Below are 54,091 nucleotides of genomic sequence, written 5' to 3'. Positions count from 1 at the left end.
AGGCTGGGATCGAATCAGCGACAAGGTGATCCGGGCGCTCCGATCGACCTCGGCATCGGGCTGGCCACTGAACGCGCACGCGTCCGAGGGTCCGCGTCTAGGCACGGTGTCGGTAAGCGATCATGTCCTCCGCACCCACCTCGCCGCAGAGATACGTTCTCGACACCACTGCTCACCGAGCATCATCGAGTTCTTTGTCGACGGCCACGAAATACGTTCACTACGTGTCGAACTGGCTGCGCCCTACGGAGTCGATCTGGCCGAGCTGTCGGATCGGGTGCGATTCACGGTCGTCGATGTCGTTCACATGATCCTCGGCAATATGGAACCACCGGTCTCTGCAGAGAGCGTTCACATCGCCGTGACCGACATCGTCGACGATCTACCTGCCGGGAAAAATACAAAAAGCCGTTCCGAACACTAGGTGTTTGTTCAGCACGTGTTTGGGAACCCGGCACTCATGACCACTCCCCCACCCCCGGATCCGGGTCCTGTTCCCGACCCGGGGTCGCCGACACCTCCCGCGCCGACACCACCCGATCCGCTGAATCCGCCACCCGTGCCGCCCACTCCGACGCCACCGAACCCGTATCCCCCGGATCCGATCCCGCAGATCTGAAGTCGGCTGCTGCAGCGTCTCAGCCGCCGAGTTCGGCGATCATCTCGCTCAACGATTCTGCAGCGATACGCAGTTCGCCTTCGTCGGGGTTGTCGGGCGAGGAAGGCAGGCGTTCGGCCAACTGCTCGCGAGTGACAAGCGAGATACCCTCGAGGCCGAACCCTTCTTCATCGGGGACGTAGATCTCGATCTCGCCCCCGACCGCTACCAATTCCGAATGGGGGCCGCTGCCAAGTAGTGCACGCAGGTGTTCGGTCGTCACGGTCATATGGTTCACGTGAAATCTCCTGCTTCGGTGACAGCTGACTTCGCTGGTTGTCGATTCGACCTGACGCACTACCTCCTATTGAGTACCCCTCGCGGGTGAGGACCTGACGCACTACCTCCTATTGAGTACCCCTCGCGGGTGAGCAGGAAACGACGAGTACATGAACAACTACTTCCCGAAGGGAACGCAGACTCCATGAGCGAACAGAATCCCACCGACCACACCGACCAGACGGACGAGTCGCAGACCACCGGCACCGGCCCCGACGCCGCACACAAGGACGTTCAGACCGATCCGTCGGGCGAGCGCACGTGGGCCGACGAGGGTGGCGCCACAACGACCGGTCCGGCGACCGACACCGATTGATCTCGCCCGAACTGAATCATCGGGACCAAGGTCCCGTGAGCACGCGCTCACGGGACCTTGAAATCCTCACGGATCTAACGCTTTTCACCTGCGGTTTCGTGATGCGGTAGGGTAGGCACTCAGCACGGTTGAGCACCCAGCCGTTGAAGACGTGCACGGTTCGCGTGTTGCTTCCCGTGCCGTTTCCCCGGTTTCGCAAGAAACCGTTTCGAACTAGGCCGTTTCGAACCAGACCGATTCGAACGAACCGTTTCGAGCAATCCGTCAGGAGTTTCGATGAACGAGTTTTCGAGAACTACAGATGAGCGTGCCGACAGTCCCCCGATTTTCACCGTCACGTCTGCGGAAAACATTCAGTCACTGGTGGTCAGCGGCGAGATCGACATCCAATCCCGAGCTGATTTTGCGGCGTGCGTCGATGATCTGATCAGCGAGCGTCACCCGTTCGTAGTCGACTGCTCGGACGTCCAGTTCATCTCCGTCGGAGGTCTTTCCATCATCGAAACTCTGTCGGCCAAGGCTCGAAGGCTCGGCGTCCCGTGGACACTGATCGCAGCGCACCCTGTCAGGCGCCCGCTGTCCCTGTTGAAGATGGATGTCGACATCGTGTTCACCGACTCTGTGGCCGAGGCGGTCACGTACCTGTCCGCTGCCGCCATCATGGACGAGACCCTGGCGGAGCCGATGTCGGCGTGAGTAACGATCTCGAAAGGCTTTCCGAATTCGTCGTTGTCGCCAACCGACTGCCCGTCGATCTGGAAATCGACGACACTGCAGCCGACGACGACGGTGGCAAGAACTGGAAGCGAAGTCCGGGCGGGCTCGTCACCGCGCTCGAACCCATCCTGCGGCAGCGAGACGGCGCTTGGGTCGGCTGGCCGGGCGTCGCAGACGAGAAGGTCGATCCCATAGTTGTGGACGGCCTCCGCCTCTTTCCCGTCGAACTGACCTCTCAGGACCTCGCCGAGTACTACGAGGGGTTCTCCAACGACACGTTGTGGCCGCTCTACCACGATGTTCTGGTGGCTCCGACGTTCGAGCGGTCGTGGTGGCACACATACGTCGCGGTCAACCAGCGGTTCGCCGAGGAAACCGCGCGTTGCGCCGCCGACGGAGCTACCGTCTGGGTGCAGGACTACCAATTGCAACTCGTGCCGGCGATGCTGCGTGAACTGCGGCCAGACCTGACTATCGGGTTCTTCCTTCACATTCCTTTTCCTCCGGTCGAGCTCTTCATGCAGCTTCCGTGGCGCAAGGAGATCGTCAAGGGGATGCTGGGTGCCGACCTGATCGGCTTCCACTTACCCGGTGGCGCAAACAATTTCCTGTTCTTGGCCCGCAAACTACTCGGCCTGAAGACGACAACAGCGGGCGTCGGTGTGCGAAGTGCGCTGGGGCATGTCGATTTCGATTCTCGCGTCGTCAAGGTGGGAGCATTTCCCATCTCCGTCGATTCCGCCGAACTCGAGCGCCAGTCGAAGAGCGAATCGGTGTTGCGCCGAGCACGCGAATTGAAGGAAGAGCTCGGCAATCCCGAGAAGATCCTTCTGGGAGTCGATCGCCTCGACTACACCAAAGGCATCGACCTGCGGCTGCAGGCACTGAAGGAACTTCTCGACGAGGGCCGCTTGGACCCGGAGAAGTACACAATGGTGCAGCTCGCCACGCCCAGTCGTGAACGCGTGCAGCACTATATCGATCTACGCAGTGTCATCGAGGAACAGGTGGGTCGAATCAACGGCGACCACAGTCAGATCGGCCGCCCCGTCGTTCACTACCTGTACCAGCCGGTCGACCGAGAAGAACTGATCGCGCTGTTCGTCGCTGCCGACGTCATGCTCGTGACGCCGATGCGCGACGGGATGAATCTCGTGGCCAAAGAGTACGTAGCGTGCCGCGGTGACCTCGGCGGCGCTCTGGTTCTCAGCGAGTTCACCGGCGCTGCAATGGAACTACGACAGTCATATCTGGTCAACCCGCATGATCTGGACGGCGTGAAGAATACGATCCTGACCGCTGTTCATCAGGATCCGAAAGAGGGCCGTCACCGCATGGCTGCCCTGCATCGCCAGGTCATGTCGCACGACGTGCATCAGTGGGCCGAATCGTTCCTGACCGCCCTTGCCCCGACTGAACCGCGCCCGGAAGATCAGTTCGTCACGGAGCGTGAGTCCGACTTCGCGCGCAACAACTGACCACCGCGGGCTTGAGTCAAGGGTGAGCAGATACTCGAGCTAGGATTGGTTTCAGTTCATCGTCAAGCAGCGGCTGCGAACTGATCTCCTCGCCATAGCCGTGCAATGCTGCATCGGCCCAGAAAGACAGGCCGACCATGCCCCTCACGATGAAGTATTCCGAGACCTACAACGACGCTCTCATTGCGCTCGCCGCCGCCACTCATCGGCCGGCCAATGTGGTGAATCTGTTCGGCGAGTATGCGATTCGTGTTGATCTCGAGTACAACCGATACCTGCTCGCCACCAATACCGTTGCCGGGCTTTCAGATCAGCCTGATCTGGGCGACTTGTGGCTGGTGAGATTCTTTCAGTCCGAACTGACCGACACTCCCGATCAACTGCTCGCACAGGCGTCGCATCAATGGCTGGTCGATGCCCTGGATACAGCGCTGGAGCAGATCGAACGCGCCGGCAACAAAATCGTCGCAGATGCAGATTTCGGCGACCCTGCCCGCACCGACGCACCGTCGCACCCCACGGAAGCTAGCCGGCTTCCGCAGTCAACTGACTGATCCGAGCCGCCAGAACGGCATTCTCGGCTTCGAGAGACAAGATCAAACGGATTCCCACAAGATTGACTCCGTCGTCGATCAGCGCGGTGATTCGTCCGAGCGTATCCAGATCAGCCTCGCTGTACCGGCGCGTACCGCCATCCGTTCGCGTCGGTGTGAGCAGGCCCCTTCGCTCGTAGAGGCGCAGCGTTTGAGGTCCTACTCCGGACAGTTCTGACATCACTGAGATCCCGTACACGCCACGCAGCGCCCGGGTCTGAGATTCCGACGTCACTGGAACCTCCTAGTTCGGTGTCGGCTGCCTTCGTCGGCGTCATCCGACCTTAGCACCATCACGCAGTGAATCTGACGCGGGCGACATAGATTCAAAGGTGTCCAGGACCACTTGCGGCAAAAAATGAGAAGCAAATAGAGTGTGTACGCGCAGGTGAGGAGCGTTTTCGATGGGAAGCGGCACACAACTTGCTTCTGCAGTTCGAACGACGCTACCTTGCCAATTATCTACATCGGCTGATATAGATTTTGTAGCACCTGAAAGCGCCATAACCGGCACTCGAAGCTGTAGAACACCCAGACGTCGGAGTTGGTGGTTCAGCTGACTCCCTCACGGCACACTCTTCACCGGGAGCAAGATGACGACGATCGACATCCCGCCCACACAGGGCGAGAGCAACACCGGCATCGCGATCACTGCCGCAAGCGCGACTTTGACGACCGTCGAGGTCAAGCGCCGAATCGCGATGATGTTCGGCGACCCGGTGACAGAGGAACCAGCCGCACTCGCGCACTGAACCTGACCGACCCGCGATCCGATTGACGATGGCGCGCGACCGCCCCGTTGGAGGGCGATCCCCATCATGACGAGAGGAAAACATATGTCCGAGTTCACCGTACCGGGACTGAGCAGCGCAGACGGCTCGACCGTCGCCGATACCCTGCAGGAACGGCTCAGCGCCTACAACGATCTCCACCTGACGCTCAAGCACGTCCACTGGAACGTCGTCGGACCCAACTTCATCGGCGTGCACGAGATGATCGACCCGCAGGTGGAACTGGTTCGCGGTTACGCCGATGATGTGGCGGAACGTATCGCGGCACTTGGCGATTCGCCCAAGGGCACCGCAGGAGCGATCGAACGCGACCGGACGTGGGACGACTACTCCGTCGGCCGCGACGACGCTCGCGCTCACCTCGCGGCGCTCGACCTGGTCTACACCGGGGTCATCACAGACAGTCGCGCTGCAATCGAGAGCGTCGGAAAGATCGACCCGATCACCGAAGACATGTTGATCGGCCAGACGGCACAGTTGGAAAAGTTCCAGTGGTTCGTTCGCGCGCACCTCGAGAACTCCGGTGGCAGCCTCGTTCACGAAGGCGCGTCCACCGAGCAAGATGCTGCAAACGAGGCCCGTCAGAACTGATTCACCGTCCTCGATTTCGGCCGATCGGGGGTCGGCCGAAATCGCGCTCCCCACAACCGGAAAGGGTAGGAGCATGTCTGCGGACTCGCGCGGCACGTCAGCGCAAACGCGTCGCGAGTATCAAATGTTCGTACTGCAACAGCGCTTGTTGTTCGGATCGATCGTGGCAGGCACTGCTCTCGGGGTCCTGGCCATCAACTACTTCTGAATCACTACGCGCCACGGCCGTCGAAGACAGGACAGAAACGACACAATCATGAGTTCGAGCACTCTCCGCTCGATCGCCTGTAGCGATCGGTTTGCGGCAAGCACTTCTTCTCTCCTCCTCGTGGACAGCGATTTTCGCGTCCGGGGAGCAAACGAAGAATACCTTGCCATGTCCGATCGCAGTTTGGATCAACTGCACGGAGTGGAAGTGTTCGAGGCCTTTCCCGACAATCCTGCCGACTCTTTTGCGGACGGAATCTCCTCGTTGACAATGTCGTTCGAGCGGGTGATGCAAACCAAATCTCGTGATGCGCTGCCGACTCAGCGTTACGACGTGCGCGACGAGCGCGGTTCCGGGCTGTTTGTCACGCGCTACTGGAATACGGTGAATTCCGCCGTCACCGATGACGACGGCCGGGTGATCGGGGTGCTTCATCGTGTGTACGAGGTTTCACGACCGCAGGCTCAGCAGTCCAGCTCGGCGCCAGACGTACTCGCCCGCCTTCGCGCGGAAAATGACGAACTGAGAAGAGCTTTGGATTCTCGGCCCGTGATCGAGCAGGCCAAGGGATTGCTGATGGCCGAGCGTGAGTGCTCAGCCGACCAAGCTTTCGACCTTCTGGTCGAGATGTCGCAAGAGTGGAACGTCAAGGTGCGCGACATCGCCGGCGGTCTTGTCGCCGCAGCAGAGAGACGAGCCGGCGGTCTTGTCGCCGCAGCAGAGAGACGAGCCGGCGATCAAAAGAATTCCTGACGACCGGGATTCAAAAGTTGTACGGCTGGGTAATGACCGACCAGAGGTACCCCCGAATTTCTCCCTCTCGAGGGAGGAGCCTCGAAGGTCCCGCCGGTTCAGGCCGGCGGGACCGAGCTTTGCCTTAACACCCGACCTGGATCCGCGATCCGAGTCGAGTTCGTCACGCAGCGAAGGGAACGTCCATGTTCATGCGCTCCTACACATCTCCGCGGCCCCTTGCCGACGAGTGGGATTGGCAACTGTCCGGCACCTGCCGCGACACCGACCCCGCTCTGTTCTACGACGACACGAACGAGCGCGGATCGAGGCGGGCGAAGCGCGAGAGTTCGGCGAAGCTGGTGTGTGCCAGGTGCCCCGTCGTGCAGAGATGCCTGGTGCACGCCATCCAGACCGGGGAACCACACGGCATCTGGGGCGGGATGACGGCAACCGAACGAGAATCGTTGCGTAAGGCGCGAACTGGACCACTGGTCAGTGCCGTATCGAGCCAACAGGCGCAATAACTTCGGGGACAGACCTCGTAGTGTGGAAACTCAGGGCCGCGCCTCGTGGTGTCGACGCCCATGCGTGCGTCGACGCTCCTTCATCTCGGATTCGAAGAGATGCGGCACTCCGCCCGCCAGTCGGTCGCGCACCACCTTCTCGCATTCGCGGAAGAAGGACCAGTAGTTCTCGTCGAACTCCTCGACCAGTTGGAAAGTCCAACGCCCCTCGACCACGTTCCGGCCCATCAACTCGTCCTCGACTTGATCCGCCAGTTCGTCGTTGCCGCTGGTGCGCAGATGCTCGACGACCTCGTCGAGCATCAAATCCGCGTGCCCGATCAGCTGATGGAAGTCGTACAGAGCGCCGCGCGCACGCTCCACGGTTTCGAGGGCATTCGACAGCACCCCCGCCGCCTTCACCGCATCATCCGTGACGCCTTCCGGTCGTATGTGTACGGGGATCTGCCTGTCCGAATGGGTGCCCATGAGGTCGCAGTACCCGAAGGCGCCACAAATGAAAGATGAGATTCGGTACGAGCGCACCACAGGTGATGTGTCTCACAATTCATCCTCTAGTTCAAGTAAAGAGGGTTAGTTCGCCGGGCGAAGGGTAATCGAAGGCCATGAACACCTCTGGGGTCGAGATGGTCGGCACGCATGGCCGCTACCGGTCCTTGCCTCGTTCTGCCGGAATACCGCCACATCTACCTACAGGAAGTCCCTTGATCCCTCTGTCGAGTTCGACCGAAGCCGAACTTACTCACGACTCCATTGCCTCGCTCCGCGTCCGAGCGTCGTACTCTCAACTTCCGACTCTGCGTGGAATCACCCGCACTGTCGCCAACAACACCGGATTGGATGTCGACGGGACAGCCGATCTTGCCCTGGCGATGGACGAAGTCGCGAGTATCCTCATCGGCCATGCGATACCGTCCAGCGACTTGACGTGCAGTTTCGAGACGTTCGGTCGCACACTTCGGACCGTCGTTTCAGTGATTGCGCACTCCGAGATTCCCGACAAGTCGCACAGCTTCGGATGGTTCGTTCTCGAGGCACTGGTCGACTCCGTCCGCTTGGAACAGTCGGAAATCGACGCGGACGGTCACATCACGCTGACGATGACGCTTGAAAAGGGCTTGCTCCAGGAGCGTGCGTGACCACTGTCCCACCGGACAAGAAGGACCAGTACGAACTAGCTGTCGAATTGTTCGTTTCGATGGCTTCGCTTCCGCCTGAAGATCCGACCCGAGAAAAGATCACCAACTCGATCATCGAATTGTGTCTGCCGCTCGCCACCCACGTAGCACGCCGCTACCAGGGGCGCGGCCAGCCTTTCGAGGACTTGGAACAAGTTGCGCGTGTCGGGTTGGTACAAGCCGTGCAGCGATTCGACGTGGAAAAGGGATCGGATTTCCTGTCGTTCGCCGTCCCGACCGTAATGGGTGAGGTACGCAAGCATTTTCGCGATCACGGCTGGTCCGTGCGCGTCCCGCGAAGCCTTCAAGAACGACACCTTGCCCTGAACCGGGCGCTGACGTCGCTGTCCCAGACGCTCGGGCGTGCTCCGACCGTCGCGGAACTCGCGAAAGAACTCGACATCGAGCCGGACGAGGTCGAACAGGGGCTGACGGCGGGCAACTCGTATCGGACCACACCGCTCGACACCGCGTCCGCCGGCGACGGGAGCGGACTGACTCTGATCGACACATTGGGTCAGTACGACGAAGCGATCAGTCAGATCGACAATCACGAAACATTGCGGCCCGCGCTCCTGGCATTACCGGAGCGCGAGCGCACCATCGTCGTTCTGAGATTCTTCGGTCATCTCACCCAGTCTCAGATTGCCGAGAAGGTCGGTCTTTCCCAGATGCATGTGTCCAGAATCCTCACGCAGACACTGAAACAGCTACGCACCGAGATGGGCGAAATCTTCTGACGGTACGTCTCGGCGATCAGATGTACTCCTGCGCAAGACGTTCCATCTCGTCTCGGTCGATGAGCCCGGGCTGACCGATGTCGAGGGCCTCGAGATACTTGTTGGCGAGGCGATAATCGTGACCCCACCTTCCGTGCTCCCCGTCCTGCTCGGTGCGCTGAACACTGGAACCGGGCGGAACCTCGTCCCGCAGACCGTTGGTCTCCGCTCCGATCAGCGTGTCGAGCTTGGTCGAGATGGCCGTAAGTGCATCGCGGTCGTTCATCTGAATCCCTTCGTCCGGTGACGCTGATCCCCCACCCTACCGAAGCGTATAGCCAAAAACATTGCACTGCTTGATGTTCGACTCCACACCTGGACCGATTTACACCCTCGAGCTACACTGAGCGGTACCGAGGTTGAGAATACAGCCGGGGTTGAAGCCACTGGCGCTCGGTTCGCATCAAGGCTCTGGATCAGGTGAGTACGTTCGCGCGTACCTGTCCTGCGCATATCCATTGAGCTTTAAAACTTTCCACGCCTGGACGCATTCACTTTCCGCGCCGCCAGATCGGTCGTCAGCCTTTCGATGAAAGCACACAGACCGGATCTGCCATGAATCTGAATGAACTCGACCACACTTCGATCGATTCCATCGATCCCTCAACACAATTGGGTCCGATCGTGGAAACACAAGGCTTCGCCGCCTGGCGGGTAGCACCCTCGACAGTCCTGATCCTGGTCGATGTCGACCTCGACAAACTCTCCGCCCCCGCACTGCAAGAGCTTCTCAGCACATACGCTGCGGAGTGGTCTCGCGTCATCCTCGACCTGTCGAATTCACTGTTCGTCGGTGCGGTATGCCTCGAACTGTTCGCCGAGCTGAACTCCCGTTCGCGAGCCCACGACTTCCAGTGGTCCGTCATCGGGTCGCACCCACTTCGACGCTTGCTTCGGGCAGCGCGGGCCGAAGAAGAATTTCCGGTTACGAACTCCGTCGAGGGAGCCATGCGCGCGCTCCGCGAAGCAGAGAAGTCGCTCGAAGCCTCCTGACGGCACGCCCGGCACCCACGTCGAGCGCCGAGCGCTGTGCGCTCGCAGCGACTAAGGTTCGTCGGGCTGTCCGACGAGCTGAGAGAGACCGAGAATGACAATCGCCAAGCGCCTCGATGCCTTGCAACAGAAGCATCCGGCACTGGGGTTCCCTATAGCGGTCCTCTACAAGTTCCTCGACGATCAAGGTGTTTATCTCGCCGCGCTGATCGCTTACTACGGCTTCGTCTCGCTGTTTCCGCTGCTTCTCTTGCTCTCCACGATTCTCGGCTTCGTGCTGTCGGACAACCCCGAACTTCAGCAACAGATCTTGGACTCGGCCTTGCATCAGTTCCCGGTCATCGGTGACGACCTGGGCAATGCGCAACAGATCGGCGGCGGCGTCACGGGTTTGGTGATCGGAATCGTCGGTGGTCTCTACGGTGGCCTCGGTGTCGCTCTGGCTTGCCAGAATGCGATGAACACGGTGTGGTCGGTGCCCCGAAACATGCGACCGGATCCCATCCGCGGGCGTCTTCAAGGGCTACTACTCCTCGGCACGATCGGTCTCGCGATCTTGGGGACCACCGCTGTCTCCAACATCGGCGGTGCGCTTCATCTGGGCGGTTCGTTCAGCTTCCTGCTGACCCTCGCGGTAGTCGTCTTGAATGCGGGCATCTTCATCGTCGCTTTCCGGCTCACCTGCGCCCGCCCGCTCTCGGTAGCCGATGTGGCACCTGGTGCGATCGCCGCTGCTGTTCTCTGGCAAGCACTTCAGTCCTTCGGTGCCCTCTACGTGACATCCGTGGTGCGGGGCGCCTCCACCACCAACGGCGTCTTTGCCATCGTTCTGGGTTTGCTGGCCTTCTTGTTCCTCGCTGCCGCCTCGATCGTCATGTGCGCGGAAATCAACGTCGTGCGAGTCGACAAACTCCATCCGCGGGCGTTGTTGGCTCCGTTCACCGACAACACCGAACTCATCGAAGGCGATCGACGTACCTTCGCCGATCAAGCAAAAGCACAACGCGCGGTTCCCCACGAGAACATCCACGTGACGTTCGACGGGCACACCAAACCCGACGAATCGGACTGATCTCGACCCCGATCGAGTTGGGTATTTGGTCCCGTCCTGAGTATCGGGGTGACATTCTGCGCCGCGAATCCAGATTTAACACAGGTGTTGTCATTTCGCGCTGTATCGAAGCGACGAATACATCACAGCAGGTAAACGCGCATAGTTGAACAATCACCTGCTTCCGACGCGGCCCCGGAACGGGACAAACCCGTCAATTACTGCAACTCGCCATGCATGTAATTGGAGACAGAAAAAGAAGAGCATGGCAGGATCAGGTGTGAGACCGGACTCTCGATGGGAGGGCTCGGCTCGATGGATCCAGGAGAATTTGGTTATGGCTCAGGGCAGTGTCAAGTGGTTCAACGGTGAAAAGGGCTTCGGATTCATCGAGCAGGAAGGTGGCGGACCGGATGTGTTCGTTCACTACTCGGAGATCCAGGGCAGCGGCTACAAGTCCCTCGACGAGGGCCAGAAGGTCGAGTTCGAGATCGGACAGGGCCAGAAGGGCCCCCAGGCTCAGAACGTTCGCGCCATCTGAGTTCGATCCCAGTCTGAATTCAGACTGAAAAGGCTGGACGCTGCACCGCACGGTGCCGGCATCCAGCCTTTTCTTGGTTTCTGGGTCCCCTGGGTTTCCGGGTCTCCTTGGTTTTCAGGTCCGGCGCGTGCCGAGTTCGGTACCGGTTAACTCGCTCGCGCCCGCTTCTTCTTGTGGGAGCTGTCGCAGAACGGCGCAATGGCGGTCCGTCCACATCGGCACAAAGCGACCGTAGAGCGCTTGTTCTCTATCGGAGTGCCGTCGTCGCGGAGCAACTCGAAGTCACCACGCACCAGCAGCGGTCCGTCCGAGCAGGCGGTTATGGTGGTGTTGCACCCGGAACCATCCGGTGTTTCGGCAGATGACGATTCGGGAAACGCGGTCATATGTCCTCTTCACTTCTCGATTCGGCCACTGGCGTGCCTACTTCCATGCCTGTTCCGCAGGCTCGCGGCCCACTGAGCGCCACTCTCGTTTCCATTCTGCTCTCCTCCGCCGATCCGAGGGAGCTGAAGGCGGCCGCTGACGCGTACGAAGACGCACGCTCCACCGACCACACCTACGACATTCTTCGAGACGACGACGCCCAGTTGACGCTGACGCTCCTCTACGAGCTTCATCTGCAGGGAATAGAAAACATCTCGGACGAGTGGGAGTGGAATCCGGACCTGCTCGCGGTGCGGTCTCGTCTCGAAACGCACTTCGAGTCCGCCATCGCGCAACTCGTGGGGACTGTGCCGTCGTCTGGCGACGTGGTGGCCGACCTGTGGGCGATGACGGCGCCCAGTGCCGGACCCGGTCTTGCGTCCTACATGGCGAAGGACGCCACGGTCGATCAGTTCGCGGAGGTGCTGATTCACCGTTCACTCAATCAGCTCCGCGAAGCGGATGTGCACACCCTTGGAATTTCTCGGCTCTCCGGCGCCGTCAAGGCAGCCCTCGTCGAAGTGCAGAGCGACGAGTACGGAGGCGGCCGCGCAGAGCGCATGCATTCGCGTCTGTTTGCCGACACGATGCGGGCCGTCGGCCTTTCGGACCGCTACGGTCACTACATCGATGCCGTTCCCGCCGTGACCTTGGCGTCGTTGAATGCTCTCTCGCTCTTCGGTTTTCATCGCCGACATCTCGGCACCCTGGTCGGGCACCTGTGCGCCGTCGAGACCACGTCGGCGCTGCCGAGCAAGCGTTACAGCGCCGGCCTGCGCCGACTCGGATTCGGTTCGCACGCGACCCTGTTCTACGACGAGCACGTCGAAGCGGATTCCGTCCACGAACAGATTGCCGTTCGCGAACTTGCCGGCGGCCTTGCTTCTTCGCAGCCACACCGCGCCGGCGACATCTTGTTCGGCGCCGCAGCTTGCCTCGCGTTCGACGATCTTCTCGGCGAACACCTCACATCGAGTTGGGAGAAGGGTGAGACTTCGTTGCGCGAATGATCACGAGTTGTTCGATTTCCTGACCGGTGGTGATCAACCCCCGCGCCTCGAGCATCGTGCGTCTCTCACGCATCACTGGCCCGAACGGAATGTACTTCCGGGCCGAAATCTCCACGGCCATACCGTGTTCCTCGAGTATCGCCTCGGTCTTGTCGACCCCGCACAGTACCGACTGTAGGAGAAGAAGTGTGCCGCCGGGGACGAGTACGTCGTGAACGGTGGCCGCGATCCTGTCGATGAGGGCGCGTCCGTCCTTGCCTGCGTCCCAAGCTCGTTCGATTCCAGTGGTAGGGAGGTCATCTGCAAGTGCAGGGACGTACGGAGGGTTGGAGATCACCAGATCGAAGTGTTCGCCGTGCACGGCCTCGGTGAGATCGCCACGACGGGAATCGATCAAGGTGCCGTTGAGGATTCCGTTGAGACGAGCATTGGCGCACGCTCGGCGAGATATGTCGACCGCGACGACGTGGCCTGCACCTGCCGTAGATGCCGCGACGGCGAGGGCGCCGGTCCCGGTGCACAAATCCAGCACGCGACTGCGAGCAGTGAGGTGCTCGAACAGCAGTGCATCCGCGAGTAACGACGTGTCATGTTGCGGTGGATACACACCGGGTAAACGCAGGATCATCATCGGCTCCTCTTTTTCAGGCGACATCGCGCATCGCTGCGTGCGGCTACCCCGGAACCCCGAATTTCATGCAATATTGGAGCATCGGCAGCCTGGAACGGTTACATCGCCGCAGTTTGCGGAGTAGACCTGAGTCATGACAGGCAATGCGGACACTCCACAAGGGGCCGCGGCGTTTGCTTCCGCAGCAGATTCACTCGACACTCTCGCCGAAGCGATTGCCGGACTCCGGTCCAATCTGAACACGGACGAGCACCTCGACTCCATGCTCCAACGTCTGGCCGAGACGGCGGTCAAGGCACTGCCGGACGCCGACGCAGTCAGCGTGACCGTGTTGTCGGCCGATGGCCCGCGAACTGCTGCATCTACCGCGGACTATCTCTCCGCGATCGACCACGCCCAGCACTCCGCCGATCGTGGACCGTGTGTGGACGCCGCACGCTCAGTCTCGTCGGTCCGGGCAAAGGTGGGTGATCACGAAGCCGAATGGCCGGAATTCACCGTCGAGGCCCGCAAACAAGGCGTCCGGTCCTATCTGTCCGTGCCGATCACCATGGGCGAGGGGAGCGCCGAACTTCTCGGCGCTTTCAACGTCTACGGATTCGCATCGACCGAGTTCAAGGCCTTCGACGAAGAGTTGATGAAATTGTTCACCGCCGGTGCGGGCGCGGCGATCGCGGATTCACGACGCTGGCGTCAGGCACACGAGCACATCGAACAATTGCACTGCGCCATGGAGTCTCGGGCCGAGATCGAGCAGGCCAAGGGCGTCCTGATCGCCGTCCACGGTATCGACGCCGAGGAAGCATTCAGTCGACTCGTGCAGCAATCACAGCACACCAACGTCAAACTCCACGACGTTGCACGGATGCTCATCGATTCGGTGCGCCACCGCAGGTTCTGAAGATTCTTCGGTCGCAAAACCCCGTTTTGCACCCGAAGACACAGTCGCAAAACCCCGTTTTGCACCCGAAGACACAGTCGCAAAACCCCATTTTGTACCCCGAAGGTTCAGCTCCCAAACGTATCCAGAGATGTTTCACCGAAACAGGTTTCGACCTGCGCGACTGCTGGCGGTCGAGCGGCGGCACTCGTCTGAAATGTGGTTATCTGTTGAGAACCGGGACGAAAGAAAACCCGACCGTACCAGGGTGAGGAAAGGATCGTCGCTGTGCCAATCGACCAGGTTCTTGTCGTAGTTCCCGCCCACAACGAAGCCGAAGACCTTCCCAATTGCCTTCGTGCACTCGCAACAGCGGCGTCGGCTTGCGTTGTCCCCGTCCGAGTTGTCGCCGTCCTCGACAACTGTTCGGACGGAACCGCGGGGGTCATCCCCGAAGGCGTGGATGTGCTCCGCGTCGAGCACCAGAACGTCGGGCGCTCACGAGCGACCGGCTTCTCCGAGTTCGGCCGAGATTTGGGTCCTTCAGCGTGGTTCACCACCACCGATGCCGATTCGGTGGTCGGACCCACCTGGATTGCGCGCCAATTGGAATATGCGCGTACCGCGGACGTGGTTGCGGGAACCGTTCGCATCGCAGATTGGGAGGGCCAGCCGCAGTCCGTCCGCGAGCGATACGAACGTATGTACCACGCACATCCATATGGTCGACACGGTCACATCCACGGCGCCAACCTCGGTGTTCGCGCTGACATGTACTGGAGCGTCGGAGGATTCTCCGATCTCGAGGAGGACGAGGACGTCGATCTCGTCCGACGATTGAGCGCGGCGGGCGCGTGTATCGCGTGGGCAGAAGACATTGCGGTCACCACGTCTGCGCGCCTCGACGGCCGAACGCCGGGCGGCTTTGCCGGACATATCCGTAACCTGGGTGGTACGACCGCCGATAACGAAGAAGCGGAGCTGGCACGATGAAACGACTACACACACTCTTGGATGCAGGCGGACTGTATTTGCCACTGCCCGGCGGCGGCGCAACGGCCGCACGGTGGACCTCCCTCGCAGAGCTCACACGGGAGAACGTGGTTCTCGGCCGGATGGCTGAGGCTCACACCGACGCCGTCGCGATACTCACCGAACTCGACGGACCCGATCCCGAACCGGGACAGCTGTGGGGCGTGTGGGCAGCCGAGCCACCCACACCGGTGGTGAATGCGTCTGAGCACGTGGGGATCTGGACACTCACCGGTCGCAAGTTGTGGTGTTCTGGCGCCAACACCTGCACGCATGCACTGATCACCGCCTTAGTCGAGGGAGTCCCCTCTCTCTTCGCGGTTGAACTCGGACTACCTGGAGTGCATCCGGTTCCCGATTCGTGGAAGGCCGTCGGTATGGCCGAAAGCGACTCCAGTGCAGTCGACTTCGACATGGTTCCGGCCATACCGGTCGGAACGGCAGGCGACTACCTGAGCCGGCCTGGGTTCTGGCACGGGGCGATAGGCGTGGCTGCATGCTGGTACGGCGGCGCCTGCGGAGTCGCAGATCCGTTGTACGACAAGGCCGCAAGCACCGAAGATCCGTACGTCCTCGCACATCTCGGCGCAGTCGACGCAGCGTTGGCCGCGGCGCGCAACGCTCTCGCAGTCGCGGCAGCGGAGATCGACGCAGATCCCGCTGACCAGAATGCCGAAGCCATGCAACGGGCCCTACGCGTTCGCGCAATCGTGGAGCGTGCCGCGACGGAAACCCTCGATCGGGTCGGACGCGCTCTCGGAGCCGCACCGCTCTGCATGGACGCCGAACATGCCGCGCGGGTAGCCGACCTCACCGTCTACTTGCGGCAGAGCCACGCCGAGAAGGATCTCGCCGAACTCGGCCGGATCGCGGCCAAGGGGAAACGGCCGTGGTGAACTCGAAACTGTTCGCGCAGAAGCCTGTCGACGACGGCGGCACCCCCGAATCGACGTGGAGGGAGTGGGGACGTAGTTTTCCGGAACTGGATCTCACCGGGTGCTCACGATTGATCGTCGTCGCTCCCCATCCCGACGACGAAGTACTGGGGCTGGGTGGAACCGCCCTTCTGGCAGCACTTTCCGGAATCGAGGTTCAAGTGGTGTCCGTCACCGACGGCGGAGCTTCACATCCCGACTCACCGACTGTGTCTCAGCCCGAGATGGAACGACTTCGACGGTCCGAGTCGGATCAGGCAGCGCGTGTACTCGGAATTCCTACGCCCGTTCGACTGAGTATCCCGGACGGGAGGATCGGCGAGAACCGGCAGGAGTTAACCGACCGCCTCAGCTCGATTCTCGGTGATTCATCGGCGGAAACCTGGTGCGCATCGACGTGGCGTGGGGACGGCCATCCGGACCATGAATCCACCGGGGACGCAGCTGCGAAGGCTTGCGAGGACACGGGATCACGGTTGATCGAGTATCCCATCTGGGCTTGGCATTGGGCCGCGCCGGATCATGCGGCAGTCCCGTGGGAACGAGTCAGAAGAGTGACCTTGCCGTCTGATGTTCAGGCCGCAAAATCTGCTGCTGCCCAAGAGTTCACATCACAGATCGCACCGCTCTCCGATCACCCTGCGGATGCACCCATACTCCCCCGACACGTGATGGAACGCTTACTGCGCCCGTACGAAACGGTGTTCGTATGACCGATCGTGAACTTCCCGCGGATTACTTCGCCAAGATGTATGCCGCACAATCTGATCCATGGGATTTCGAATCCCGTTGGTACGAGCAGCGAAAATACGCGCTCAGTGTCGCGATGCTCCCGAAACCCCGATACCGTCGTGCATTCGAACCTGGGTGCTCGATCGGGGTTCTCACCGAGAAATTGGCCGAGCGCTGCGACAGCGTTCTCGCGACCGACATCGTCCCGGCCGCACTCGACGGTGCTCGTGCGCGGCTTGCCGGTCGCGACGCCGAATTCCGCCTCTGGGCTTTGGGCGACGACTGGCCCGGCGAGACCTTCGACCTCGTCGTCATCAGCGAGGTCGGCTACTACCTGACCTTCGACAAACTCGTTGAGGCAATGCTGCAGGTCGTCGAGCATCTCGAGCCTGGCGGCACTCTGCTGTGCGCCCACTGGCGTCACGTCGTACCGGAGTATCCGCAGAACGGTGACGCCGTTCATTCGGCTGTGCGCCAGACGCCGGGGTTGGCACAGTTCGCGTCGTACCAGGACGAGGACGTGCTGATCGACGTCTTCGTGAAGGGTCCGCCGTCACCACCGTCGGTGGCTCGTTCCGAAGGTCTGATCTAGCCGACCGGCGTACGAGGGGTTGCGTTCGCGTCGTCGTTCGCGGCCCCTCGCGCCAGGGCAATGGTCGCCGCAGCCATGGCCGCGAGCGCGAGGACGAGCACGGCGGCGACCTTTCGATCCGCATCGAGATATTCACCGAGCACCACGAATCCGAGCAGCGACGCCACGACCGGTTCCATGATCGTGGTGGCCGGCAGCGAAGCCTGGAGGTCCCCCGCCTGAAAAGCCGACTGCTGCAAAGACGTCGCGACGGCGGCAACGACGATCAGTGCGTAGAGCTCGAAAGACGTCAGGATCGCGTGCGGTCCGAGGTTCACGAGATGAACGACGCCCTTGGTCAATACCGCTGCTACGCCGAAGAGCGTTCCGCCGGCAAGACCGAGTAGGAGGGCGCGGGCGGAGCCTGTTCGACGATGTGCCCCGAACAGGCAGAGCGCGATGAACGGCAATCCGATCGCGGAGATCACGATCCAGTGGTGTGTTTCGGCTCGGGGCTCACCCGGCCGCGGATCTCCCACAATCACCAAGACTGCAACAGATGTGGTGAGTGCCGCGGCCCACAACCACTCGCGAGCGCTGATACGGCGTCCACTGAACCGGGCGCCCAACGGCAGTGCGAACAGCAGTGAGAGCACGAGGAGCGGTTGAACGAGGAGCAACGATCCGAGGCCGAGGGCCGACGCTTGCAGCGCATATCCTGCGATTCCGACCACGGTGCCGAGCCACCAGACCGGGCTGTGGACGAGCGTCGTGATGGGTCCGAGTGCCCCGATCGAATCGTCCGGAACAACAGCGGCCGTGCGCTGGCGCACAACGGTGCCAACGGCGATGCAGAGCGCCGCACCGATGGCGAAGATCGCGGCAAGCAGAGTGTGGGACACGCTTTCACTTTTGCACAGCACCCCCACCTGTGCGCGGTTGAGGAGTGTGGGGACTCCTCAACCGCGCACAGGGGTCAGTCTCGCTTCTCCAGCGCGAGGTCCGTATCCGAATGCAGTTCACCGACTTCGGTCTTGAGGATCCGCATCGACCGACCGAGGCCGCGGGCGGCGTCGGGCAGCTTCTTCGAACCGAACAGCACTACGAGTACTACTGCGACGATCGCCCAGTGGGTTGGGCTGAGCGCGCCCATCAGGCGGGTTCCTTGCCCTCGGGGTACACCGCGTCGACCTCTACCTCGACGAGCCAACCGGCCACCGGCAGTCCCGCAACCTCCAGGGCGAAGCGGGTCGGCCGGGCGCTGTTGCGCTCGATCGGGGCGATCGGTTCGGCAGTGCCCATCGGCACCAACTCCGTGTCGCCCGTGTCGAGATTGGTATTGGCGAAGAACTGGCGGTACGCGCGATTCCATCCGGTGTAGTCGGCCTTGTCCGACCCCGGTGCGTTGTCGAGGAAGACGCGCATCGTGACGACGTCCTCGAGACTCAACCCCTGGGCTTCGAGATTGTCGCGGATCTTCTTGAGGACGTTGATGCCCTGAGCCTCGGTGACGGTCACCCCGGTGGGCAGAACTCCGCCAGAGAACTGGCCGTCGATGTACGACTCGGGGGATCCTTCCGGCGCCGCCTTGTTGCCTGCCGAGGGGCCGATGCCACTGGTCTTGTAGATCGCGGTGTCGCCGCCGATTGCGACGCCCTGAGCGATCATCGGGTTGGCCTGCCCCGCTTCGATGACCGACTTGGAGACAAACGAACTCGATGTGGTCTCGGCGTCCGCTTCATCGGATGAACAGGCTGTGGCGGTGCCCAGCAGCGCGGTGGCGGCAAATGCGGCCGCAAGGATCTTGGTGCTGCGAGATTTCATGATCTGACCTCCAGAGAAAGGGATGGAAAACAAAGCACGTCAGGCGGTTTGCGCAACACGCTGATGAAGATGAGTGACGACGTCCTGCGCGGACGTGAAGGCCCCGTGCTGCCAGGCGATGGCGTTGGAGAGGTGATCGCCGGCGAAGTAGATCCGGTCGACGGGATCGAGAAGCTTGGTGTACTCGGGAGTTGCCATGCCGCCGTGGGAATCTCCCGCGCCGGCCCACGATGCCCAGGCGGATTCCGAATACTTGGTGCGCCGCCAGCTTCCGGAGAAGGACGATGAGATGTCGCGAATGTATTTGTCGCCGTGAATCTCTGCGCCTTCGGCGATGGCCTTGGCGAGCCGTTGACGGTGGGTCAGCGATTCGAAAGCCTGTTGACGCTTACCCGAGCTGTAGTACGCGACGACGACGCCGCGGTCGGAGTTGTAGTGGTCATAGGGGAACATGATCTGGGAGATATCGCGGTCGGTATTGGAGGCACCGCCGTAGATGCGGTCCTCGGTCTCCCACCACCGACGCGAGTACTCGATACCGAGCTTGCCCGACGACGACGGCTTGGCGGCATCCAACGCGAGCAGGATGTCTGAGGGCAGGTTGTTGTTCAGCCGCTTGATCAAGTGCGGTGGGATCGTGCAGATCGCGTAGTCGGCGGTGATCGACTTGGCTTTGCCGTCGACGACGTAATCGACCGTGACGCCTTCCGGGACGTTTTTCATCCCGCTGACCTCGGCGCCGAACTCGATGTTGTCCATGCCGATCGCGTCCTGGAACTTGTAGTAGATCCGGTCCATGCCGCCCACGGGGGTCATCATCGTCATGGCCTGGTCGTAACCGAACTCGAAGGAGAATGCGCGCCCGATGCCGCCCTGGATCACATCGCTCATCCCGAAGGGTTCGATCTCGGTTCCGAAGTTGAGGCCGGCCCCCGGTTCTGCAGAGTGCCCGCGACGCGAGGAACCGACGTAGCGGCCGTCGCTGGAGAGATCACCGAAGTCGGTGAGGAACGACGAGAGCGCCTCCTTGTCTTCCTTGCTCAGAACCTGGTCGAGGGCACCCTGATTGGTGGCCTTCTGCAGTAGCTCGGACATGTATCCGTATGTGTCGGCTTTGGCTGCTCGGTAGGTGATCGACTGATTCGCGAGCGGCTTGTTGCCGGAGTAGTTGACGAAGGTGTTCGCATTCTGATTTCCGAACATCTGCAATTCGACGCCCAGTTCGCGGCAGTAGTCGATGGTGTTGTGATTCTGCGGAATACGCGTCGCACCGAGGTTGTAGAAGTGCCCCTCCGAGAACGTACAGGTCTGTGTCTCGCCGTTCAGGTCGGTTTCTTCGGTGCCGTTGCGGATCGACCACACCCGACCACCCGGGCGGTTGCGCGCTTCGAGGACAGTGACCTTGTATCCGGCCTTCTGCAGTTCGTAGGCCGAGCACAGCCCGGCGGGTCCGCCGCCGAGGATCACGACAGAGTGATTTCCCTTGACCTTTCCGATCAGGTCACCCGCGGCGGGTGCCTGGAATCGTCTCGGCGTCGACGCCACTGCCGGCGCCAGGCCGATGGACGACATAGCACCGAGTGCCAGGCCCGCGCCGCCGGTGATTCCCAGGCTGCGCATGAAAGATCTACGTGTGTATGGCATTCGAGCTCCCCAGTGTGCTCCCGGTGACCCGGGTGGTTGGTGTTGAACACAGACTTCAGGAGCGTTGGGTCCGGAACTTGACGCGCAGGAAACAGTCGGTGGGGACCGAGTGAGAAACGTGCGAGCGTTCGCATCTTGCTCTCTCACCCGAGTGCGATCAGCGGAAGCATGTCCGCAATATCGGCGTTACAGAACCGGACTAGCGTGACGCGACATGTCCGCTCTCACCGAAGCCATCGCGCGGTCGTTCACCACGCGCGAGAAGCAGCCCCCGGCGCGATCGCCGCTGCGCGCGTTGGGCCGTCGGCAACTCTCCGGTGCCGAGGTGCTGGCCCAGTCGGTGGCGACCACTGCTCCCGCTGTGTCGATGGTCGTTCTGCCCGTCACCATGCTGACGCACGGCCGGTTGTTGAGCGGGATGATCACCATCATCGCCGCCACCGTGCTGGTGACGCTCATAGCTTTCTGTGTTTCGCAGTTCACCCGCCGAATGGCGGCGTCGGGCGGACTGCACAGCTTCGTATTTCGTGGCCTCGGCACCCGGGCAGCATTGACCACCGGCATCGCCATGCTGGTCAAATACGTCGGCAGCGCGGTCATGACGCTCTATCACGGCGGGCAGGCGGCAATCGCGTTGCTCGGCTTCGCGGGTGTGCACGTGGACAAGACTTTTCACGTCATCGCGATCTATCTGGGGATAGCCTTGCTGATTCTCGGTGCCCTCGTGCGAAGTGTCAGATTCGCCGCGCTCGCGATCCTCGTCGTCGAAAGCTGTTCCCTTCTGTTCATCGTCGGGCTCATGATCCTGGGCGGTTCCGGAAGTCAACAAGCGCAGATCGTTCCGCCCACCTCCGGCCACGGACTACTGCTCACCGCTCTGGCTGCCGTGTTTGCTCTCGCCGGATTCGAGAGCGCGGCCTTCTTCGGCCCCGAGGCCCGTCGTCCGCTGGTAACCGTCACCCGCACAGTCCTGCTCACTCCGATCATCTGTGGATCGCTCTTCATCTTCGCCGGCTGGGCCGCTTGGTCCGGGCGCAGTGACACCCTCGTCAACGCCTATCTCCACGGAACGGCGACGGGAGTGAGCCCCGGTGTCGTGATCGCCCTCAACGTCGGTCTGGGTTGCTCGTGGCTGGCGTCGTCGATGGCGTCGTCCAATGCTGCGTCACGCCTGGTCTATTCGTTCGGTGTCGAGCGCTTACTCCCCCGCCGGTTCGCCTCGGTTCACAGTGCCTTCCGCACGCCCTACTTCGCATTGACCGCCGTGGTCTGCACTGTCCTGCTGGGCGGCGGAACCTTTGCCGTACTCGGGCGAGGAGAAATCTTCGACGACGTTCGACTGACTGTTCGCGGCGCCGTCATCGTGGCCTATGCACTGGTGGCGATCGCTTCCGTTGTCTTCCTGACACGGATCGGTGAGCACACCCCCGGCGTTCTCGCGGCCGCGTCGTGTGGAAGTGGCGCCGGCGCGGTAGTTCTCGGATACCTGGTTTACGCCAACACGATCGACCACGCGTACGTGGCACCGATCGCCGTACTGGTCATCTTGACCTCGGGCACGCTCTGGCAGTTCTACCTGCGACGCCGAAGCCCCAAAAGCCTGCTGCACGTCGGAGCCTTCGACAGTCCCGAAACCGAGGACGTACTACCAGGAGCTGGGGTGTTCGCCACCGACGCAGCCGGAAACATCGTGCTGGTGGGCGAGCCGACTGCCGGCGTCCGCTGATGGTGGGTCGACCACGCGACCTCGGCGGGCACGAACCCCGAGCCGTTCAGCGCGCCCTTGCCCTGCTCGAAGCGGCGGCCCGGCTCGGATCGGGTGCCACCGCCAAAGACATTGCCGCTCTGGCCGATATTCCACCCGCCACTGCATACCGGTTACTCAACATTCTTGTCGCCGACGGCTACCTGGTCCGGATCGCCGATCTCTCCGGATTCGCACTAGGTCGACGCACCCGCGAATTAGCCGGAGCTGCCGCCGAACCCACACCTGTCGACAATTCGGTGCTCCTCGAAGAACTCCGCGAGCAGCTGCGGTTCGGCGTCTATCTCGCGTCGTTTGCAGAAAACAGAATTCGGCTCGTCGATCGCGATCCCGACCACGAACTCAGCGGTGAACGGACACTGGTCACCGCCGTTCACGCGTCGGCTATCGGAAAGCTGCTCCTCGCCAACCGTCCCGAGTTGGCCGAGACCCCACTGCGAAAGGTCACCGCTCACACCATCACCGACGGCGACGCGTTGGAACTCGAGCTCTCGCGGATCCGGCGCGGTGAGCCCGCCCGTGAGGTGGACGAGATTCGTGTCGGACGCTCCGCCGTCGCCGTCCCGATCCACGACGCGGAAAGGTGTGTCGTCGGCGCCTTGGCTGCGATAGGTCCGACCGGCAGACTTTCCGTGGACGACGCAGAACTTGTGGCGCTCTTGCGGGAGTACGCGGAACGCATCGTTGCACCGACGATGTCGAAGGCAAGCTGAATTCAGAGGCCGAAGACACGTTTGGCGAAGCCGAGATGCTCGTCCGCCCACCCGATGACGCCGAGTGTGGAATCGAGATTCTGTGGCGGAGTGCGCACCAAGGTGTCGCGTCTGACGAGACGGTCGAAATCGACCTGAGCACGGTCGAACTGGACTCCGGCCGTGACCATGATGTTCGCCAGTTCTTGCGCCATCACCCCGTACGCGACTGTCGTGGGATGAACGCCGTCGAGCGAGAAGAGTCCGCCCGAAGCGCGGCCACCGTGACCGTCGGCGGAGAGGAACAGCGAGTCCGGCACGGGTTGCAGGTCGGTCAGCGCTTTGGGGAGGGGGTACGGCGTCCACCATGACGGCCGCGCATTGACGTCGGTGACGTAGCGCCGTGAGGCCACGCGCTCGAGCAACCCGGCAATATCGCAGAGGTACCAGTCCTTCCCTACCCGACGGGCGTTCGCGACGGCCTGCTCGATTCCGTCGTTGTACATGTCGATTGCGGTGTCGACGGCCCATGCCTGCGCGCCGGTGATGTGTTGATCGCGTTGTGGGTCGAAGTCGGTATCGCGCACCCACGGTCTCGCGTAATACGGGAAATAGCGGGATCCGATTTCGATCTTCCCACCGAGCCCGTGGGCGATCGGTGCGATGGTCACGTGTGGGACGGTGCAGAGGATGACATGCTGCGCGTTGATCTTTCGAATCGCAGCGAGTACCCCGGCATACTCCGACGCGAAGTGCTCGGGTTGCCACACCGTGTAGTCGCGCTTGCCGTCCGGATCACGGAAGTTGTTGCCGCTCCACTCGACTCGGAGTTCGGTGACGGTGCGGAGCGCGTTGTTGGCACCGAGGAAGATGATCAGAGTTTCGATGCCTTCCTTACCCAACTCCGCTGCTGCGTCGAACGCGGTCATTCGTTTCTCGGCGTCGGAGCCTCGCGGCAGAACTCGCAGTGCGGCGCGCTCACCGTTGTTCTCGACGATCTGGCTGATCAAATCGTCGTGCGGCTGGTGAAGAGCGTCCTCACAGTCCTGCGCCGTCTTGGTCAGAGCGTCACGAAGATCCCACCCGTACACCGAGAGGTTGTGGTTGATTGCCGAGAACGTCGGCGCTTCGCTGCCCGGTCCGCGTTCCCAGTAGTCCTCCACCTGGTCCATGAACGCACGCGCAGCGAAGAGTGCGAGCGGAACCTCCCAGAGGTCGAGCCGTGGGCCGAAGCGCTCCTCGAGGGTGCGGAGCAACAGTTCGATGTTGAGCGGAAGCCCGCCCGGGCCGCCGTAACGGGGAAAGCGGAACTCGTCGAGCCGGCCCAGCTGGTGAGCAATGATCGCCGGATACGACAGATCGGTATTGAAGATCGCCCCGCTCTGGAATCCCTGCGACAGCGAATCGCCGATGACCACCAACCGGTGGGGAGCATCTCCGCCAGGTGGAACTACCGGAATCCCCACTGTGGGATCGAACTGCGGAACCCTTGGTCCGCCGGCGGCCGCGGCCACGACGTCGTCGGGAGTATCGGATGGAAGTTCCATGCCCACTCACGTCCGGAAAAGTCCAGCTGGTCAGCTGATCAGTGGTGGCTTACGCCGATCGGCATTGTCCTGCTCCGATTGCTTCTCGATCGACCTGACAACCTCGTCGGCCCACTGTTGATTTCGCCCGTCGAATTCTGCGCGGTCCCGACGCGCGATACCCCGCCCCACCAGGATGGCAATCGGAATGGAACACACGACCCATACGAGTAGTACGCCACCGACAATCCACCACATAACCAGTAATTGTGCCCGATTCGACGACTGTTGTGCTCCAGGTCGAAACATCTGTCCGAATCGTGGCGGTCAATCCAGGTGAGCGCGCAGGTCAGAAACGATCTGCGTCGACGGTTTCACGGACTTTGCGAACCTGATTCCATCCCCGGACGGCGATGCCGAAGGCAACAAGCGACATCAGATCCGAGACCGTCAGACCGTGTTCTCTGTTCAACGACCACAAGACCTGACCTTCCAGCGGTCCATTGAAGAACAGCCAGGCCACCCCTGCACAGGCGGTCGCAACGACACTGACTTTCGACGGCTTCATCAAACACACGGTGCTGGTCACGAACAACAAGTTCATGAAAACCAGACCGTAGAAAAGTCCGATCATGCGACTCCCCCCGAAGTTCGTTCGTTCAGCTGCGGTTGAAGTTCAGGTACGCCTTCGACGGTGTCGGGCCGCGCTGGCCCTGGTACTTGGATCCGGCCTCGGAGCTTCCGTACGGGAACTCTGCGGCGCTCGAGAGCTTGAGCAGGCAGAGCTGTCCGATCTTCATTCCCGGCCAGAGCGTGATCGGCAGGTTTGCGACATTGGACAGCTCCAGTGTGATGTGGCCGCTGAATCCCGGGTCGATGAAACCGGCGGTCGAGTGCGTCAGCAGGCCGAGGCGCCCGAGGCTCGACTTACCTTCGAGGCGACCGGCGAGGTCGTTCGGCAGTGAGCACACTTCGAGAGTCGAACCGAGAACGAACTCGCCGGGATGAAGCACAAACGGCTCGCCCTCTGCCGGTTCGACCAGGCTGGTCAACTCGTCCTGGCGAAGTGCCGGGTCGATGTGCGTGTACCGCGTGTTGTTGAAGACCCGAAACAGACCGTCCAGGCGCACGTCGACGCTCGACGGTTGCACCATGGAATCGTCGAAAGGGTCGATACCCAGACGTCCAACGGAGATTTCGGCACGGATGTCACGATCGGAGAGCAGCACAGGTAGAGGCTACCGGTTCTGCGAGCAGTGCCGACCCATCGCCGGCGGCGATCACGTTGCGGTGACGAAGCGCGATGGGTGAGTTCGGGACTCCCCCGCAGTGCCTCTGCCCCACATACCTCGAGCTGTCCATGCCGAAAGGCTTTCCCGCGCAGAACTTGTGGACAAACCATCCACCAATCGCGCCGACTTCGACACACGCCATCTGATCAATGACGGCCGGGGACACGCTGTGTGTAAGCTCGTCTGATAATGTTCGGAACGCAGGTTGGTCGGCGGTGAAAACACGCCCGGTCGGCTGCGACGCCGATGTAGTTCAATGGTAGAACATCAGCTTCCCAAGCTGAATACGCGGGTTCGATTCCCGTCATCGGCTCCACAGGGTTCTCGCCCATCAAGCACTGTTGAGTTCACCTATTTGATCCGTAGTTCCTTCCGATAGGCGATTTCTGGTTGATCAGCCGTCGTAAGGCCGGTTTCGACGGATCTTCTCCGAGCACTTCGAACTCTCGAACACGTGTACATACAAACGAGGTGCCCACAGCGTTGCGCCTCAGATGATCTCGCGATTCCAGGTCGTGACCGCCCAGATCACGAAAACATTGAGCGCGATGATTATCGTCGCCCACCACGGGTAGTAGGGCAACCACAAGAAATTGACGAGAACCGACACACCGCAGATCACCAAAGCGCCCACCCGGGACCAAATCGACCCCGTGAACAAACTGGCGCCGACCACCGCGACGACGACACCTAGTACAAGATGGATCCACCCCCACGCAGTGAGATTGAATTGGTAGGAGTAATCGGGACCTACGACGAACACTTCGTCCTTCGCTATCGCGGAGACACCTTGTAAGAACTCGAGCACGCCGACAGTGACGAGAAGTACCGCACCGCCCATCGTCGCTCCCTTTGCCACACTTTGCTGGACCAGAATTTTCTCGGACATAGCCGCCCCTCGAGGTCTCACGTGCGAATCGGTCGGGTGCCCCTGCCCTAGGGTCACGACGGCTGGATACCCGCTGCTCGGTCCTCAATCGCGGGGCGCGAAGTCGACAGCCTCACGCGGCCCTCGACCACGGCGATGCCGGGTCGTTCACAGGCGCTCCGCACGTTCGCTCTGATACCGCAGGCATCCACGGGCGAGCGCAGATTGGGACTCGTCGCGAGGTGGAACTCTGCGGGGAGAGTGTCTTAACTACGGAGGCAGCTAATCCGTCATGACTGAGGAACCGACAACCGACAGCACCGCCGAGCAGGCATCCGGTCCGCCACGCCTGCTCGCCCTCCTGCTCGCGATGGCGATGTTCGTTCTCGTCGTCGACACATCACTGATGAATGTCTCGATCTCCTCCGTCGTCCGCGACCTCGACACGACAGTGAGCGGCGTCCAGGCGGCGATCGCACTCGAAGCACTGGTATCCGCGGCATTCATTCTGATCGGAGGCAAAGTCGGCGATCTCATCGGGCGCAAACGGGCCTATGTGCTGGGCCTCCTGGGCTACGCCATCGGTGCCTCGGCAATGGCGTTTGCGCAGTCCTTGACCGCAATCGTCATCTTCTGGGCAGTGCTCGGTGGGATCGGCGCCTCCCTCCTGCTGCCCGCAATGCAATCCCTCATCCACGGCAACTTCGAAGGAGCAGAGCAGAAGAAGGTCTACGCCTTGGTCGGTGCAGCGGCAGCGATTGCCGCCGCCGTCGGACCGCTACTCGGAGGATTCATCACCACCTATCTCTCGTGGCGCGTCGGTTTCGTGCTCGAGGTCGTCGTCATCGCGGTCGTCCTCTCCGGCATCAAGCTGGTCCGCGATGTGCCGTACACGGGCCCTACCGGCATCGATCTGGTGGGTGCGGTCCTGTCCGTTCTGGGTATGGGCGGGATCGTGTTGGGAATCCTGGTCTGGCAGGAAGGCGGTGAAGCCGTTGGTGCGCTCCTGGCGATCGGGGCGATTGCACTGGCAGGGTTGGCGTACTGGCTCGTGCGGCGCAAACGTCGAGGAAGGCCGACACTGCTGGATCCGGAATTGTTCCGCTCCAAGATCTTCCGGCTGGGCATCTCCGGACAGATGCTCCAACAAATAGCCCTGGGTGGCACGATGATCGCGCTGCCGATCTACCTGCAAATGGTGCTCGAGTACAACGCCATGCAAGCAGGTTTGTCTCTCGCGCCCCTCTCCCTGAGTATGTTCGCAGTGGCATTACTTGCGGCGAAGAAGGCGGGTGATCGGCGCCCGAGCAAAATCATCAGGTGGGGATTCGTACTGCTCACGATCGGAATCGTGGCGTTGATCCCGATCGTGCCACGGGCGGAGTTCGGCTGGGGTCTGATAATCCCCCTGCTGATCGCGGGATCAGGGTTGGGATTGTTGGTCTCTCAGCTCAACAACTACACACTTGCCCCGATCGAGGAGCAGCGGATCAGCGAAGCTGCCGGCGTCAATTCCGCGGCCGGGTCCTTCGGATTGTCATTCGGGTTGGCATTCGCCGGCGCCATCATGTTGGCGACACTCTCGATCACTTTCACCACCATGGCGCAATCGAGCATCGTGCTCCCCCAGGCAGAGCAGCAGCAAGTGGCGCAAGTACTCGAAGACGATGCCGAAGTCATGAGCAACACCCAGCTCGAACAACTACTCGTCAACCAGCCTCCGGAAATTCAGAACGAAATCATCCGTATCAACACCGACACAAGACCTCTCGCGCTTCAGGTCGCGCTTCTCATTCCCCTCCTCGCCGGCCTCGTCGGGGTGTTCAATTCGTTTCGGATGATCCGGATCCCGGAAACCCCGTCAACGGCTTCCGGCGACGAGCCGGACACTCACTGACACTCCGACGACGCCACGCACCACCACGATTGAGAAGCCATTTCGACCTGAAAACATCGGCAACAGAGTTGTGGCGGTCTCGACGAGATCCTCGACACCGAGCGCCATAGCAATCTTTGCGCATAACACGCTGGCGCAATTCGGGGTTCGGGCCCGCGCGGCGATGTTATCGGTGAGCGATCTGCCTCCGCGGCGACCGAGTTCTCTGGCAAGGTTGTAATCCTATGACCGTGCGCTCGCGGTGCAGATCGCTATGACATTTTCAGATGACGGTCAACACTCTGCGACTCGCAGCCACTTTCCATCTGTAAGAATCTCGCCCCAACCCATCCGTGGACACCGATGGCTGTGGAACGGCCCGATTCTCGTAATCGCCGCTATCGTCGCGCACCTGACCGGAACCGACTGGAGCGCCTGGACCGGCGGTGAAATCGTTGCGTTGCTGGCACTCGGCGTGTGTGTCGGCCTCGCCGAAGAACTCATCACCCGAGGCCAAATCAACGAAAAGCAACCCTCAACCGCCCCGGCCTGACCAAAACCAACAGATCAACACACCAGAACAAGGTCGGAGCCGCCGACGCCACGTATCGACGGCTCCAACCTTGTTCGCGGAGAGCCTATTTCATTGAGTCGGCCTAGCGATTCGCATGAAAAGTCGAGCCCGAGATGATCTCGTCGAACTCATGCTCCCTGAACGCCAATCGTGCGAGTTTCGGTGTGCACAGTGACCATCGCAATACGAACGATTCCCAACTAGGGGCCGCGCGGGATCCATCGTAACGAAGTGCTGTCGCAGCACACGGACCGCACTCATCCAATAGCCTGATTCGGATCGGGCAAATGGGATGCTCGATCCGTCGCCACGATCGGAGATTCTGCAGATGAATGTCGTGTCCTCGCCCCTGGTACAGGAAGCCGCTACCGCGCGGAGGCGCCCCAACCTCGTTGTCGTCTGGATCGTCGCGCTCGTTGCGATCATCGGCGGCCAAAGTATCGGCGCGGTAATTGCCGAAGCGATCACCGGTCACGGGAAAGACGGAAGTGTGCCCGCGCAATGGAACGAGGTAATCACCAATGGTTTCACGCTGATCGTTCTCGCCCTGTGGGTCGTGTTGTACGAGCGACGGTCGGTCTTCTCGGTCGGCCTGCGTGACCGCCGGGGCGTGCAAAGGTTCATCGCCGGTCTCGTCGCGGGCTTCGTACTCTTCGGTGTCGCGCTGTTGTTGATGGTGCTGTTTGCTGACTACGACGCCAACGCGACGGAAAGTCACGTCACCACAGGGTCGGCGGCCGTGTGGATCGTGCTGTCGCTGATCCCGGTCTGGATCGTTCAGGCTTCGACCGAGGAAATCGTTGTCCGCGGCTACCTGCTGCAATGGCACGGGTTGACGCTGACGAACGGGTGGGTCGCGGTGATCTTGCCGTCGGTCCTCTTCGCTGTCGTCCACATCGACTTCCATCCCCTCGTCCTGATCAACATCTTCCTGTTCGGTCTCTTATTCTCGTTCCTGTCCCTCACTCAGGGGTCGATCTGGTTCGCTGACGGACTTCACATGGCATGGAACATGGCCCAGAGCAACATCTTCGGCATATCCGGTGACTCCAGTGCTCGCGATGTCACCATCTTCACCTTCGGCGCGGATTCCGGCGCATCCGTAGTCTTGACCGGAGGCGATTACGGAGTGGAAGGCAGCGTGCTGACGACGCTCATCCTTGTCATCGCTGTCGCGGCCTCCTACCGCTACTACCGCACCGTCGAAGCCACACGCGCACCAGCGATTGCAGACGGAACCATCACCGAAACCACCTCGACCAACTGACAACCGATAGCGTGGTTACTACAGCATCCGCGGCCTGGAACAGCATCGAACAGTGCGGAGATTCAGACGCGTCAACGGATTTCTCCGGCATCGCTTCTTCGAATCGCAGACCCCCACCACGAACACTCGCTGCGGTCGTTTAGCGGAGTGCAGGTCAGGAAACACCTCCGCAGCAGGGCAGACGTACGGGGCGACGGGTGAGTTGCTCAGTCCTCAGGCCCCGGACCGTGCCAACACTCTCCAACATATTTGCTGGGCGAAAAGTGCACTGAACAGTGGTTACGCAGGAGACGGCGCGGAACGGACCTCTCGTCTTTGCCCACTACCGTTCAGATGATCGACCTCCTTGGGCCGTCAACGCGAAGCAGAAAACGAATCCACCGAGTGGCGCGTATGCTCGTCCACCATCGACGCGATCTTGAACTTCCGGCCGTCGGTGGTGGAGTCGAATTGGAAGTCGATCGCCCACACGACTTTCGGAGCATCTGCCTCGGTGATCGGAGTGGTCGAAGCGCCGGCTCGTTTACGGATCTTGCGGGACCTTCACCCGCACTCCTTCCTCGCGCCAGAGGCGCTGAACCTTCTTCTTGTTGATCACCCAGCCCGCGGCACGCAAGTCCGCCCACGCCCGTGAAGAAACCTTTTCGTTGATTGGCTTTGGCCCAGTCTCGCAACCACTTCCGCAGATCGGAGTCCGGATCGTCCGGTTCCAGAAGCGCTACCTCGCCCGAGAAGCGTTCAGCACGCTCGGAGGGGATTACCAGGCTTGGACCACTTGACGTCTATAGGAGTGTCCTTCGCGATCTCCTTGAGTGCCGCCTTTTCGAGTTCGGCTTCGGCGAGGAGCTTCTTGAGAAGGGCGTTTTCGTTCTTGAGTTCCTTGAACTCTTTGGCGCCGTCGGCTTTCATTCCGCCGCAGAAGCTTTCGTCAGTTGTAGAGCGTCGGCACGGAGACGTCGAGTTGTCGGGCGATTTCCTCGATGTCGGTGCCTTTGGCGGCGAGTTCGTCGCCTTGGCGCAGTTTGCGAATGATCTGTTCGGGCGTGTGCCGTTTACGTCCAGCCATGAGATGAAGCCTTTCATGCCCCTCGATCAGGGCAGGAGAATTCTCATAACTTGCGGGTCACTTCATGGGGGTCATGCCGGTGTGCCGTCGACGACGATATCGACTATCTCGTTGTAAAACGAGACGTAATCGGTAATATTCGTGACCGACGCCAGCGGATTTGGATACGCCCAAACGACGTTCTCGAGAACGGTATCACCGTTCTCGTACGACCAGTACCGAGCATCGCCCTTGTACGGACACGTGGTCGACAGTGACGTCTCCCGCAGGTGTGTGAAGTCCACGTCTTCTCGGCGGATGTAGTACCGAACCGGCAGTCGGGTTTCGAACAGCAGGACCGGCACGCGGGTGTCTGACACCTTGGAGCCGCCGATGAAGACCTCGACGTGCCTAGTGCTCTGCAGCGAGTCGATGCGCTTGTAAGGATCGCGCGGGTGGCGGAAGATCTCCTCCGCCTCTTCGTACCAGTGCTCGACGCCCGGCTCGGCGCGCCGGAACCAGTCGATACCGACGTAGTCCTCGAGCCCGTCGACACCGTAGTCGAACGCAAGAGCTGGGTAGGTGACACCGTCGAGTTCAAGGTCATACCACGTGCGGACGCCGGCGTGGCGGCCGTGGTCGGGCGCCGGCGTCGGGGCCAGCAGTTCAGTGCGCACGTCGGCTCGCGGAAAGACGTATCCCGGCACAGCCTGATCTGGTTCCCAGACCAGCACGGGGGCTGTGCTGTCGACGATCATCTGCTCGCCGATCGTGCCGCGTACGTGTCGGTTACCTGGCTCGAACGTGAATGCTCCGGGTGGCACGGGATGCCGACGGGTGAGTGCTGTGGGAGTGTCCATCTCGGTCATGAATTTTCCTTTTCTCTGTGACTTCTGACTGGTTAACGGTCCGGCCGGATGAGATCGGCCCCGGCCTCGGCGGTGGGGTCAGAGGTGAAACTCGAGCGCTCACGCTCGACGAGAGTGCGGAACGGTCCCGCCGCTGCGGCCAGTTCGGCCGGAGCGCCGTCCTGGACGACGGCACCGTCGGCGATGACCATCGCCCGCTCCATCCGCATCGCGGTTTCCATCCGGTGCACCACGACCAGGACTGTGCAGTCCGGCCGCAGGTCGGCAAGCAGTTCGTCGACGGCGAGCGCTACGTCCTCGTCGACGTCCGCGGTGGCCTCGTCGAGGATCAGGACCGACGGGTCCAGAAGCAACGCGCGCCCGAGCGCGATCAGTTGCCGCTGCCCGGAGGACAGCCGCCGATTGTCGTGGCTGCCCAGACCCATTTTGCGCAGTCGGGCGAGCATGACGTGTACCTCAGCTTCGGATGCGCCGGTCACACTTAGGTTTTCGGCCGTGGAGCCCGAGAAGAAATGCCCTTCCTGCGCTACGGAAACGATTCGAGATCGCAGCTCACTCCGGGTGACCGACCGGAGGTCGACACCCCCGTAATACACCGAACCACGGCCGGGAACCAGCGTTCGTGAAAGTAGCCGTGCGACAGTGGTTTTACCCGCACCGCTCGCCCCCACCAAGGCTACTCGCGATCCGGGCGGCAGTCGCACCGTGAAGTCCTGCAGGAGGGCAGGGACGTCGATTCCGTAACCGAACCAAACCTGATCGAGTGCCAACTCACCGGTGCGTGGCATCGGCACCGGATTATTCGGCGGCGGTGGCTGCACCGGTTCCGCCTGCAACGCAGCTATCCGGCCCACGGCGCTGCGCGCTGCCTGCGCCTGAGCGAGCACGTGGGTGAGATTCTGTACGGGATCGAAGAAACTACCGACGTAGACGACAAACCCGACTATCGCCCCGGCACTGACCACGCCTCTGTCGAGCAAAAACGCGCCACCCAGGACGACGGGGAGATAGGCGAGAACTCCGAGTGCGTCGATCTCGGCGGAGTAGCGCGCTGCAAGGTGATAACTAGCCGACGCAGCACTCAACCGGCGGTCGTCGACGCTCTCGTACCGGGCGATCTGTTCGGCGTCACGTCCGAAGCGGCGCACGACGGCGATACCGCGAACCCCCTCGTTGAGTTCACCCGTCGCCGCTGCTGCGGCTTCCCGCAGTCCGTCGTTGCTCGAGCGGGCTTGCCGAAGGAATCTACGGGTGCGGATCAGCGCCAGTGGCATCACGCATCCCAGCACGATCAAGGCCAGCGGTGGCGACAGTACGAACAAGAACACGGTGGTCACGATCAGCACCAGGAGGTTCGACATCGCCGCCACCAGGTTACTTCGCAGGAAGATCGCGACTATTTCGACGTCACCGGTCAACCGGCTCAGTATCGAACCGTCCGAGGTTCGCTCGAAGTAGGTGGCGTCGAGGTCGAGCACCCGGCCGAACAGGCGTACGCGCAAACGGTACAACAGATCTTCGGTGATTCGCGAGCCCATCCGCAACTGCAGTCCGCTCAGACCCGCACCCGCCACATTGACGGCCAGATAGGCTGCAGCACAGACTATTGCGATCCATGCACCGTTCCCGCCGAGCGCATGATCCACCGCCCACGCGATCAACAACGGCCCCGATTGGACGCAGGCCGTGGTGATCACGCCGAGCGCGACGAGTACCGCAATCCTTCCTCGGTAACCGGTCGAGACATCGGCGAGCAATTCGCGGTCCGCGCCGATGCTGCGGCTCATCGCCTCACCCCGACTGCACTTTCGGTGATCTCGGACAGAGCACGGCCACTGAGCACCAACACACGATCGGCAGCGGCAACCAACGCCGGCTGCGAACTCACCAGAATCACCGTCTTCCGCCGCTTCAACTCCCGCAGCGACGTCGCAATCCGACCAGTCGTCTCGGTGTCCAGTGCCGACGTGACGTCGTCGAGCAACAACAATCCGGCGGGCGAGACGTACCCGCGGGCAAGCGCGGCTCGCTGGCGTTGGCCACCGGAGAGCCGCACGGCTCGCTCCCCTACCTCGGTGTCCCATTTCTCGGGAAGTCGGTCGACGACGTCACCCAGTGCGGCCAACTCGGCGGCCAACTCGACATCGTGATCGGTGGCGTTCGGGTGTGCCATCACCAGATTTGCGCGCAGTGACCTGGAAAAAAGGAACTCCTCGTCGGTGACGACTGCAACCAGTCGGTGACGGTGCTGTTGATCGACGCTGCGCAGATCAATCCCGTGAACGGTCACCGATCCTCTGTCCGGTACGACTTCGCCGGCGATCAGCCGCAGCAGTGTCGACTTTCCCGTGCCCGTCGCCCCAGTGATCACCACCGTCTCCCCCGGCTCTACGACGAGATCGACATTCTCGACGATCGACACTCCGTATCCGAAGGACAAGTCCTGCAATACAACTCGCACCGGTCCTGTCACAGTAGGTTCGGCCGTCGATGCGGACACCTGCGACGGACCCTCCAGGGCGGCAATTCTGGTAACGGCAATTGCCGCTCGGGAGGCCCCGGACACCGCATTCGCGGTCGATCTCAGCGGCCACACAGCCATGACCACGTACGCGTTGAACGCCGTGAAATCACCGACCGACATGTCCCCCGACCGGATGCGAGCCGTCCCGCACACGAGCACCAACACGATGCTCAACGTCGGCACGAACTCGATGATGGAGGTGTAGCGGGCGCGAATGCTTCCCACAGCCTGTGCGCTGACGCGTGAGCGCCCAAATAGGTCGGTCAGGGTGGTGAGGAACCGGTCCTCGAGCCCCAATCCCTTGACCGTCGGTGCACCTGTCACCACGTCGGCGGCGGCCCCCACGATGCCCACACTGTCCCGTCGCATCGCAACGTTCGCAGAATCGAGTGCCCGCAGAAATCGCAACGACAGGACTAGAACCAACGTCAACGGAACCACCGTGACCACGGTCAACGGAACGTCGATCCACAGGAGAGCACCGACGATCAGGGTCGTCCACACCAGGTTATTGAGCAGGACCTGCGCGATCACCGCGAACTGCTCGACGTACTCGGTGTCGTCGCCCACCGACGCCAGCACCTCTGCCGGAGGCGTTTCGTCGAAGAACCGGGCGTCGCGGGCATGGAGCGACGCGAACAGTCGCCGTCGCAGACTGCCACCGAGTCGCGCCGCCGTCGTGAACGTCAGATACCGCCGAATGCGCAGCGCAAATGCCTTGGCGAACGCCAGTGCGACGATCATGCCGACTAGCAACGCCGGGCCGACCGAATCGTGATCGTCGGCGATCAGGTAGTCGACGGCAGCGCCCGCTGCCAACGGGACACCCACCGCCGCAACGGACCACAGTATCCCGGTGACGAAAGCCCATGCCATACCGCGCCGTTCACGCCGTGGTGTCCGCATCCACAATTGCGACCACGGTCCCGAAGGCGTGGATCGTGCCACCGTTACCGCCTGTGGGAGTCGGCCGAGACCGGTGCGCGGTGCGGGGACGGAATGTCCGGCAATCCGAGATGATCACGCAAAGTGGCGCCGCTGTACTCGGTACGGTGCACGCCGCGATTCTGCAGAATCGGGACGACGTGGTCGACGAACAACTCGAGCGAATCCGGGACGGTGGTCGGTTGCAGGGTGAAGCCGTCACTGCCGCCCTCGAGCACCCATGACTCGATCAGATCGGCGAGTTGTTCGGGGGTGCCGGTGAATTCGAGCCCACCCGGCAACCCGGTCAGTACCGCTCCGAGTTCACCGAACGGCCGACCCGACGCGAGGGCTTCCGTGACGATGTATTGCGCGAACGGCGATCTCGCCGTTGCGGCAACCTCGGGGCTCAGCGGCAGGTTCGGATCGATGAGCGACTGGTCGAGCCCCGCATTGTGGGCGAGGTTGCGCCACCGCAGTTCGGGATCGGCTCGATCCTCGAGTTCGCGGCGCCTCTCGACGGCCTCCCGCTCGGTGCTGCCGAGCACGAATGCCAGACCGGGAAGAATACGCACACTGTTCTCGTCCCGGCCGTGTCGCCTCGACGCTGCCTGCAGTTTCGCGCGAAATGCCTGGCCCGCAGCGATGGTCGGTTGTGGTGTGAAGACCACATCAGCGACCTGTCCTGCCAGGTCGATACCGGCCGGGGACGAACCAGCCTGCGCGAGCACCGGATGGCCCTGTGGTGGACGCGGCACTGGAAGGGCACCCGCGACGTCGTAGAACTCACCGTGAAAATCTGCCGGATGGATTCGGTCCGGTTCGGCCCATAGGCCACTCGAGCGGTCTCCGACAATCGCGTCGTCCTCCCATCCGTCCCACAGACGGCGGACGACGTCGACGAATTCGGCGGCCCGTGCATACCGGTTGCCGTGTTCGGGATGCCCTTCCAGCCCGAAGTTCGCGGCGACAGCGGGATTTGAGGTGGTCACGATGTTCCAGCCGGCACGCCCACCTGTCGTGTGGTCGAGCGTGGCGAACCGCCTCGCCAATTCGTACGGCTCGTTGTACGTGGTCGATGCAGTACCGAACAGACCGATGTGGGATGTATCCGCCCCGAGAACAGCGAGCAGCGTGATCGGGTCCCAACGAATTTGAGGGAAATATCTGGCCCGGAATTTCGTCAGGTTCGGCACGTCGGCCAGAAACACCGAGTCGAGCACACCACGCTCGGCTGTTCGGGTGGCGCTACGGTAGTGCGCGATACCGCCGTCGGTGACCGTGTCGTAATCCTGTACAAGCCAACCGGATTCATGGTATCCACCGGTGGAGAGAAAGACGTTCAGATGGGCCTGGCGAGTCATGATACCTCTATCGGGGTAAGAGAATGGACGGGCGGATTCGATACTGGTCGCGCGATACCCAGATGGTCGCGCAGAGTTGTACCGCTGTATTCGGTTCGGTGTAGGCCGCGATTCTGCAGAATCGGGACGACGTGGTCGACGAACAGTTCAAGTGAATCGGGCAGCGTGCTCGGCTGCAATGTGAAGCCGTCGCTCGCGCCCTGGGTGAACCACGACTCGATCAGGTCGGCGAGTTGTTCCGGCGTCGCGGTGACGTCGAGACCACCCGGCAGGCTGGTCAGTTCGGCGGACAACCGGCGGAACGTCCAGCCGGTGTCGCGTGTGCGGCGAAGGAGGTCGTCGGTGCGACTGGTGCGTGCGATGAGCGCCGGATCGCGTTCGTCGAGTGGCGCGTTCGGGTCGAGTAGCTCGGGATCGATGCCCGCGTTGAACGCAAGGTTGCGCCAGCGGAACTCCGGGTCCACCGAATTCTCCAGCTGATCACGCTTGGTCTGCGCCTCGGCAGCCGTACTGCCGAGCACGAACGAAATTCCCGGCAGGACCGCCACGCTCTCGGGTGCACGGCCGTAACCGCGCGCGGCGTCTCGAACCGAATCACGGAATCTGCGGCCTGCTGCGATATCCGGCTGGGCAGTGAAGACCAGGTCGGCGATCCGTCCGGCCAGGTCGACTCCCGGACCCGACGATCCGGCCTGTGCCAGAACCGGGTGTCCCTGAGGTGAGCGTGGCAGCGGAAGTGCACCGTCGACGTCGTAGAAATCGCCGTGAAAATGTGCTTCCCGGATCCGGGAGATGTCTGCCCACACACCGCTGTCTGCATCCGCGACGACGGCGTCGTCGTCCCAGCCGTCCCACAACCGTCGGAGCAGGTCGACGAACTCCCCCGCCCGCGCATACCGGTCGCCGTGTTCCGGATGAGCGGCCGTACCGAAGTTGCGTGCCACCCCCGTCAGCCTGGTCGTCACGACGTTCCAGCCGGCACGACCACCCGAAAGGTGATCGACTGTCGCGAGACGACGCGCCAGATCGTAGGGTGCACTGTAGGTGGTGGACGCGGTGGCGACGAGTCCGATGCGCTCGGTGATCACCGACAACGCGGACACGAGCGCGATCGGATCGTGACGGACCTGCGGAAAGTACCGGGCGCGAAACGGTTCCAGCATTGGCGAGTCTGCGATGAACACCGCGTCGAGCAGCCCGCGTTCGGCGGTGCGAGCTGCCTGGAACACCGTTTCGTGGGCGTCTGCCGTGACCGGTGGTGGGCCGACTTTCCACGCCGACTCGTGATATCCCTGCGGTGCGAGGAAGGCCGTCAGTCGTAGCGGCGAGTTCGTTGCAGCACTCATACGGCCACCGCCGAGTTGTCTCGCGCCGCAGCGGACTGGCGGATGAGACGCAATGTCTCACTGCGCAACTCGACCTTCTCTGGTGTTGCGGCATATCCGCCGAGCGTGACGATACCGACGCCGAGGTCCTCGTATTCACGCGCTTCCCGTCGGACGTGATCGGGATCGACGGTGACCGGTTCCGGAGTGGTACCGAAGTAGGCTGCTTCGCGGGCGATCGGGGCCGTCGAGTAGCTCGTCGTGTAGGGCTGTGGGTTGATCCAGGATCTCAGTTCGAGTGCCATGCCATTCTTTCGGAATCGTTGGTGATCGGCCGAGTTGCCTCGGCAGGGTCGGGGAGTGCCCCGTACCGCGCGGCTTCGACCAGTACACGGGTGTACGGGTGTTGAGGGTTGGTGTAGATCTGATCGGCGGGGCCTTGCTCGAGAATCTCGCCGCCGCGCATCACGACGACCCGGTCAGCGAGGGCGCGCACAACGGCCAGATCGTGAGAGATGAAGAGGTAGGACACCCCGCTGGTCACCTGAAGTTCGCGTAGCAGCGCGAGAATTCGGGACTGGACCGACACGTCGAGCGCCGACACCGGTTCGTCACAGACCACCAGCGTCGATGGTCCGGCGAATGCGCGCGCGATGGCGACGCGTTGCTTCTGACCTCCGGACAGCTCACCAGGCAGACGATCGAGCAGTTCGGGTTCGAGACCGACCTTCTCGGCGAGTTCTTCAACTGTGAACTCGCCGCCGAGCAACTTCACGGCGCGCGCGAGAATCCGACGAGCCGAACGTCGTGGATTGAGCGTGGCGTCGGGACTCTGGAACACCATCTGCACAGGATGATGCTGCGACTTCGGTGCGTCGATCGCGATCACGCCCTCGTGCGTCGTCAATCCGGCTATTGCACGGCCGAGAGTCGTTTTCCCACTACCGGATTCACCGACCACTGCGACCACCTCACCCTGGCGGATCTCGAGGTCGATTCCTGCGACGGCCACTGTGGGACCGTATGTCTTCCGTATACCTTTCACCGACACCACGACCGGTGAGTCGTCGTGGACCAGCCATTGTGGTTTCGGGGTGTCGATGTCGGGAAGTGCGTCGACAAGGGTTCGGGTGTAGTCGTGCTGTGGACGGCTCAGCACATCGCGGGCCGCGCCTTCCTCCACCAGTACGCCGTTCTGGAGCACCCCGACCCGATCACAATGCGCGCTGACCAGGGGAAGGTTGTGGCTGATCAGCAGTACCGCCGCATCGAGTTCGGACCGCAAATCGTTCACGAGCACGAGGATCGACGCCTCCACCGAGGCGTCGAGTCCGGTAGTCGGCTCGTCGAGGATGAGCAGTTCGGGTTGCACCGCCAAGGCCATCGCGATGACTATCCGCTGCGCTTGACCGCCGGACAGCTGATGCGGGTACCGCCGCCCCAACTGATCGGGTGCAGGCAGCCCCACCCGGTCCAGCAGTTCGAGCACCTCGGTCGACCCGAGGGCCGGGATGGGCCCACCGCGGCCGACCGCGATGGCCTCGGCTACCTGCACTCCCACTCGCATTGTGGGGTTGAGTGCGCGTCCGGGTTCTTGGTAGACCGTCGAGACTCGCTGTGATCGCAACTGTCGCAACGGCTCGGGATCGAGTGTCAGGACGTCGGTGCCCGAAAGATCGATCTCTCCCGAGCGCACTACGGCGCTGTCTGCCAGGTAGCGAACCAGAGCCAATGCGGCGGTGGACTTTCCGGATCCGGATTCACCGACCAATCCGTACGCCTCGCCCCGGGCGATCGTGAAACTCAGATCGTCGACGGCGGTGCGTGTTCCGTGATTGGTGGTGTAGTCGACGGTCAGGGATCGGACATTCAGTGTCATCGGTCCAGAACCTCCTTGAGATTGTCGGCGATCAGATTGATGGCGACGACCAGCGAGATGATCGCGAGAGCCGGGAACGCAACACTCCACCAGGCGTTCTGGATGAAGATGCGATTCTGCGACACCACAAGACCCCAGTCTGGAGACGGCGGCTGAGCACCCAGATTGAGGAAGGACAATCCGGCCGAGACGAAGATCGCGTATCCGAGCCGGATAGTCCCCTCCACGACGAGGGCGGGCGTGACATTGGGAAGCAATTCACCGAACAGGATGCGCCTGGTCGATTCTCCTTGAGTGCGAGCAGCTTCGACATACTGCTTGCCCATCTCGACCAGAACGGCGGATCGAACGGTACGCGCGATGATCGGGGCGAAGAAGATCGCGATCGAGATGATCAGCGTCGTCGGTGAACGTCCGAACGCGGACGCCACCAGCAGCACCGCGACGATGCCCGGCAGTGCGTTGAAGATGTCGAACGAGCGCATCAAGAGGTCGTCGACTACGCCGCCGCGATGGTAGCCGGCAATCAGCCCGAGGACTGTGCCGGCGATCGCAGCCAGCAGCGTAGCGGTCGGGGCGACTTGCAGAATCGGACCGGCCCCCGCGAGTACACGGACCGCGACCGATCGGCCCAGGTCGTCGGTACCCAGCAGATGCCCGGAGCCCGGCGGCTGGTTGGACGCGCCCGCTTCACCGTACGCGTCGAGTCCGAACACCCACACCGCGACGGGTGCGGCGAACCAGAACAGCACCACTGCGGCGCTGACGGTGAACGTCGGTCGTCGAAGCAGCTTGCGCAACACCGCCGCTCCGACGGTCGGAGGGGACGACACTCTGTCCACGAGAGTCGGATCGAGAACGGTCATACGCGCTGCTCCTGACTGAGATCGATCCGCGGATCGAGAGCCATGTAAACGAGATCGGTCACCAACAACACCAACAGCGAGGCCAGAGCGGTGACCATGATCGCGCCCTCGAGCAGAATCAGATCCTTCTTCTGCGCTGCCTCTACGATGGTGAGCCCGATACCGGGATAACTGAACAGCGTCTCCACCACGGCACTTCCTCCGATCAGGTACGCGAATTGCCCACCGAGGACAGCCACCGACGGCACGAGTGAATTACGAGTGACGTGCGCCGAGACGATCCGACGCCGCGGCAGCCCTTTCAGGACGGCGGTTCGGTAGAACGGTGCACGCAGGGTCTCGATGGTGCCGGCGCGCACCATTCGAGCGACGTAACCCACCGTCGCCGCCGCCAGCGTCAACGCCGGCAGCGTCGTCACCGTGAGGCGCGCTGCTATCGAGGCGTCGTCCGGTATCGCGGAGTGAACGGGAAACCAGCGAAGGAAGACGGCGAACACCACCAGCAGCAGAGTGCCCACCGCGAACTCCGGCGTCGACGACAATGACACCAACGACATGGTCAGAGCCCGATCACTGCGTTTTCCCGCCCGGAACGCCTGCCACAGACCTACCGCTATTCCGATCAGCGCCGTCAACACGAAGGCATACACGCCGAGGAACACGGAGTTGAGGAGTCGTTCGATCACCAACTCCCGAACCGGCTCGCCGTACGCGAGACTGGTCCCCCAGTCGCCCGTCACGAATCCGCCGAGCCAGCCGAGGTAACGCTCGAGGATGGATCCGTCGAGTCCGTTGTCGGCGTTCCACTGCGCGACCTGCTCCGGAGTTGCGTACTGCCCGAGGGCTACCCGGCCGGGATCGCCCGGCACGATCTGCACGAGCCAGAACACCGCGGCCGAGACGATCAGGAGGACGATCGGCGCCTGCGCGAGGCGCCGAAGGACGATCCTTCCAACCGGCCGGTGTTGCCGCTTCACAGCTATGGAGCGGTCGGTCATGTCGATGCCAGTCACAAGGCAAACCCTCCACCCGGCTCTGATTCGGCCAGTTGCGGCAAACCGAGACTCCACTGCCGGACGTCGAGTTCGAGTCCGTCGGCTCGCCCCCGAGCGCCATGACCGGTCGGCTCCGGCCGATCTCCGTTCGGATGTGCTTGCACCGCAGAAGAATCGAATACGAACACCTCGACCAGCCGCGACGTCCGCAGCCAGCGGGCGAGCGCCACCGCCCGGACGTACGGTGCGTCGTCGACCAGGACCACCCGGGCACGCAGGACCGGGACGTACTCGTCGACGGCTTCGACCAACTGCCCGCCCGGAACGTGCCGGACTCCGCTGATCCCGGCGGGTAGTTCACCAGGGGCCAGTCGCGGATCGATCAGGTACGTAGTCCGCTCCGTCTCCGCGAGCAGATCGTCGACACCGGCGTGATCGATCCGCGCGATACCGGCGTCGTATCCCTCGACGCGAGGCAGAGAAGCCGGCAGCTCCCCGGTGTTCTCGACGGTTCGGCCACCGGGTTCGAGCGAGCGCCCGGTCGCCGTCCAGGCCGTGGTTCCCCCTTCGAGGAACACCACCGGATTGGGCAGACCCGCATCTCGAAGTGACTGTGTGCCGAAGATCGCTCGCGTCCGTCCGGCACACGTCACCACCACCTCACGATCGCCATCACCGAGGACAGAGGTGATTGCTGCGACGAGCTCGCCACCGGGCAGCCCGAGCGCACCGGGAATGCTGCCCTCCTCGTACTCGGCACCGGACCGCACGTCCACGATCACCGGTGGTCGTGGACCTTCGATCCGGATCGCCAGCTCGGCCACCGACACACTCGGCGTTCCGAAACGTTCGCGCGCCGACTCGGCCAGCGCCTTGCTCGGAACGCACAGGTTACGAAATGCTCTGTATCCGTGAGCAATCCACGCATCCGTCCCACCGTCAAGCACTCGAACGTCGCGATATCCCCACTCGATCCACAAGGCCGCTTCCCGCTGCACCACTGCGTCGTCGCCGACCAACACGACAGTGGTCTCGCGGCGTGGGACCAGCGCGGCCACCCGTCCCTCGCGGCCCTCGCCCCACGACGCGGGAAGGTACGCGGCGTGGTAGATGTGCGACTGCCGGAAGTCCTCGACCTCGCGAATGTCGATCAGCGCGAGTTCACCGACTCCGTTCAGGAGAGTGTGCAGCTGTGCTGCATTGATGGATCGATGGTTCATGAATTCGATTCCCGATCGTCAGTGTGAACGAAGGACTGTCAGTGTTCGATCCAGGCGCCGGTGTAGTCGACCATGCCCGGGGTGTAGTTGATGTGCACCTTGGGATCGAGGTAGCAACGGGTGTTCGGGAACGCCGAGATGATCACCGGAACGTCGGTCCACTGGATGGTCGCGATCTGGTCGACGATCTTGGACCGAACAGCCGTGTCCGCCGTGGCGTCGTACTCGTCGGAGAGTCGATCGATATCGGGATTGCTGTAATGCGATGCATTCCACTTCGCGCCGGTTCGGTAGAGGTAGTCGTTATAGGTCGACGGCACCGGACGCGCTGCCCAGTACGTGATGGTAGCTGGAGCCGACAGCCACGGCGCTGTGTCACCGTCCGCGAAGTACTCGCCACTCGACAGGATCTCGACCTCGACGTCGAAGTTGTCGAACTTGCGGAGTTGCTGCTGGATCAGCAAGGCATGAGCTTCTCCGGCCGAGCTGGTGGTGATAGTGAAGCTCACCTCGCGATCACCGAGCAATTCCTTGACCTTGTCGGCGTTGACCTGGCGCTGCTCCAGCCCCGTGGGGTTCACCGGATAGATCGGGCTGTAGACGGAATCGTTGCCCTTGGTGGCCTCACCCTCGTACAGTTTCTCGGAAATCGCGTCCCGATCCAGTGCCCACGCGATCGCCTGTCGCACCGTCACGTCGTCGAACGGTGCGCTATCCACTCGAAAAGCGAACGCCGAGAATCCCGGGTTGGGATCGCTGGTCACGGTGTACTTCGACTTGTCGAGGGCCGAGGTGAGGTTCGCAGCCACCGGCTCGCCGTACAGTCCGTCGATCTCGCCGCTCTGCAGAGCGAGCACCCGGGACTGCTGATCCTTGAAGAACTTGAACTCGAGGGTGTCGAGGTAGATCTGATCCGCATTCCAGTACGCCGGGTTCTTCTCGAACGTCACTCCCTGGCCCTGCTTGAACGACGCTACCTTGAACGGCCCCGTACCGATGTACGACTGCTTCCACGAACCCAATTCGTAGTTCGCCGGAAGTATCTGAGTATTGTTGCCGGCCAACAACAACGGGAAGTCCGCGAAAGGCTTGCTCAGGTCGAACTCGACACTCTCACCCTGAGCCGCCACCTTGTCGAGAATGCCCGCGAACGATCCCTTCGCAGGCGACGTGCTGGTGGGGCTGATGATTCGGTCGTAGGTGGCCACCACGTCCGCGGCAGACAGCACGGAACCGTCGTTGAACTTTACTCCCGGACGAATCTTGAACGTCCACTTCAGGCTGTCCGGAGTGGACGTCCACTCGGTCGCCAGCACGGGAGCTGCCCGGAACTTGGCGTCCACACGAACGAGTTTCTCGGCAACCGCATCCACCACTGCGGTCCCGCCGGGGCTCGCCACCACGACCGGATCGATCTCCCCACCCGGATCCACGATGCTGGACCGAAGCGTGCCACCGGCCTGCGGGCTGCCGTCACCGGACTTGGTGCCGGAGCTGTCGTCGAGCGAACTGGTGCACGCACTGAGCGCGAGAACACCGACAATGACGGCAGGAACGAAGGCACGGCGTATCGGCTTCAATTGCCCTGGAATGCTCGGTTTCATGGAGATGCTCCTTGCAGGAATAGGTTTCGGATGGGGTGACGATCAGTAGAGGGTGCGGCGGTTACCGAAGTAGTAGGCACCGCTGAGCAGCGCGTCACCGGACTGGTGGTATTTCCAGATCATCGTGTCGTGCAGGCTGTGCGTTCGGATGTCTCGCCAGAAGCGGTCGAGGCCTAACTCGGCGCGACTCGACGACGCTCCCGAGAGCGCAAACAGCTCCGACGCGATGTCCAGACCGATCTCGCTACCGAGTGCCTCGGTTTCGGCAGCGGCGATGGTTGCCGCCGAGATCGACGCCGGGCTCTGATCGACACCGGCGGCGTCCGCGAGATCGGCGGCCCGTGCCAGCCCGCTTTCGGCAACAGCCAGACGTGCGGCGAGACGGCCGTAGCGACGGACCACATGCGGATCCTCGACAACCGACTCGATCGCCAAGTCCTTCGACGGTCGCGCCTTGGTCAGCACGTAGTCACGAGTGGCGGCCAGCGCACCGGCCGCGAGCCCGATGTTCACGGCGCCGTGAACCAGATTGGCCTTCGCTCCGGTCAGGTGCGAGCCCTCACCGGCGCGCCACTGCGCGATGACGTGATGCTCGAAGACCCGGACCCCGGCGAAGGTGGCCGAGCCGCTCGCCGTCGTACGCTGACCGATTCCGGACCAGTCGTCGACGATGTCCACGCCGTCAGCGGTGCGACTGACCAGCGCCGACGCCCGGTTTCCTGCAGGATCACGGACACTGACCGGAATCCAGTCCGCACTGTACGAACCGGTGGTGTAGGCCTTGTCTCCATCGACTGTGAAACCACCGTCCGGCGAATGGATGAGCCTGGTCCGGATGTCGCCGGCAGCCTTGGTACCCAGCTCCGCATTGGCGTTCCCGAAGCGCGCACCGTTGAGTGCTTCACCGAAGAAGAACCGCTGCTGTTCGGGTGTGCCGGACAACGCGATCACCTCGAGCGCGCCGAAGTGCGGCTGCAGGATCTGCGCCACCGAACCGTCGGCAGTGGCGATGATCCGCACCACCTCGACGAGTGTTGCCGTCGAGGCTGCGAGTCCGCCGAACTGTGCGGGCACCGTCACTCCGAGCAATCCGGTGCGTGCGAGGTCTTTCAGTTCCGCTACCGGATGCCGCCGGTCATGGTCACGCTCGACGGCCGCCACTGCAAGGCGAGCGGCGAAACTTCTTGCGGCGGATACTGCTTCGTCGTGAGTTCGCAGAACGGGCACATCGGCGCTTGCGGACGTCATCTCCCCCTGTTCCGGGACGGCCGCGACATCGGGCTTCAACAGTCCCTGTCCCGCAATGGCTTCCGTCCACGCCACCGAGTGCCGCAGCGCCGCACGGCGCAGCGTCGCGGCCGCATCCCACAAGTCGTCGACCCGATCTACCTCGGCTCCGACCAGCTCCGGAAGCTCGGCATACACCGAGGTCACCACCTGCGATGCGGCGGAGTACAGCAAAGCCGCCGCCGCCGTACGGTCGGACTCGGGGCCTGCGACGGTGTCGAGCAACAACCGATCGGTGGCGTGCAACTCTGCGCGCAGACGACCGAAGCGCACGATGACGTACGGATCGTCGATCAAGCGCTCGTACGTCCGCCCGGACCACGGCTTGCCCTGCTCTCGCGTCACGACGGCGGCCGCGAAGACCACCCGCTCGGCAGCACCCAACAGGGCCGCCGACCACAGCACAGATTCGGCACTCGAGCCGGCTGTCGATCCGACAAGTAGATCACTCTGATCGACAGCGGTACCGGGGGTCGGCGCGTCCTCGCTGACGACCAGTGCAGTGGTTCGCGCCCCGGTGGGAGTGTCGACCGGTACCACCAGCCAAGTCGGCGCCCATCGGCTCCGCACCCGGGCCTCGGCGACGACGACGTCCTTACTCGGACCGGCAGCGCCGGCGGTGCGCACGGCAACGCCGACCACGAGGTCGTCGGCGGTGGCCTGCGCCACCCGCGACACCTGCTCCGCAGTTCCGAACCGATCGACGCGCACCAGCGCCTCGACCAGGTCTGCAACGTCTGCTGCCACGTCCAGTGACACCTGGGCGATGCGTCGGACGAGCTGGACTGCCGCCGCGAAATCCAACGGTGCGATGAATCCCAGAGTCGAGACGATGCCGGCGTCGCGCAGCTCGGTAGCGAATGCGGATTCCTGGGCGGGTGTCAGACGGAAACCCGTCGACTCCGCAATCCAGCGATCGAGGGTCGATTCGAGTGTGAAATTCTCACGATCAGTGTCGGGATTCCCGTCCACTGACGTGGACGTAGCGTCGATAGTGGTCACGATTCTCTCCTCGAACGTGGACTTCATGCGGATGATCCGCGGACAGGTCCGGTGAAATCTCTGCGGCAGTCAGAGTTCGGCCGCCAACTGGGCGACCACGATCAGAATAGGAAACGAGATCTGCTGCCAGCCATAGTTTTTGTCAGGCTGAGCTAATGGTATCGATGTGTCGATCTTCAAGATGTATTCGTAATACATTGCAGAACAGGCATTTACGTGATTTCTCAGCGCGTGACAGCACTCGGCGGTCGGACGTTTCAGTCTTGGAACACAAGACGGTCGGACGACTCTCGCTACCGAATCGGGCGAGCCGGAATCCATCCCAGATGGGGCGCGATGTCCTCGACGATCTCGTTGACGACGTCAACTCGGTGGGCATGGGTTGCAGTACCGAAGTGCACGGCCACCTGCAGATCCGTCACGTGGGCGAACGCCGAGAAGGACCTGATCGATTCGACGATGTCAGCGGCAGTCCCGTAGTGCACGTTCGCCCCCGCAGCTTTGTCGACGAGGGTGTTCGCTGCCGGTAGCCAGTCCTTGCCCCACGCGTAGGTCGCCTCCACTTCCTCGGCGATCTCGACAAGCGCCTGCTCACGAGAAGCCGCGGGATGAACATGTACGACCAATCCGACCCGTGGGGTCTGCCCCTCGGGCAACGACGCGTGATAAGCCCGTGCTGTGATCTCCGCCGCCACCGTCTGCGTCGATCCGATCAACACTCCGTTGCCGCGGCCGGCGCTGTCGTGACCGCTCTGCTCGGTCAGTGCCGCTTCCCAGATTCGGTCCACCAGCGTCGGAGCCGAAGGATTCAGACGCAGTTCCGGATCCCCGGGATCGAGTGGTCGGCCCGACAGCGCATCGACCAAGACTCCGAGAGATCGCAGGTAGCGGGCCTTTCTCTCGTCGCCTACTTCCGGACGTTGCACACCGAGAGCACGCGCAACCTGCGGCTGCCCACCGTTGGCAATACCGAGTTCGACACGCCCACCGGACAATGCATCCAGCACTGCTGCGTTCTCGGCGACACGGACCGGATTCTCCAAGGGCAGCGTCACCACCCCCGTTCCGAGTCGAATACCGGTGGTTCGCTGAGCCACCGCGGACAAGAACACGAACGGCGACGGAAGACCGCCGTCGAAACTGAAGCCCAGCCGCCTGCCCTGAAAGTGATACTGGCGCACCCACGCCGAGTCGAATCCCATCCGGTCCGCTTCCACGAACAATTCGACCATCTCACGGTAGACGACGGCTTGATCGCCGCGCTCGCGAAGGTCCGAATGCAATGCCAGACGAATTTCCGATCCTGTACCCATGCGCTTTCCTCCCAATTCGAGGGTTACACCAAAGCGCAAGAACGGTCCGAATGTCAACTTAGGCAAGCATTTTCACGGATCTGAAAAGTCAACGGTTGACGTGTGTCAGAGTTGAAACACAACAGGGCAACCCGCCGCCGCAACGTACCGGAACGTCAACTACCGCCGGGGCCGGTACGCAATCGAAACCCCACTCCACGCTCTGTGACAATTATCGAGCCTGCGGAGTCCCCCAGCTTGTGCCGCAGCCGGTGAATCAAGGAGTCGATCGACCTACTGGGACTTCCCTCCCAATCCCCCACTGCAACTTTCAATTCGTCCTTGGTCGCCACCCGCCCACTCGCACTGATCAATTCAGCGAGAACTATGTACTCCAAGCGGGTCAGTGAAACGACGCGGTCGTCGATCACCACTTGCTGCCTGACCAAGTCCACGACAAAACGTGGCGAGCCCGAAGCGACGAACAGCCCGGTCGGAGTGAATTGCGGAACGACGGGCAATCCGTTGGCCCGCCATTCGACAAAACCACCTATGACGTCGGTGGCCCGGTGGAGTCCGATCGACTGCAAACTCACTGCCGCAATGGACGACACCGAACCGTGCGGGCAGATAAGAACGACGCGGATGTCGTGGTCAGCCGCCAACGGAAGGCGAAAGTCACTCCGCGGATCGAGCCGCCATTCGAGTACGTTGCGTTCCAACACCAAGGAACCCGGGATATGTCCATCTGATCTGCGAAAATGCTCTTGCCTGATGTCGACAAGCAACGCACCGTCTCGCATTTCCTGGTGCGCTTGTTCGGGGGTGAGTCGGTCGAGTTGAGCGCGCGATCGCGCCGCAATGTCTTCAATCGTGGGAATCGGAGGCACCTGAAGGTGCTGCGGAGCCGGCATCGGCATTTCCTGGGCGGTATAGGTTCGACGGGCGGACAAGAGCTTTCAGGCTGGAACATCGCCGGGGATCCGCACACATCGTAGGCACGGCACGAAACCCGTCCACCCAGATCTCTACCGCGATCATAGGGCAATCGTATCGGCGCCACACAGTGCCCCGGTGCCGATTCACCTCACGGACAGAGCATCCGAACTGGCCGCAGCTATCACCAAGGCTTCGAATCTAGCTGAACCAAACCCATCGACCACCTATCGACCGAGAAATCCGCTGGTCTCCGGGCAGCATCCTTCGCGCCGATCTGACCGGGTCACCAAAATTCGTACCGAAGGACCCCGAAAATGCTCTCCAAAGCTCGGAGCAATCTCAATTTCGCAGCGATGGACCCGATATCACGCTCACGGACATCTCGACAATGTTCGCCGCACCGATTGACCCGCTATCTGGGTGCCGAGGACCGGAAGATGAACGGCGACTCCGAATTCGTCCTCTACAACCAAACCAAGTCCTGCCACGAATCCGCCCACCACGACGAAATCGTCACCGCACTAACACTCAGTTCAGCCAACCCACCGAGGCGAGACTAGCCACCCAGCTCGGCGGGCCGCGCGCGTGCCTCCGACCGCTGCTGATCTAGGCACGCGGCTCAGATGACCCGCCGGGTTCATGGCGGAGTCGCCCGGCGGGTCGTGTGTATCCGTGGCATGATCCCCATGAAGTGACCCGCAAGTTATGAGAATCCTTCTGCCCTGATCAAGGGGCATGAAAGGCTTCATCTCATGGCTGGACGTAAACGGCACACGCCCGAACAGATCATTCGCAAACTGCGCCAAGGCGACGAACTCGCCGCCAAAGGCACCGACATCGAGGAAATCGCCCGACAACTCGACGTCTCCGTGCCGACGCTCTACAACTGACGAAAGCTTCTGCGGCGGAATGAAAGCCGACGGCGCCAAAGAGTTCAAGGAACTCAAGAACGAAAACGCCCTTCTCAAGAAGCTCCTCGCCGAAGCCGAACTCGAAAAGGCGGCACTCAAGGAGATCGCGAAGGACACTCCTATAGACGTCAAGTGGTCCAAGCCTGGTAATCCCCTCCGAGCGTGCTGAACACTTTTCGGGCGAGGTAGCGCTTCTGGCATCGGACGATCCGGACTCCGATCTGCGGAAGTGGTTGCGAGACTGGGCCAAAGCCAATCAACGAAAAGGATTCTTCACGGGCGTGGGCGGACTTGCGTGCCGCGGGCTGGGTGATCAACAAGAAGAAGGTTCAGCGCCTCTGGCGCGAGGAAGGAGTGCGGGTGAAGGTCCGCAAGATCCGTAAACGAGCCGGCGCTTCGACCACTCCGATCACCGAGGCAGATGCTCCGAAAGTCGTGTGGGCGATCGACTTCCAATTCGACTCCACCACCGACGGCCGGAAGTTCAAGATCGCGTCGATGGTGGACGAGCATACGCGCCACTCGGTGCTCAACATCGTCGATAGATCCATCCCGGCAGAGGATCTCGTCGCCGCCTTGGAGAAGGCATTCGCACTCTGGGGCGGACCACCGCAGGTGTTGCGGTGCGACAACGGGCCGGAGTTCATCGCCGACGCGTTGCGGACGTTCTGCAAGGACCGACTGGGAATCGGATATGTTCCCCCGGGTCAGCCATGGAAGAACGGGTACATCGAATCCCTCAACAATCGTGTCCGTGACGAGTGCTTGAACATGAACGAATTCCACAGCCTCCTCGAAGCCCGGGTGGTCATCGAGGACTGGAAGGAGGACTACAACACCAGGCACCGTCATTGATCGCTGGCTTACCGAACTCCGAATGAGTACGCTGCCAGCTGTATTCACACGCTTTGATTCTCTGATAGCGAGTGGCTCACCAAACGGGGTCCGACCAGAACAATCAGTCCGGCGTGACGTGAACCTAGACTCCATTCGCATGTGATCACCAACCAAATTGTCCAATTATATTGCAGGACAGAATAAATCATCATCGTCGGTCAACGCATCGCCGCAATACGGACACGCATAATTTCGACAATCGTGGATGCACCGGCACACTTCCGGATACTTGTCGGCCGCCAACGCCGAAGGATAAATCTCTGGACGACGGCCGACCAAAGAATCCGCCAGGACAACCAGGGGCTATCCGGCCGCTGGACTTCGCGCCCGAATGTACGACCAAGCGCCGACCTGCCGACGCCCGTAAGCTTGCCCACCCTGCCAGTCGCCAGCGGCTAGAACGACTGTGACAACTACCTCCCGGTAACAACATTGTGAGCCTTGACACATCCGTAGCCCACTCAATACTGTTCAGCGGACGATAGTCGTCTCTAATTCTACCTACTTCCGATTTCCGACAAGAAGGACGCGAGAACTGATGCCTAGCAACCCAACCCGAAATGCATATACCTCCGAGGGGTGCCAGTGACCGAACCGAACGTTCAGTCGAAACTAGGGCCGTCCGCACGCCAAGTCGGAGGACTCGCAGCCGTCGGATTCCTCGCATTTTCCGAAGTCACCAGCGGAATGCTGCAGTCGTGGTATATACCGCTCATCCCGCAAATTGGGCAGAGGCTCGACGTCAACCCCGCACAACTCAACTGGGTATTGGCTTCATACCTACTCTCGACCGTAATCTGCGTACCCATACTGGCCAAACTGGGTGACCGATACGGCCACCGGCGCATGGTTCTATTCGTGCTTGGCACCGTGACCGTCGGAACGATCATTACAGCGGTAGCACCGTCGTTCGGAATCTTCTTGCTGGGCAGAATCATCCAGGGAACGCTCGGGGCTCTGCTTCCGCTCGAGTTCGCAATTCTCCGAGAACGAGCGGGCGCCAACTCGGGACGCGCAATCGGAATACTCGTAGGCTGCTTGGGCGCCGGAGGAGCCGCAGGAAACCTCTTGGTCGGAGTCCTCGGAGCTCATGCCGACCTGACCGTTGGCCTCCTCGTGCCTGCAGCACTCACACTGGCAAGCCTTGCGACCATTGCAATGTTCGTACCCGAAACCACCACTCGTGCAACAGGGTCCATCGACTGGACGGGCGCTGCACTGCTGGGCACCGGCCTCGCGGCCTTCCTCGTCGGGATAAGCAATGGAAGCAAGCTGGGGTGGGCTTCTCCGACAACCCTGATGGCAATTAGCGGCGGATTGGCATTACTTGTCGCCTTCGTTGTAATGGAGAAGAGAATCAGTAGCCCGTTGGTCGACTTGAACTTGTTGACGAAGGGAGGAGTTGGATTCCTTCTAGGATTGACAGCTTTATTCGGACTGCAGTTCTACGGAGCCGCAACTGTTTCTACACTGTATTTTGCATCCAAACCCGAGATCGTCGGGTACGGATTTGGGCTCGACGCAATGGGCATTGGGCTCGCGATGACCCCAGTACCCGTCGCCCTCATGATTTCGGCGTCCCTCGCCGACAGCCTCGCACAACGACTCGGGACTCGAACGGTGCTGCAGATGTCCGCCGTTCTGATTTCCATTTGGTTTGGTGGGTTGATCGTATTTCGACACAGTCTGACGGGTTTCATTTCGATGGGCGTGATCGGCGGTATCGGAATCGGATTGTTCGGTGCACTCCTTCCCGCCCTTGTCATTTCTCGCGCACGTCCGGAAGACTCCGGAATCGCGGGCGCTATATACAACACCTCTCGAACGGTGGCAGGGGCAACCGCTGGAGCGATGTGCGCTGCGATCATGTCCGGAATGGTGATCAGCGGATCTAAAATACCCACTGAGACTGCGTTCCTCACGATCTGGTCCGCCGGCATCGGAGTGAGCGTTCTCATCTTTGTGCTGGTCCCATTTCTCAAAAAACTGGGCGGAAAAGCCCACCAGCCCGAACCGACGGAGCAATTGATCGACATTCCGGCCCGAGAAGCATCTTAATACGACCAAGGAAGCCGGCTACACTTCGCTGCCGCATCGACTTTGGCCGGAAGCAACTTTGATGCCACAGAGAAGCCCGGGATGGCACGTGGCATGATGGGCTCATGTCACGT

The 54,091-nt window shown here is 61.9% G+C and carries 60 protein-coding genes, 1 tRNA gene and 1 pseudogene (2 of these 62 cut by a window edge); 30 read left to right on the top strand and 32 right to left on the bottom strand.

The window, feature by feature from the left end; translation table 11 throughout:
- A protein-coding gene (locus ACFQ6Y_RS18005; RefSeq protein WP_378635399.1) for a hypothetical protein crosses the window boundary here: on the top strand, positions 1 to 424 show its 3' portion. It extends 68 nt beyond the left edge of the window; the window shows 424 of its 492 coding nt (coding positions 69-492); the start codon falls outside the window, past its left edge; its stop codon occupies positions 422 to 424.
- A gap of 214 nt (positions 425 to 638) precedes the next feature.
- Here the strand turns inward: ACFQ6Y_RS18005 and ACFQ6Y_RS18000 are convergent, their stop codons facing one another.
- On the bottom strand, positions 639 to 887 hold the full coding sequence (locus ACFQ6Y_RS18000) for a hypothetical protein (protein ID WP_007726566.1): 249 nt from the start codon (positions 885 to 887) through the stop codon (positions 639 to 641).
- Between the two features lie 195 nt (positions 888 to 1,082).
- On the opposite strand from ACFQ6Y_RS18000, the gene ACFQ6Y_RS17995 reads away from it, so the two are divergent.
- From ACFQ6Y_RS17995 to ACFQ6Y_RS17980, 4 genes are all read left to right on the top strand, one after another.
- Positions 1,083 to 1,253, top strand: a complete 171-nt coding sequence (locus tag ACFQ6Y_RS17995) for a PI-type proteinase (RefSeq protein WP_378635397.1) — start codon at positions 1,083 to 1,085, stop codon at positions 1,251 to 1,253.
- Between the two features lie 276 nt (positions 1,254 to 1,529).
- Positions 1,530 to 1,949 (top strand): STAS domain-containing protein, encoded by a 420-nt coding sequence (locus tag ACFQ6Y_RS17990; protein ID WP_378635394.1) that lies wholly within the window; start codon positions 1,530 to 1,532, stop codon positions 1,947 to 1,949.
- Positions 1,946 to 3,448, top strand: a complete 1,503-nt coding sequence (locus ACFQ6Y_RS17985) for a trehalose-6-phosphate synthase (RefSeq protein ID WP_378635391.1) — start codon at positions 1,946 to 1,948, stop codon at positions 3,446 to 3,448. Before ACFQ6Y_RS17990 ends, ACFQ6Y_RS17985 begins: the two co-directional genes overlap by 4 nt.
- 137 nt (positions 3,449 to 3,585) lie before the next feature.
- On the top strand, positions 3,586 to 4,002 hold the full coding sequence (locus ACFQ6Y_RS17980) for a hypothetical protein (RefSeq protein ID WP_378635389.1): 417 nt from the start codon (positions 3,586 to 3,588) through the stop codon (positions 4,000 to 4,002).
- On the opposite strand, the gene ACFQ6Y_RS17975 is transcribed toward ACFQ6Y_RS17980, so the two are convergent.
- Positions 3,974 to 4,276 (bottom strand): MerR family transcriptional regulator, encoded by a 303-nt coding sequence (locus ACFQ6Y_RS17975; protein ID WP_378448631.1) that lies wholly within the window; start codon positions 4,274 to 4,276, stop codon positions 3,974 to 3,976. The two genes, ACFQ6Y_RS17980 and ACFQ6Y_RS17975, sit on opposite strands and share 29 nt — an antisense overlap.
- A 358-nt stretch (positions 4,277 to 4,634) precedes the next feature.
- On the opposite strand from ACFQ6Y_RS17975, the gene ACFQ6Y_RS17970 reads away from it, so the two are divergent.
- The 5 genes from ACFQ6Y_RS17970 (at position 4,635) to ACFQ6Y_RS17950 (ending at position 6,890) form a co-directional block, all read left to right on the top strand.
- Positions 4,635 to 4,793: a hypothetical protein gene (locus tag ACFQ6Y_RS17970; RefSeq protein WP_378548304.1), complete on the top strand. Its 159-nt coding sequence runs from the start codon at positions 4,635 to 4,637 to the stop codon at positions 4,791 to 4,793.
- 84 nt (positions 4,794 to 4,877) lie between these two features.
- A complete protein-coding gene (locus ACFQ6Y_RS17965) occupies positions 4,878 to 5,423 on the top strand; it encodes a Dps family protein (protein WP_378635387.1) in 546 nt (181 codons plus the stop codon).
- A 73-nt stretch (positions 5,424 to 5,496) separates the two neighbouring features.
- A complete protein-coding gene (locus tag ACFQ6Y_RS17960) occupies positions 5,497 to 5,631 on the top strand; it encodes a hypothetical protein (RefSeq protein WP_020968725.1) in 135 nt (44 codons plus the stop codon).
- Between the two features lie 48 nt (positions 5,632 to 5,679).
- Positions 5,680 to 6,384, top strand: coding sequence for an ANTAR domain-containing protein (locus tag ACFQ6Y_RS17955; RefSeq protein WP_378635384.1), 705 nt, complete (start codon positions 5,680 to 5,682; stop codon positions 6,382 to 6,384).
- Positions 6,385 to 6,569: 185 nt separating this feature from the next.
- Positions 6,570 to 6,890: a WhiB family transcriptional regulator gene (locus ACFQ6Y_RS17950; RefSeq protein WP_378635381.1), complete on the top strand. Its 321-nt coding sequence runs from the start codon at positions 6,570 to 6,572 to the stop codon at positions 6,888 to 6,890.
- Positions 6,891 to 6,920: 30 nt separating this feature from the next.
- Here the strand turns inward: ACFQ6Y_RS17950 and ACFQ6Y_RS17945 are convergent, their stop codons facing one another.
- Complete coding sequence (locus ACFQ6Y_RS17945; protein WP_378535893.1) at positions 6,921 to 7,358, bottom strand: hypothetical protein; 438 nt, start codon at positions 7,356 to 7,358, stop codon at positions 6,921 to 6,923.
- 236 nt (positions 7,359 to 7,594) lie between these two features.
- Here ACFQ6Y_RS17945 and ACFQ6Y_RS17940 point away from each other — a divergent pair, with 236 nt between their 5' ends.
- A complete protein-coding gene (locus ACFQ6Y_RS17940) occupies positions 7,595 to 8,029 on the top strand; it encodes an ATP-binding protein (RefSeq protein WP_378635377.1) in 435 nt (144 codons plus the stop codon).
- Entirely contained in the window at positions 8,026 to 8,808 is a 783-nt protein-coding gene (locus ACFQ6Y_RS17935) for a SigB/SigF/SigG family RNA polymerase sigma factor (protein ID WP_378535889.1), read from the top strand. Before ACFQ6Y_RS17940 ends, ACFQ6Y_RS17935 begins: the two co-directional genes overlap by 4 nt.
- A gap of 16 nt (positions 8,809 to 8,824) precedes the next feature.
- Here ACFQ6Y_RS17935 and ACFQ6Y_RS17930 read toward each other — a convergent pair whose 3' ends face one another.
- Positions 8,825 to 9,073 carry a hypothetical protein gene (locus ACFQ6Y_RS17930; protein WP_030535920.1) on the bottom strand — a complete coding sequence of 83 codons (249 nt, stop codon included), beginning with the start codon at positions 9,071 to 9,073 and terminating at the stop codon, positions 8,825 to 8,827.
- 329 nt (positions 9,074 to 9,402) lie between these two features.
- Here ACFQ6Y_RS17930 and ACFQ6Y_RS17925 point away from each other — a divergent pair, with 329 nt between their 5' ends.
- The 3 genes from ACFQ6Y_RS17925 to ACFQ6Y_RS17915 all read left to right on the top strand — a co-directional run bounded on the left by ACFQ6Y_RS17925 (position 9,403) and on the right by ACFQ6Y_RS17915 (position 11,432).
- On the top strand, positions 9,403 to 9,840 hold the full coding sequence (locus ACFQ6Y_RS17925; protein ID WP_378635372.1) for an STAS domain-containing protein: 438 nt from the start codon (positions 9,403 to 9,405) through the stop codon (positions 9,838 to 9,840).
- Positions 9,841 to 9,934: 94 nt separating this feature from the next.
- Complete coding sequence (locus ACFQ6Y_RS17920; protein WP_378535884.1) at positions 9,935 to 10,912, top strand: YihY/virulence factor BrkB family protein; 978 nt, start codon at positions 9,935 to 9,937, stop codon at positions 10,910 to 10,912.
- 316 nt (positions 10,913 to 11,228) lie between these two features.
- Positions 11,229 to 11,432 carry a cold-shock protein gene (locus tag ACFQ6Y_RS17915; RefSeq protein WP_003943666.1) on the top strand — a complete coding sequence of 68 codons (204 nt, stop codon included), beginning with the start codon at positions 11,229 to 11,231 and terminating at the stop codon, positions 11,430 to 11,432.
- A gap of 146 nt (positions 11,433 to 11,578) precedes the next feature.
- Here ACFQ6Y_RS17915 and ACFQ6Y_RS17910 read toward each other — a convergent pair whose 3' ends face one another.
- A complete protein-coding gene (locus ACFQ6Y_RS17910) occupies positions 11,579 to 11,818 on the bottom strand; it encodes a CDGSH iron-sulfur domain-containing protein (RefSeq protein WP_378535882.1) in 240 nt (79 codons plus the stop codon).
- On the opposite strand from ACFQ6Y_RS17910, the gene ACFQ6Y_RS17905 reads away from it, so the two are divergent.
- Complete coding sequence (locus ACFQ6Y_RS17905; RefSeq protein WP_378635368.1) at positions 11,819 to 12,868, top strand: iron-containing redox enzyme family protein; 1,050 nt, start codon at positions 11,819 to 11,821, stop codon at positions 12,866 to 12,868.
- Here ACFQ6Y_RS17905 and ACFQ6Y_RS17900 read toward each other — a convergent pair.
- Complete coding sequence (locus tag ACFQ6Y_RS17900) at positions 12,825 to 13,496, bottom strand: HemK2/MTQ2 family protein methyltransferase (protein WP_378548572.1); 672 nt, start codon at positions 13,494 to 13,496, stop codon at positions 12,825 to 12,827. The genes ACFQ6Y_RS17905 and ACFQ6Y_RS17900 overlap by 44 nt on opposite strands.
- Positions 13,497 to 13,632: 136 nt before the next feature.
- Between ACFQ6Y_RS17900 and ACFQ6Y_RS17895 the strand changes: the two genes are divergently transcribed.
- From ACFQ6Y_RS17895 to ACFQ6Y_RS17875, 5 genes are all read left to right on the top strand, one after another.
- A complete protein-coding gene (locus ACFQ6Y_RS17895) occupies positions 13,633 to 14,400 on the top strand; it encodes an ANTAR domain-containing protein (RefSeq protein ID WP_378535876.1) in 768 nt (255 codons plus the stop codon).
- 267 nt (positions 14,401 to 14,667) lie between these two features.
- A complete protein-coding gene (locus ACFQ6Y_RS17890) occupies positions 14,668 to 15,372 on the top strand; it encodes a glycosyltransferase (RefSeq protein WP_378535874.1) in 705 nt (234 codons plus the stop codon).
- Positions 15,369 to 16,307, top strand: coding sequence for an acyl-CoA dehydrogenase (locus tag ACFQ6Y_RS17885; protein ID WP_378535872.1), 939 nt, complete (start codon positions 15,369 to 15,371; stop codon positions 16,305 to 16,307). Before ACFQ6Y_RS17890 ends, ACFQ6Y_RS17885 begins: the two co-directional genes overlap by 4 nt.
- On the top strand, positions 16,301 to 17,059 hold the full coding sequence (locus ACFQ6Y_RS17880) for a PIG-L deacetylase family protein (protein ID WP_378635364.1): 759 nt from the start codon (positions 16,301 to 16,303) through the stop codon (positions 17,057 to 17,059). The genes ACFQ6Y_RS17885 and ACFQ6Y_RS17880 overlap by 7 nt, the downstream gene beginning before the upstream one ends.
- Positions 17,056 to 17,670, top strand: a complete 615-nt coding sequence (locus ACFQ6Y_RS17875; RefSeq protein ID WP_378535868.1) for a class I SAM-dependent DNA methyltransferase — start codon at positions 17,056 to 17,058, stop codon at positions 17,668 to 17,670. Before ACFQ6Y_RS17880 ends, ACFQ6Y_RS17875 begins: the two co-directional genes overlap by 4 nt.
- On the opposite strand, the gene ACFQ6Y_RS17870 is transcribed toward ACFQ6Y_RS17875, so the two are convergent.
- The 4 genes from ACFQ6Y_RS17870 to ACFQ6Y_RS17855 form a co-directional block, all read right to left on the bottom strand.
- Entirely contained in the window at positions 17,667 to 18,551 is an 885-nt protein-coding gene (locus ACFQ6Y_RS17870) for a DMT family transporter (protein WP_378635359.1), read from the bottom strand. The two genes, ACFQ6Y_RS17875 and ACFQ6Y_RS17870, sit on opposite strands and share 4 nt — an antisense overlap.
- Positions 18,552 to 18,625: 74 nt before the next feature.
- Positions 18,626 to 18,802 carry a Sec-independent protein translocase subunit TatA gene (tatA, locus tag ACFQ6Y_RS17865; RefSeq protein WP_019747480.1) on the bottom strand — a complete coding sequence of 59 codons (177 nt, stop codon included), beginning with the start codon at positions 18,800 to 18,802 and terminating at the stop codon, positions 18,626 to 18,628.
- Positions 18,802 to 19,473: a Rid family hydrolase gene (locus ACFQ6Y_RS17860; RefSeq protein WP_378635355.1), complete on the bottom strand. Its 672-nt coding sequence runs from the start codon at positions 19,471 to 19,473 to the stop codon at positions 18,802 to 18,804. The genes tatA and ACFQ6Y_RS17860 overlap by 1 nt, the downstream gene beginning before the upstream one ends.
- A 39-nt stretch (positions 19,474 to 19,512) precedes the next feature.
- On the bottom strand, positions 19,513 to 21,093 hold the full coding sequence (locus ACFQ6Y_RS17855) for a flavin monoamine oxidase family protein (protein WP_378635705.1): 1,581 nt from the start codon (positions 21,091 to 21,093) through the stop codon (positions 19,513 to 19,515).
- 238 nt (positions 21,094 to 21,331) lie between these two features.
- On the opposite strand from ACFQ6Y_RS17855, the gene ACFQ6Y_RS17850 reads away from it, so the two are divergent.
- Together ACFQ6Y_RS17850 and ACFQ6Y_RS17845 are read left to right on the top strand one after the other, a co-directional pair.
- Complete coding sequence (locus ACFQ6Y_RS17850; protein ID WP_378635350.1) at positions 21,332 to 22,843, top strand: APC family permease; 1,512 nt, start codon at positions 21,332 to 21,334, stop codon at positions 22,841 to 22,843.
- Positions 22,843 to 23,595 (top strand): IclR family transcriptional regulator, encoded by a 753-nt coding sequence (locus ACFQ6Y_RS17845; RefSeq protein ID WP_378448649.1) that lies wholly within the window; start codon positions 22,843 to 22,845, stop codon positions 23,593 to 23,595. Before ACFQ6Y_RS17850 ends, ACFQ6Y_RS17845 begins: the two co-directional genes overlap by 1 nt.
- Before the next feature lie 2 nt (positions 23,596 to 23,597).
- Here the strand turns inward: ACFQ6Y_RS17845 and ACFQ6Y_RS17840 are convergent, their stop codons facing one another.
- From ACFQ6Y_RS17840 to dcd, 4 genes are all read right to left on the bottom strand, one after another.
- Positions 23,598 to 25,121 carry a hypothetical protein gene (locus ACFQ6Y_RS17840; RefSeq protein ID WP_378635346.1) on the bottom strand — a complete coding sequence of 508 codons (1,524 nt, stop codon included), beginning with the start codon at positions 25,119 to 25,121 and terminating at the stop codon, positions 23,598 to 23,600.
- A gap of 30 nt (positions 25,122 to 25,151) precedes the next feature.
- A complete protein-coding gene (locus ACFQ6Y_RS17835) occupies positions 25,152 to 25,358 on the bottom strand; it encodes a hypothetical protein (protein WP_007726530.1) in 207 nt (68 codons plus the stop codon).
- A gap of 91 nt (positions 25,359 to 25,449) precedes the next feature.
- Positions 25,450 to 25,734, bottom strand: coding sequence for a hypothetical protein (locus ACFQ6Y_RS17830; RefSeq protein WP_378535855.1), 285 nt, complete (start codon positions 25,732 to 25,734; stop codon positions 25,450 to 25,452).
- Between the two features lie 25 nt (positions 25,735 to 25,759).
- A complete protein-coding gene (gene dcd, locus ACFQ6Y_RS17825; protein WP_019747488.1) occupies positions 25,760 to 26,329 on the bottom strand; it encodes a dCTP deaminase in 570 nt (189 codons plus the stop codon).
- Positions 26,330 to 26,634: 305 nt separating this feature from the next.
- Here dcd and ACFQ6Y_RS17820 point away from each other — a divergent pair.
- Positions 26,635 to 26,708: transfer RNA gene (locus ACFQ6Y_RS17820), tRNA-Gly, on the top strand.
- A gap of 174 nt (positions 26,709 to 26,882) precedes the next feature.
- Here ACFQ6Y_RS17820 and ACFQ6Y_RS17815 read toward each other — a convergent pair.
- Positions 26,883 to 27,281, bottom strand: a complete 399-nt coding sequence (locus ACFQ6Y_RS17815; RefSeq protein ID WP_378548257.1) for a hypothetical protein — start codon at positions 27,279 to 27,281, stop codon at positions 26,883 to 26,885.
- Between the two features lie 271 nt (positions 27,282 to 27,552).
- Between ACFQ6Y_RS17815 and ACFQ6Y_RS17810 the strand changes: the two genes are divergently transcribed.
- The 3 genes from ACFQ6Y_RS17810 (at position 27,553) to ACFQ6Y_RS17800 (ending at position 30,977) form a co-directional block, all read left to right on the top strand.
- Positions 27,553 to 29,157 carry an MFS transporter gene (locus ACFQ6Y_RS17810; protein ID WP_378635341.1) on the top strand — a complete coding sequence of 535 codons (1,605 nt, stop codon included), beginning with the start codon at positions 27,553 to 27,555 and terminating at the stop codon, positions 29,155 to 29,157.
- 253 nt (positions 29,158 to 29,410) lie between these two features.
- A complete protein-coding gene (locus ACFQ6Y_RS17805) occupies positions 29,411 to 29,689 on the top strand; it encodes a hypothetical protein (RefSeq protein WP_378635337.1) in 279 nt (92 codons plus the stop codon).
- 349 nt (positions 29,690 to 30,038) lie between these two features.
- Complete coding sequence (locus tag ACFQ6Y_RS17800; protein WP_378635332.1) at positions 30,039 to 30,977, top strand: CPBP family intramembrane glutamic endopeptidase; 939 nt, start codon at positions 30,039 to 30,041, stop codon at positions 30,975 to 30,977.
- 523 nt (positions 30,978 to 31,500) lie between these two features.
- Here ACFQ6Y_RS17800 and ACFQ6Y_RS17795 read toward each other — a convergent pair.
- From ACFQ6Y_RS17795 to ACFQ6Y_RS17715, 17 genes are all read right to left on the bottom strand, one after another.
- Entirely contained in the window at positions 31,501 to 31,629 is a 129-nt protein-coding gene (locus ACFQ6Y_RS17795) for an IS3 family transposase (RefSeq protein WP_378635701.1), read from the bottom strand.
- A gap of 86 nt (positions 31,630 to 31,715) precedes the next feature.
- Positions 31,716 to 31,886: a hypothetical protein gene (locus ACFQ6Y_RS17790; protein ID WP_378635328.1), complete on the bottom strand. Its 171-nt coding sequence runs from the start codon at positions 31,884 to 31,886 to the stop codon at positions 31,716 to 31,718.
- A gap of 19 nt (positions 31,887 to 31,905) precedes the next feature.
- The gene (locus tag ACFQ6Y_RS17785; protein WP_378635324.1) at positions 31,906 to 32,043 is read right to left on the bottom strand and encodes a transposase; all 138 of its coding nucleotides are present in this window, start codon (positions 32,041 to 32,043) and stop codon (positions 31,906 to 31,908) included.
- Positions 32,044 to 32,114: 71 nt separating this feature from the next.
- Positions 32,115 to 32,891, bottom strand: a complete 777-nt coding sequence (locus tag ACFQ6Y_RS17780) for a DUF427 domain-containing protein (protein WP_378635321.1) — start codon at positions 32,889 to 32,891, stop codon at positions 32,115 to 32,117.
- Positions 32,892 to 32,923: 32 nt separating this feature from the next.
- Positions 32,924 to 34,678 carry an ABC transporter ATP-binding protein gene (locus ACFQ6Y_RS17775; protein WP_378635317.1) on the bottom strand — a complete coding sequence of 585 codons (1,755 nt, stop codon included), beginning with the start codon at positions 34,676 to 34,678 and terminating at the stop codon, positions 32,924 to 32,926.
- On the bottom strand, positions 34,675 to 36,363 hold the full coding sequence (locus ACFQ6Y_RS17770) for an ABC transporter ATP-binding protein (RefSeq protein ID WP_378635311.1): 1,689 nt from the start codon (positions 36,361 to 36,363) through the stop codon (positions 34,675 to 34,677). The genes ACFQ6Y_RS17775 and ACFQ6Y_RS17770 overlap by 4 nt, the downstream gene beginning before the upstream one ends.
- A 2-nt stretch (positions 36,364 to 36,365) precedes the next feature.
- Positions 36,366 to 37,703, bottom strand: coding sequence for an NtaA/DmoA family FMN-dependent monooxygenase (locus tag ACFQ6Y_RS17765; protein ID WP_378635307.1), 1,338 nt, complete (start codon positions 37,701 to 37,703; stop codon positions 36,366 to 36,368).
- Positions 37,700 to 39,049 carry an NtaA/DmoA family FMN-dependent monooxygenase gene (locus ACFQ6Y_RS17760; RefSeq protein ID WP_378635303.1) on the bottom strand — a complete coding sequence of 450 codons (1,350 nt, stop codon included), beginning with the start codon at positions 39,047 to 39,049 and terminating at the stop codon, positions 37,700 to 37,702. The genes ACFQ6Y_RS17765 and ACFQ6Y_RS17760 overlap by 4 nt, the downstream gene beginning before the upstream one ends.
- Positions 39,046 to 39,333, bottom strand: a complete 288-nt coding sequence (locus ACFQ6Y_RS17755) for a hypothetical protein (RefSeq protein ID WP_378635298.1) — start codon at positions 39,331 to 39,333, stop codon at positions 39,046 to 39,048. The genes ACFQ6Y_RS17760 and ACFQ6Y_RS17755 overlap by 4 nt, the downstream gene beginning before the upstream one ends.
- Positions 39,318 to 40,907 (bottom strand): ATP-binding cassette domain-containing protein, encoded by a 1,590-nt coding sequence (locus ACFQ6Y_RS17750; protein ID WP_378635295.1) that lies wholly within the window; start codon positions 40,905 to 40,907, stop codon positions 39,318 to 39,320. The genes ACFQ6Y_RS17755 and ACFQ6Y_RS17750 overlap by 16 nt, the downstream gene beginning before the upstream one ends.
- Positions 40,904 to 41,773 carry an ABC transporter permease gene (locus tag ACFQ6Y_RS17745; RefSeq protein ID WP_378635293.1) on the bottom strand — a complete coding sequence of 290 codons (870 nt, stop codon included), beginning with the start codon at positions 41,771 to 41,773 and terminating at the stop codon, positions 40,904 to 40,906. Before ACFQ6Y_RS17745 ends, ACFQ6Y_RS17750 begins: the two co-directional genes overlap by 4 nt.
- Positions 41,770 to 42,786: an ABC transporter permease gene (locus tag ACFQ6Y_RS17740; protein ID WP_378635288.1), complete on the bottom strand. Its 1,017-nt coding sequence runs from the start codon at positions 42,784 to 42,786 to the stop codon at positions 41,770 to 41,772. Before ACFQ6Y_RS17740 ends, ACFQ6Y_RS17745 begins: the two co-directional genes overlap by 4 nt.
- Positions 42,783 to 43,988 carry a rhodanese-like domain-containing protein gene (locus ACFQ6Y_RS17735; protein WP_378635284.1) on the bottom strand — a complete coding sequence of 402 codons (1,206 nt, stop codon included), beginning with the start codon at positions 43,986 to 43,988 and terminating at the stop codon, positions 42,783 to 42,785. Before ACFQ6Y_RS17735 ends, ACFQ6Y_RS17740 begins: the two co-directional genes overlap by 4 nt.
- A gap of 38 nt (positions 43,989 to 44,026) precedes the next feature.
- Positions 44,027 to 45,592 carry an ABC transporter substrate-binding protein gene (locus ACFQ6Y_RS17730; protein ID WP_378635280.1) on the bottom strand — a complete coding sequence of 522 codons (1,566 nt, stop codon included), beginning with the start codon at positions 45,590 to 45,592 and terminating at the stop codon, positions 44,027 to 44,029.
- A 42-nt stretch (positions 45,593 to 45,634) separates the two neighbouring features.
- Positions 45,635 to 47,881, bottom strand: a complete 2,247-nt coding sequence (locus tag ACFQ6Y_RS17725) for an acyl-CoA dehydrogenase family protein (RefSeq protein ID WP_378635275.1) — start codon at positions 47,879 to 47,881, stop codon at positions 45,635 to 45,637.
- Between the two features lie 293 nt (positions 47,882 to 48,174).
- Positions 48,175 to 49,194: an LLM class flavin-dependent oxidoreductase gene (locus ACFQ6Y_RS17720; protein ID WP_378635270.1), complete on the bottom strand. Its 1,020-nt coding sequence runs from the start codon at positions 49,192 to 49,194 to the stop codon at positions 48,175 to 48,177.
- Between the two features lie 155 nt (positions 49,195 to 49,349).
- Complete coding sequence (locus ACFQ6Y_RS17715; protein WP_378635265.1) at positions 49,350 to 50,087, bottom strand: winged helix-turn-helix domain-containing protein; 738 nt, start codon at positions 50,085 to 50,087, stop codon at positions 49,350 to 49,352.
- Between the two features lie 777 nt (positions 50,088 to 50,864).
- Between ACFQ6Y_RS17715 and ACFQ6Y_RS17710 the strand changes: the two are divergent.
- From ACFQ6Y_RS17710 to ACFQ6Y_RS17700, 3 genes and pseudogenes are all read left to right on the top strand, one after another.
- A pseudogene (locus ACFQ6Y_RS17710) lies at positions 50,865 to 51,878 on the top strand (IS3 family transposase).
- Positions 51,879 to 52,505: 627 nt separating this feature from the next.
- Positions 52,506 to 53,978: an MFS transporter gene (locus tag ACFQ6Y_RS17705; RefSeq protein WP_378635260.1), complete on the top strand. Its 1,473-nt coding sequence runs from the start codon at positions 52,506 to 52,508 to the stop codon at positions 53,976 to 53,978.
- Positions 53,979 to 54,082: 104 nt separating this feature from the next.
- Positions 54,083 to 54,091: the start of a TetR/AcrR family transcriptional regulator gene (locus ACFQ6Y_RS17700; protein ID WP_378635255.1), read on the top strand. It continues 624 nt past the right edge of the window; 9 of the gene's 633 nt are visible here — the first part of the coding sequence; its start codon is at positions 54,083 to 54,085; its stop codon lies beyond the right edge, outside the window.

The sequence above is a fragment of the Rhodococcus sp. NPDC056516 genome, assembly GCF_042794655.1.
In the GTDB taxonomy this organism is placed as follows: domain Bacteria; phylum Actinomycetota; class Actinomycetes; order Mycobacteriales; family Mycobacteriaceae; genus Rhodococcus_F.
This window is presented reverse-complemented; position numbering and strand designations above follow the sequence as displayed.

Coding starts and splice junctions, on each gene's coding strand:
- ACFQ6Y_RS17965 (WP_378635387.1), top strand. CDS start 4,878: ATGTCCGAGTTCACCGTACCGGGACTGAGCAGCGCAGACGGCTCGACC.
- ACFQ6Y_RS17755 (WP_378635298.1), bottom strand. CDS start 39,333: ATGGCACTCGAACTGAGATCCTGGATCAACCCACAGCCCTACACGACG.
- ACFQ6Y_RS17910 (WP_378535882.1), bottom strand. CDS start 11,818: ATGACCGCGTTTCCCGAATCGTCATCTGCCGAAACACCGGATGGTTCC.
- ACFQ6Y_RS17855 (WP_378635705.1), bottom strand. CDS start 21,093: ATGCGCAGCCTGGGAATCACCGGCGGCGCGGGCCTGGCACTCGGTGCT.
- ACFQ6Y_RS17990 (WP_378635394.1), top strand. CDS start 1,530: ATGAACGAGTTTTCGAGAACTACAGATGAGCGTGCCGACAGTCCCCCG.
- ACFQ6Y_RS17995 (WP_378635397.1), top strand. CDS start 1,083: ATGAGCGAACAGAATCCCACCGACCACACCGACCAGACGGACGAGTCG.
- ACFQ6Y_RS17845 (WP_378448649.1), top strand. CDS start 22,843: ATGGTGGGTCGACCACGCGACCTCGGCGGGCACGAACCCCGAGCCGTT.
- ACFQ6Y_RS18000 (WP_007726566.1), bottom strand. CDS start 887: ATGACCGTGACGACCGAACACCTGCGTGCACTACTTGGCAGCGGCCCC.
- ACFQ6Y_RS17835 (WP_007726530.1), bottom strand. CDS start 25,358: ATGTGGTGGATTGTCGGTGGCGTACTACTCGTATGGGTCGTGTGTTCC.
- ACFQ6Y_RS17980 (WP_378635389.1), top strand. CDS start 3,586: ATGCCCCTCACGATGAAGTATTCCGAGACCTACAACGACGCTCTCATT.
- ACFQ6Y_RS17790 (WP_378635328.1), bottom strand. CDS start 31,886: ATGAAAGCCGACGGCGCCAAAGAGTTCAAGGAACTCAAGAACGAAAAC.
- ACFQ6Y_RS17780 (WP_378635321.1), bottom strand. CDS start 32,891: ATGACCGAGATGGACACTCCCACAGCACTCACCCGTCGGCATCCCGTG.
- ACFQ6Y_RS17915 (WP_003943666.1), top strand. CDS start 11,229: ATGGCTCAGGGCAGTGTCAAGTGGTTCAACGGTGAAAAGGGCTTCGGA.
- ACFQ6Y_RS17730 (WP_378635280.1), bottom strand. CDS start 45,592: ATGAAACCGAGCATTCCAGGGCAATTGAAGCCGATACGCCGTGCCTTC.
- ACFQ6Y_RS17930 (WP_030535920.1), bottom strand. CDS start 9,073: ATGAACGACCGCGATGCACTTACGGCCATCTCGACCAAGCTCGACACG.
- ACFQ6Y_RS17715 (WP_378635265.1), bottom strand. CDS start 50,087: ATGCCGGCTCCGCAGCACCTTCAGGTGCCTCCGATTCCCACGATTGAA.
- ACFQ6Y_RS17840 (WP_378635346.1), bottom strand. CDS start 25,121: ATGGAACTTCCATCCGATACTCCCGACGACGTCGTGGCCGCGGCCGCC.
- ACFQ6Y_RS17900 (WP_378548572.1), bottom strand. CDS start 13,496: ATGATCCTGCGTTTACCCGGTGTGTATCCACCGCAACATGACACGTCG.
- ACFQ6Y_RS17830 (WP_378535855.1), bottom strand. CDS start 25,734: ATGATCGGACTTTTCTACGGTCTGGTTTTCATGAACTTGTTGTTCGTG.
- ACFQ6Y_RS17875 (WP_378535868.1), top strand. CDS start 17,056: ATGACCGATCGTGAACTTCCCGCGGATTACTTCGCCAAGATGTATGCC.
- ACFQ6Y_RS17895 (WP_378535876.1), top strand. CDS start 13,633: ATGACAGGCAATGCGGACACTCCACAAGGGGCCGCGGCGTTTGCTTCC.
- ACFQ6Y_RS17950 (WP_378635381.1), top strand. CDS start 6,570: ATGTTCATGCGCTCCTACACATCTCCGCGGCCCCTTGCCGACGAGTGG.
- ACFQ6Y_RS17805 (WP_378635337.1), top strand. CDS start 29,411: ATGACATTTTCAGATGACGGTCAACACTCTGCGACTCGCAGCCACTTT.
- ACFQ6Y_RS17860 (WP_378635355.1), bottom strand. CDS start 19,473: ATGAAATCTCGCAGCACCAAGATCCTTGCGGCCGCATTTGCCGCCACC.
- ACFQ6Y_RS17970 (WP_378548304.1), top strand. CDS start 4,635: ATGACGACGATCGACATCCCGCCCACACAGGGCGAGAGCAACACCGGC.
- tatA (WP_019747480.1), bottom strand. CDS start 18,802: ATGGGCGCGCTCAGCCCAACCCACTGGGCGATCGTCGCAGTAGTACTC.
- ACFQ6Y_RS17785 (WP_378635324.1), bottom strand. CDS start 32,043: ATGGCTGGACGTAAACGGCACACGCCCGAACAGATCATTCGCAAACTG.
- ACFQ6Y_RS17945 (WP_378535893.1), bottom strand. CDS start 7,358: ATGGGCACCCATTCGGACAGGCAGATCCCCGTACACATACGACCGGAA.
- ACFQ6Y_RS17920 (WP_378535884.1), top strand. CDS start 9,935: ATGACAATCGCCAAGCGCCTCGATGCCTTGCAACAGAAGCATCCGGCA.
- ACFQ6Y_RS17800 (WP_378635332.1), top strand. CDS start 30,039: ATGAATGTCGTGTCCTCGCCCCTGGTACAGGAAGCCGCTACCGCGCGG.
- ACFQ6Y_RS17750 (WP_378635295.1), bottom strand. CDS start 40,907: ATGACACTGAATGTCCGATCCCTGACCGTCGACTACACCACCAATCAC.
- ACFQ6Y_RS17720 (WP_378635270.1), bottom strand. CDS start 49,194: ATGGGTACAGGATCGGAAATTCGTCTGGCATTGCATTCGGACCTTCGC.
- ACFQ6Y_RS17765 (WP_378635307.1), bottom strand. CDS start 37,703: ATGACTCGCCAGGCCCATCTGAACGTCTTTCTCTCCACCGGTGGATAC.
- ACFQ6Y_RS17905 (WP_378635368.1), top strand. CDS start 11,819: ATGTCCTCTTCACTTCTCGATTCGGCCACTGGCGTGCCTACTTCCATG.
- ACFQ6Y_RS17745 (WP_378635293.1), bottom strand. CDS start 41,773: ATGACCGTTCTCGATCCGACTCTCGTGGACAGAGTGTCGTCCCCTCCG.
- ACFQ6Y_RS17775 (WP_378635317.1), bottom strand. CDS start 34,678: ATGAGCCGCAGCATCGGCGCGGACCGCGAATTGCTCGCCGATGTCTCG.
- ACFQ6Y_RS17955 (WP_378635384.1), top strand. CDS start 5,680: ATGAGTTCGAGCACTCTCCGCTCGATCGCCTGTAGCGATCGGTTTGCG.
- ACFQ6Y_RS17885 (WP_378535872.1), top strand. CDS start 15,369: ATGAAACGACTACACACACTCTTGGATGCAGGCGGACTGTATTTGCCA.
- ACFQ6Y_RS17850 (WP_378635350.1), top strand. CDS start 21,332: ATGTCCGCTCTCACCGAAGCCATCGCGCGGTCGTTCACCACGCGCGAG.
- ACFQ6Y_RS17925 (WP_378635372.1), top strand. CDS start 9,403: ATGAATCTGAATGAACTCGACCACACTTCGATCGATTCCATCGATCCC.
- ACFQ6Y_RS17960 (WP_020968725.1), top strand. CDS start 5,497: ATGTCTGCGGACTCGCGCGGCACGTCAGCGCAAACGCGTCGCGAGTAT.
- ACFQ6Y_RS17735 (WP_378635284.1), bottom strand. CDS start 43,988: ATGAACCATCGATCCATCAATGCAGCACAGCTGCACACTCTCCTGAAC.
- ACFQ6Y_RS17815 (WP_378548257.1), bottom strand. CDS start 27,281: ATGTCCGAGAAAATTCTGGTCCAGCAAAGTGTGGCAAAGGGAGCGACG.
- ACFQ6Y_RS17760 (WP_378635303.1), bottom strand. CDS start 39,049: ATGAGTGCTGCAACGAACTCGCCGCTACGACTGACGGCCTTCCTCGCA.
- ACFQ6Y_RS17810 (WP_378635341.1), top strand. CDS start 27,553: ATGACTGAGGAACCGACAACCGACAGCACCGCCGAGCAGGCATCCGGT.